At 62.6% G+C, this 57,671-nt stretch carries 44 protein-coding genes and 3 tRNA genes (2 of these 47 cut by a window edge); 24 read left to right on the top strand and 23 right to left on the bottom strand.

Going from position 1 to position 57,671, the window contains the following annotated elements; all coding sequences use genetic code 11:
- Nucleotides 1-375, bottom strand: partial view of an ATP-binding cassette domain-containing protein gene (locus tag AC57B6_RS14555; protein ID WP_144195675.1) — the 5' portion only. It extends 336 nt beyond the left edge of the window; only the first 375 of its 711 coding nucleotides appear in the window; the start codon lies at nt 373-375; the stop codon falls past the left edge of the window.
- 217 nt (nt 376-592) lie between these two features.
- Here AC57B6_RS14555 and AC57B6_RS14550 point away from each other — a divergent pair, with 217 nt between their 5' ends.
- Complete coding sequence (locus tag AC57B6_RS14550) at nt 593-3,118, top strand: AsmA family protein (RefSeq protein ID WP_496421582.1); 2,526 nt, start codon at nt 593-595, stop codon at nt 3,116-3,118.
- A gap of 143 nt (nt 3,119-3,261) precedes the next feature.
- Here the strand turns inward: AC57B6_RS14550 and AC57B6_RS14545 are convergent, their stop codons facing one another.
- Nucleotides 3,262-3,756: a hypothetical protein gene (locus tag AC57B6_RS14545; RefSeq protein ID WP_028196609.1), complete on the bottom strand. Its 495-nt coding sequence runs from the start codon at nt 3,754-3,756 to the stop codon at nt 3,262-3,264.
- A 406-nt stretch (nt 3,757-4,162) separates the two neighbouring features.
- Here AC57B6_RS14545 and AC57B6_RS14540 point away from each other — a divergent pair, with 406 nt between their 5' ends.
- The 3 genes from AC57B6_RS14540 to AC57B6_RS14530 all read left to right on the top strand — a co-directional run bounded on the left by AC57B6_RS14540 (nt 4,163) and on the right by AC57B6_RS14530 (nt 8,425).
- Nucleotides 4,163-5,773, top strand: coding sequence for a sensor histidine kinase (locus tag AC57B6_RS14540; RefSeq protein WP_406867130.1), 1,611 nt, complete (start codon nt 4,163-4,165; stop codon nt 5,771-5,773).
- 77 nt (nt 5,774-5,850) lie between these two features.
- Nucleotides 5,851-6,330 (top strand): response regulator, encoded by a 480-nt coding sequence (locus AC57B6_RS14535; RefSeq protein ID WP_028196607.1) that lies wholly within the window; start codon nt 5,851-5,853, stop codon nt 6,328-6,330.
- Nucleotides 6,331-6,409: 79 nt separating this feature from the next.
- Complete coding sequence (locus AC57B6_RS14530) at nt 6,410-8,425, top strand: hybrid sensor histidine kinase/response regulator (protein ID WP_051743565.1); 2,016 nt, start codon at nt 6,410-6,412, stop codon at nt 8,423-8,425.
- Between the two features lie 159 nt (nt 8,426-8,584).
- Here AC57B6_RS14530 and mscL read toward each other — a convergent pair whose 3' ends face one another.
- The 4 genes from mscL to mfd all read right to left on the bottom strand — a co-directional run bounded on the left by mscL (nt 8,585) and on the right by mfd (nt 15,147).
- Nucleotides 8,585-9,034, bottom strand: a complete 450-nt coding sequence (mscL, locus tag AC57B6_RS14525) for a large conductance mechanosensitive channel protein MscL (RefSeq protein ID WP_028196606.1) — start codon at nt 9,032-9,034, stop codon at nt 8,585-8,587.
- A gap of 87 nt (nt 9,035-9,121) precedes the next feature.
- Nucleotides 9,122-10,156, bottom strand: coding sequence for a threonine/serine dehydratase family protein (locus AC57B6_RS14520; protein ID WP_028196605.1), 1,035 nt, complete (start codon nt 10,154-10,156; stop codon nt 9,122-9,124).
- Between the two features lie 55 nt (nt 10,157-10,211).
- On the bottom strand, nt 10,212-11,450 hold the full coding sequence (gene argE / locus AC57B6_RS14515) for an acetylornithine deacetylase (RefSeq protein ID WP_028196604.1): 1,239 nt from the start codon (nt 11,448-11,450) through the stop codon (nt 10,212-10,214).
- 214 nt (nt 11,451-11,664) lie between these two features.
- Nucleotides 11,665-15,147 (bottom strand): transcription-repair coupling factor, encoded by a 3,483-nt coding sequence (gene mfd / locus AC57B6_RS14510; RefSeq protein WP_028196603.1) that lies wholly within the window; start codon nt 15,145-15,147, stop codon nt 11,665-11,667.
- A 121-nt stretch (nt 15,148-15,268) separates the two neighbouring features.
- Here mfd and ispD point away from each other — a divergent pair, with 121 nt between their 5' ends.
- Together ispD and ispF are read left to right on the top strand one after the other, a co-directional pair.
- Nucleotides 15,269-15,985 (top strand): 2-C-methyl-D-erythritol 4-phosphate cytidylyltransferase, encoded by a 717-nt coding sequence (ispD, locus tag AC57B6_RS14505; protein ID WP_028196602.1) that lies wholly within the window; start codon nt 15,269-15,271, stop codon nt 15,983-15,985.
- Between the two features lie 37 nt (nt 15,986-16,022).
- Nucleotides 16,023-16,502, top strand: a complete 480-nt coding sequence (ispF, locus tag AC57B6_RS14500) for a 2-C-methyl-D-erythritol 2,4-cyclodiphosphate synthase (protein WP_496421581.1) — start codon at nt 16,023-16,025, stop codon at nt 16,500-16,502.
- An 81-nt stretch (nt 16,503-16,583) separates the two neighbouring features.
- On the opposite strand, the gene AC57B6_RS14495 is transcribed toward ispF, so the two are convergent.
- The 3 genes from AC57B6_RS14495 to ompR are packed head-to-tail and all read right to left on the bottom strand — an operon-like array spanning nt 16,584 to nt 19,282.
- Nucleotides 16,584-17,132, bottom strand: a complete 549-nt coding sequence (locus AC57B6_RS14495; RefSeq protein WP_028196600.1) for a peroxiredoxin — start codon at nt 17,130-17,132, stop codon at nt 16,584-16,586.
- A 21-nt stretch (nt 17,133-17,153) separates the two neighbouring features.
- On the bottom strand, nt 17,154-18,503 hold the full coding sequence (locus AC57B6_RS14490) for an ATP-binding protein (RefSeq protein ID WP_028196599.1): 1,350 nt from the start codon (nt 18,501-18,503) through the stop codon (nt 17,154-17,156).
- A 44-nt stretch (nt 18,504-18,547) separates the two neighbouring features.
- Entirely contained in the window at nt 18,548-19,282 is a 735-nt protein-coding gene (gene ompR, locus AC57B6_RS14485) for an osmolarity response regulator transcription factor OmpR (protein ID WP_006048917.1), read from the bottom strand.
- A 229-nt stretch (nt 19,283-19,511) separates the two neighbouring features.
- On the opposite strand from ompR, the gene AC57B6_RS14480 reads away from it, so the two are divergent.
- The 3 genes from AC57B6_RS14480 to AC57B6_RS14470 all read left to right on the top strand — a co-directional run bounded on the left by AC57B6_RS14480 (nt 19,512) and on the right by AC57B6_RS14470 (nt 23,038).
- Nucleotides 19,512-19,838, top strand: coding sequence for a hypothetical protein (locus tag AC57B6_RS14480; protein ID WP_081833058.1), 327 nt, complete (start codon nt 19,512-19,514; stop codon nt 19,836-19,838).
- 194 nt (nt 19,839-20,032) lie between these two features.
- Nucleotides 20,033-21,664 (top strand): DUF1800 domain-containing protein, encoded by a 1,632-nt coding sequence (locus tag AC57B6_RS14475; protein WP_496421580.1) that lies wholly within the window; start codon nt 20,033-20,035, stop codon nt 21,662-21,664.
- 156 nt (nt 21,665-21,820) lie between these two features.
- Nucleotides 21,821-23,038: a DUF1501 domain-containing protein gene (locus tag AC57B6_RS14470; RefSeq protein ID WP_496421579.1), complete on the top strand. Its 1,218-nt coding sequence runs from the start codon at nt 21,821-21,823 to the stop codon at nt 23,036-23,038.
- An 88-nt stretch (nt 23,039-23,126) separates the two neighbouring features.
- Here AC57B6_RS14470 and AC57B6_RS14465 read toward each other — a convergent pair whose 3' ends face one another.
- On the bottom strand, nt 23,127-23,951 hold the full coding sequence (locus AC57B6_RS14465; RefSeq protein WP_106353189.1) for a squalene/phytoene synthase family protein: 825 nt from the start codon (nt 23,949-23,951) through the stop codon (nt 23,127-23,129).
- A 216-nt stretch (nt 23,952-24,167) separates the two neighbouring features.
- Between AC57B6_RS14465 and AC57B6_RS14460 the strand changes: the two genes are divergently transcribed.
- Nucleotides 24,168-24,254, top strand: a tRNA-Leu gene (locus tag AC57B6_RS14460).
- A gap of 106 nt (nt 24,255-24,360) precedes the next feature.
- Here the strand turns inward: AC57B6_RS14460 and AC57B6_RS14455 are convergent.
- Nucleotides 24,361-24,654, bottom strand: coding sequence for a hypothetical protein (locus tag AC57B6_RS14455; RefSeq protein WP_028196595.1), 294 nt, complete (start codon nt 24,652-24,654; stop codon nt 24,361-24,363).
- A gap of 658 nt (nt 24,655-25,312) precedes the next feature.
- Between AC57B6_RS14455 and AC57B6_RS14450 the strand changes: the two genes are divergently transcribed.
- Together AC57B6_RS14450 and AC57B6_RS14445 are read left to right on the top strand one after the other, a co-directional pair.
- On the top strand, nt 25,313-28,708 hold the full coding sequence (locus tag AC57B6_RS14450; protein ID WP_496421578.1) for a DUF2339 domain-containing protein: 3,396 nt from the start codon (nt 25,313-25,315) through the stop codon (nt 28,706-28,708).
- A complete protein-coding gene (locus AC57B6_RS14445) occupies nt 28,705-30,267 on the top strand; it encodes a DUF3999 domain-containing protein (protein WP_496421577.1) in 1,563 nt (520 codons plus the stop codon). Before AC57B6_RS14450 ends, AC57B6_RS14445 begins: the two co-directional genes overlap by 4 nt.
- Nucleotides 30,268-30,286: 19 nt before the next feature.
- Here AC57B6_RS14445 and AC57B6_RS14440 read toward each other — a convergent pair whose 3' ends face one another.
- Together AC57B6_RS14440 and AC57B6_RS14435 are read right to left on the bottom strand one after the other, a co-directional pair.
- Nucleotides 30,287-30,739, bottom strand: a complete 453-nt coding sequence (locus AC57B6_RS14440) for a MarR family winged helix-turn-helix transcriptional regulator (RefSeq protein ID WP_028196592.1) — start codon at nt 30,737-30,739, stop codon at nt 30,287-30,289.
- A gap of 64 nt (nt 30,740-30,803) precedes the next feature.
- A complete protein-coding gene (locus AC57B6_RS14435) occupies nt 30,804-31,949 on the bottom strand; it encodes a glycerate kinase (RefSeq protein ID WP_444516554.1) in 1,146 nt (381 codons plus the stop codon).
- Nucleotides 31,950-32,562: 613 nt separating this feature from the next.
- Between AC57B6_RS14435 and tig the strand changes: the two genes are divergently transcribed.
- The 8 genes from tig (at nt 32,563) to AC57B6_RS14395 (ending at nt 41,763) form a co-directional block, all read left to right on the top strand.
- Nucleotides 32,563-33,909, top strand: coding sequence for a trigger factor (gene tig / locus AC57B6_RS14430; RefSeq protein ID WP_028196590.1), 1,347 nt, complete (start codon nt 32,563-32,565; stop codon nt 33,907-33,909).
- A gap of 206 nt (nt 33,910-34,115) precedes the next feature.
- Nucleotides 34,116-34,769, top strand: a complete 654-nt coding sequence (gene clpP, locus AC57B6_RS14425) for an ATP-dependent Clp endopeptidase proteolytic subunit ClpP (RefSeq protein ID WP_007182010.1) — start codon at nt 34,116-34,118, stop codon at nt 34,767-34,769.
- A gap of 198 nt (nt 34,770-34,967) precedes the next feature.
- The gene (gene clpX, locus AC57B6_RS14420; RefSeq protein WP_028196589.1) at nt 34,968-36,239 is read left to right on the top strand and encodes an ATP-dependent Clp protease ATP-binding subunit ClpX; all 1,272 of its coding nucleotides are present in this window, start codon (nt 34,968-34,970) and stop codon (nt 36,237-36,239) included.
- A gap of 202 nt (nt 36,240-36,441) precedes the next feature.
- Nucleotides 36,442-38,868 (top strand): endopeptidase La, encoded by a 2,427-nt coding sequence (gene lon / locus AC57B6_RS14415; protein WP_028196588.1) that lies wholly within the window; start codon nt 36,442-36,444, stop codon nt 38,866-38,868.
- A gap of 339 nt (nt 38,869-39,207) precedes the next feature.
- Complete coding sequence (locus AC57B6_RS14410; RefSeq protein WP_007585907.1) at nt 39,208-39,480, top strand: HU family DNA-binding protein; 273 nt, start codon at nt 39,208-39,210, stop codon at nt 39,478-39,480.
- A 62-nt stretch (nt 39,481-39,542) separates the two neighbouring features.
- A tRNA-Val gene (locus tag AC57B6_RS14405) sits at nt 39,543-39,618 on the top strand.
- Between the two features lie 42 nt (nt 39,619-39,660).
- Nucleotides 39,661-39,737: transfer RNA gene (locus tag AC57B6_RS14400), tRNA-Asp, on the top strand.
- 70 nt (nt 39,738-39,807) lie between these two features.
- The gene (locus AC57B6_RS14395; protein WP_496421576.1) at nt 39,808-41,763 is read left to right on the top strand and encodes a SurA N-terminal domain-containing protein; all 1,956 of its coding nucleotides are present in this window, start codon (nt 39,808-39,810) and stop codon (nt 41,761-41,763) included.
- 165 nt (nt 41,764-41,928) lie between these two features.
- Here AC57B6_RS14395 and AC57B6_RS14390 read toward each other — a convergent pair whose 3' ends face one another.
- Nucleotides 41,929-42,270: a hypothetical protein gene (locus tag AC57B6_RS14390; RefSeq protein ID WP_028196586.1), complete on the bottom strand. Its 342-nt coding sequence runs from the start codon at nt 42,268-42,270 to the stop codon at nt 41,929-41,931.
- 119 nt (nt 42,271-42,389) lie between these two features.
- A complete protein-coding gene (locus tag AC57B6_RS14385; protein WP_496421575.1) occupies nt 42,390-43,094 on the bottom strand; it encodes an arylesterase in 705 nt (234 codons plus the stop codon).
- Here AC57B6_RS14385 and AC57B6_RS14380 point away from each other — a divergent pair.
- Nucleotides 43,093-43,779 carry an ABC transporter ATP-binding protein gene (locus AC57B6_RS14380; protein ID WP_028196584.1) on the top strand — a complete coding sequence of 229 codons (687 nt, stop codon included), beginning with the start codon at nt 43,093-43,095 and terminating at the stop codon, nt 43,777-43,779. The two genes, AC57B6_RS14385 and AC57B6_RS14380, sit on opposite strands and share 2 nt — an antisense overlap.
- 78 nt (nt 43,780-43,857) lie before the next feature.
- On the opposite strand, the gene pgi is transcribed toward AC57B6_RS14380, so the two are convergent.
- From pgi to AC57B6_RS14365, 3 genes are all read right to left on the bottom strand, one after another.
- The gene (pgi, locus tag AC57B6_RS14375; protein WP_252889257.1) at nt 43,858-45,480 is read right to left on the bottom strand and encodes a glucose-6-phosphate isomerase; all 1,623 of its coding nucleotides are present in this window, start codon (nt 45,478-45,480) and stop codon (nt 43,858-43,860) included.
- A 293-nt stretch (nt 45,481-45,773) separates the two neighbouring features.
- Entirely contained in the window at nt 45,774-47,399 is a 1,626-nt protein-coding gene (locus tag AC57B6_RS14370; RefSeq protein WP_496421574.1) for an NAD(P)H-hydrate dehydratase, read from the bottom strand.
- Nucleotides 47,400-47,520: 121 nt separating this feature from the next.
- The gene (locus tag AC57B6_RS14365) at nt 47,521-48,828 is read right to left on the bottom strand and encodes an FAD-dependent oxidoreductase (protein WP_496421573.1); all 1,308 of its coding nucleotides are present in this window, start codon (nt 48,826-48,828) and stop codon (nt 47,521-47,523) included.
- Between the two features lie 338 nt (nt 48,829-49,166).
- Here AC57B6_RS14365 and purL point away from each other — a divergent pair, with 338 nt between their 5' ends.
- The 3 genes from purL (at nt 49,167) to AC57B6_RS14350 (ending at nt 55,161) form a co-directional block, all read left to right on the top strand.
- Complete coding sequence (gene purL, locus AC57B6_RS14360; RefSeq protein ID WP_496421572.1) at nt 49,167-53,252, top strand: phosphoribosylformylglycinamidine synthase; 4,086 nt, start codon at nt 49,167-49,169, stop codon at nt 53,250-53,252.
- A 339-nt stretch (nt 53,253-53,591) separates the two neighbouring features.
- Complete coding sequence (locus AC57B6_RS14355; protein ID WP_028196579.1) at nt 53,592-53,879, top strand: helix-turn-helix domain-containing protein; 288 nt, start codon at nt 53,592-53,594, stop codon at nt 53,877-53,879.
- Nucleotides 53,869-55,161 carry a HipA domain-containing protein gene (locus tag AC57B6_RS14350; RefSeq protein WP_496421571.1) on the top strand — a complete coding sequence of 431 codons (1,293 nt, stop codon included), beginning with the start codon at nt 53,869-53,871 and terminating at the stop codon, nt 55,159-55,161. Before AC57B6_RS14355 ends, AC57B6_RS14350 begins: the two co-directional genes overlap by 11 nt.
- 100 nt (nt 55,162-55,261) lie before the next feature.
- Here the strand turns inward: AC57B6_RS14350 and AC57B6_RS14345 are convergent, their stop codons facing one another.
- From AC57B6_RS14345 to AC57B6_RS14325, 5 genes are all read right to left on the bottom strand, one after another.
- Nucleotides 55,262-56,041 (bottom strand): peptidylprolyl isomerase, encoded by a 780-nt coding sequence (locus AC57B6_RS14345; RefSeq protein WP_281665130.1) that lies wholly within the window; start codon nt 56,039-56,041, stop codon nt 55,262-55,264.
- Nucleotides 56,042-56,052: 11 nt separating this feature from the next.
- The gene (locus AC57B6_RS14340) at nt 56,053-56,367 is read right to left on the bottom strand and encodes a BolA/IbaG family iron-sulfur metabolism protein (RefSeq protein ID WP_491563424.1); all 315 of its coding nucleotides are present in this window, start codon (nt 56,365-56,367) and stop codon (nt 56,053-56,055) included.
- 1 nt (nt 56,368) lies between these two features.
- The gene (locus AC57B6_RS14335; RefSeq protein ID WP_028196575.1) at nt 56,369-56,899 is read right to left on the bottom strand and encodes a septation protein A; all 531 of its coding nucleotides are present in this window, start codon (nt 56,897-56,899) and stop codon (nt 56,369-56,371) included.
- A 257-nt stretch (nt 56,900-57,156) separates the two neighbouring features.
- The gene (msrB, locus tag AC57B6_RS14330) at nt 57,157-57,579 is read right to left on the bottom strand and encodes a peptide-methionine (R)-S-oxide reductase MsrB (protein WP_028196574.1); all 423 of its coding nucleotides are present in this window, start codon (nt 57,577-57,579) and stop codon (nt 57,157-57,159) included.
- Nucleotides 57,580-57,617: 38 nt separating this feature from the next.
- On the bottom strand, nt 57,618-57,671 hold the end of the coding sequence (locus AC57B6_RS14325) for a protein adenylyltransferase SelO (protein ID WP_496421570.1). It continues 1,503 nt past the right edge of the window; 54 of the gene's 1,557 nt are visible here — the last part of the coding sequence; the start codon falls outside the window, past its right edge — the gene reads right to left on this strand; its stop codon occupies nt 57,618-57,620.

The raw sequence follows: 57,671 nt of genomic DNA, 5'->3' as shown, positions 1-57,671 counted from the left end.
GGCGAGGCTCGCGGCGCGTGCGCGATCGAAGCGCACGTCGCGATAGGTGCGCAGTTCGTACGGATATCGCAGATTGTCCTCGACGCTGCCATCCAGCAGCGCGGGCCGCTGCCGGATATACGCGACGTTGCGCCGGTAACCCGGAATGGCTGCGCGTTCGACCGGCGCGCCGTGCCACATGATGCGTCCGGCATCGAGCGGATCGAGCAGGGCAAGGGCTCGCAGAAACACGCTTTTGCCCGAACCCGACGGCCCGGTGACGGCGACGCGGTCGCTGGCGTGCAGGGCGAAGGTGGTGGGGTGCAGCAGAGTTTGTCCGCGCAAGGCATCGCGCCGGACGATACCGTCGGCGAGGACGAAGGGAACATCGGTCATGGTTGGGCCGTGGGTGAATTTTTGCGTGAATTCAGGGGTGCCATGACATGCATTGACGCGCATTGACATTTTGCGTGACAGGTAAGCCACGAGTTAAGCCGCGAGATAACTCGCCCGCGGACGCTGCGGCATGATAAAACGGCACCCTTAAGGCAATATTACCAGGCACGATACATGCTGCCTGAAGCACAACAAAGAACAAAGGCGGAGTTTCTCAATGGCGGTGTCGAGCACGATTGGAAGGCGGATAGGAAAAATCATCGCATGGCTGCTGGCGATCATCGTCATTCTGATTGTCGCGCTGGCAATTTTCATTCTGACCTTTGACTGGAACCGCGCGCGGCCTTACATCGACGACAAGGTCACGCAGGCGATCGGCCGGCCGTTCGCGATCAACGGCGATCTGAAAGTCGGCTGGCGGCATCCGGTCGGCGAGACCGGCTGGCGCGGCTGGGTGCCCTGGCCGCGTTTTTCGGCGGCCAATATCACGATAGGCAATCCCGACTGGGCCAAACAGCCGCACTTCGCGACGCTCGATGAAATCGACTTCGAGGTCATGGTGCTGCCGCTGCTCGCGCACGACATCGTGATTCCCGCGATCAATCTCGTGAATCCGTCGGTCGATCTCGAACGACTGCTCGACGGACGCAACAACTGGACCTTCAAACTGGCGTCGTCCAGCGGGCCTTCCGAATGGCGGCTCGATCTGCACGACATCGCGTTTGCCAAAGGCAACGTCGCCTTGTCCGACCAGCAGAAGAAGGTCGAGGTGCAGGTCGCCGTCGATACATTGGGCCAGCCGATTCCGATCGGCGAGGTGATGAAGCAGCAGGAGGCGGCGTCGCGCACCGCATCGGCGGAGACAGTTGGCAAGGCGGGCGCCGGCAAGTTGGCCGCCCAGGCGAATGCGCAGGCCGCATCGGAAGCTGCGGCGGCCTCCGCGGCGGCTGCCGATGCTGCGTCGTCGACGGCGGCTACTGCTTCGGGCGCGAGCGCGGCGAATGGCACCTCGGGCGCGCTGGTTGCAAGTGCTCCGAATGGCGCAAGTAGTACGAATGGCGCGAGCGCCGCAGCCAGCACAGCAAGCGCAGCAACAGGGGTGTCGGCCAGCGGTGCCGCGGTGGCCTCGGGCGGCAGCGCCGCAGGCACGGCGAACGGCGCGAAACCGGCGATCCCGACTTACGCGATTGGTTGGACCGTCAAGGGGTTCTACAACAAGACGCCGGTGTCCGGCAGCGGCAAGGTCGGCGGCGTGCTGGCGTTGCAGGACGCAAAACGTCCGTTCCCGGTGCAGGCCGATGTGAAGGCAGGCGATCTGCGCGTCGGCCTGGTGGGCACGATCACCGATCCGGCGCATCTTGCCGCGGTCGATTTACGCCTCTGGCTGCAAGGCAACAGCCTCGCGCGCCTGTATTCGCTGACCGGCGTGACCTTGCCCGACACGCCCCCGTATGCGACCGAGGGACGCCTGATCGGTCAGTTCAAGTCCAGCGGCAACGTCTTCACGTATGAGAATTTCACGGGACGGGTGGGCGGCAGCGATCTGAATGGCTCGTTGAGCTACACGGCACGTGAGCCTCGTCCGCTGTTGCAGGGCGAACTGGTGTCGCATCTGCTGCAATTCGCCGATCTGGCGCCGATCATCGGCGCGGACTCGAAGGCCAGCAAGGCGAAGCGCGGCGACGCGACGGCCCAACCCGGCAATAAGGTGCTGCCCGTGGAAGAGTTTCGCACCGACCGCTGGAAAGCGATCGACGCCGACGTGAAGTTCACCGGGCGCCGCATCGTCAAGGACGTCAACCTGCCGATCACGGACTTGTACACACACGTCGTGATGACCGATGGCGTGCTGTCGCTCGAACCGCTGAAGTTCGGCGTGGCCGGCGGCTCGCTGTCATCGGATATTCATCTGGATGGCAGCACGACACCGTTGAAGGGCCGCTTCGCGACCTCGGCGCGGCATCTGAAGCTCAAGCAGTTGTTCCCGAACTTCAAGACGATGCAGAACGCACTCGGTGAAATCAACGGCGACGCCGCGTTGAGCGCGACAGGCAATTCGCCGGCGGCGTTGGCAGCGACTTCGAACGGCGAGGTGAAGGCCCTGGTGACCGACGGGACGGTGAGTCGCCTGCTGATGGAAGCCGCGGGCCTGAACGTCGCTAACGTGGTCTACGAAAAACTGTTTGGCAATCGCGACGTGAAGATCAACTGCGCGGCGGCGGATTTTGTCGCGACCAACGGCGTGCTGGATTCGCGTGTCTTCGCGCTCGACACGGACGACGCGGTGATCGACATCGACGGCAATGTGAATTTGCGCGACGAGTCGATGGATCTTGGCGTGCATCCGCATACCAAGGGCTTCCGGGTGTTTTCGCTGCGCTCGCCGCTGTATGTGAAGGGAACGTTCAAGGATCCGCACGTGGGGGTGAATGCCGCCGCGCTGGCGCTGCGAGGGGGCGCCGCGATCGGGCTCGGTCTGATCAATCCGTTTGCGGCGCTGATTCCGCTGCTCGCGCCTAGCAATAACAAGCCGCTGCCGTGCGCGCAGTTGCTCTCGCAGGTTCGTCAGGCGCCGAGCGCGCCGCCGCCGGGCATGAAGCAACAACCCAAACCGGCTATTTCCCTCGACGGTGCCCCTGTGAACAAGCCCTCAACGGACGCGCATTCGCCGGCTGCGGCCGGCAAGAAGCCTGCGCCAGCCGTCATGCCGCCGGCCACGGCAGCCGAATACAAAGGGAGTTGAGGCTTTTTGCCGAGCCCCGCGGCCGTTGGGCGTGAGCATCGCGCAAGCGGCGCGTGCCACGGCAAAAGAGGAAAAGAAAGAGAAAGACGGGGAATCGGCGCCGCGTGGCTGAAAACGCTGGCGCCGATAAGGGAAGGAAAGAACTACCTGAGCGAGCGCGGTGCGGCATCTCCCGCGGCATCCTGCCGGCGAACCCCGCGCCGGGCGCCGCCAACGCGGGTGGCGCCAAACTCCGTCAGGATCTTGCCCCGAGCCCGGCTGGCAAAGACCAGAAAGCCGAAGCCGTCGGCTTCATACCAGTACCCGCCGTTTTCGAGCCCATCCAGCGGCTGCTCCAGTGCATTGGTAATGGATTCGATGCAACGCCGCCGCAATTCCGCAGGCGCGGGATAGGGCGGTTGCGCGCCTCGTACGCTGCAGAGCAGAACGTCGAGCCCGGGCAGCACATGCGCATAGAGCACCGGCTCGTCTTGCGCGCGGGCGCGGGCAATTTTGGTGTCGAGCTGACCGAACGGCTTGAAATGCCGTAGTACCGCGAGGAACGACTCGTCGCCGTCCACCTTCGCGCGTCTACGCTTTTTCGGGAAGGACATAAAAATTCGCCTGAAAAAGAATTGCAAGAAACGCAGCGTCCTCATGCGACAACTCCCGGCTTCGCGCGCCGCACGTCGATCTTTTATAGCATACGACAAGGCCGGATTCACGGTGATTCGACGTCTACGCCGTCCCACCGCCTCCCGCACGAATCATGCCGAACCGCCTCGCCGCGCGCTTTCGCTTCCCAGCACATCTGTCTCCATCATAGACTCAGGCGCCGCCGAAAAAACATCCTGTATCAATAAAAAAGTCATTTTTGTGTGGGCGAGCGCATCCAGTCACTACGTTGAAATATCTCACATTCACGTCGATAATGGCCCGTCCGGCTGCACCGTGGCGTGCTCGCCAATCCCGCATCGCAACGGGCCGCCCGCGCGGCGCGGCGACGCGCGTGGTCGATGCACGACCGGCAGGCACGCCGCGGCTTGAACGACCCTTCGGGCGAACATGAAACTATTCACCAAGGGTCTGCTGCTGATTGCAGTGCCGAGCGTGGTCGAGCTGGCGCTTCTGGGCGTCCTCTTCGATACCCAGGAGCAAACGGCGCAGGCCGCGCAGTGGGTCAGCAACAGCAAGCAGATCCTTTATCAGTCGTCGGCCATTGTCGATCCGCTGCTGCGTCAGGCCGCGCGGGTCCGCACGGGTATGGTCGTCGGCGATCCGTCGTTTATCGACCGTCATACCGTTTGGGTCGATCTCGGCGACCGCCTTTCGAACCTCGAAACGCTGGTGGCCGATACGCCGCAGCAGGCCGAACGCGTACGCAGAATGCAACATGCGATCGAGGCGTATCGCGAGCAGGCTAACGTGATCGCGCAGGCGCTGCGCGCCGGACACAACGTGAGTTCGTTTGCGGCGCAGGATACTGGCGCGCTGCCTTCGCAGATCGCGTTGTTTCGCGACCAGCTCGCCGAATTCAGCAGCGAAGCCTCGCGGCTCGACGCCGAGCGATCCGCGGCCCTGACACGGCGCCATGAACGCCAGCAGTACGCGCTGATCGCCGCCGTGCTGGGGTCGATGCTGATCTGGGCGGTCACCGCGGTGGTGTTTGCGCGTAGTATCGGCCGGCGTCTGGAAGTGTTGACGGGCAACGCCGAACGTCTGGGCCGCGGCTGGGAGCTGGCTCCGCCACTGTCCGGCAGCGACGAAATTGCCGCGCTCGACGCGGTGCTGCATCAGACGGGTGCACGCCTGCGCGAGGCCGAAGGCGAGCAGACCCTGCTGAAAGCGCGGCTCGAGGCGCGCGCGCGGGAGCTGGCCGGTGTGAATGAAGCGCTGCGCCAGGAGACGCAAGACAACGAAATGTTCATCTACAGCGTATCGCACGATCTGCGCTCGCCGCTGGTGAATCTGCAGGGCTTTTCGAAAGAATTGCAGGTGTCGTGCGACGAACTGGACAGCATCGTCGAGGCGGCGAATCTGCCGGAGTCCGAGCATCGGCGGATGGTGCATATCCTTGACGGCGACGTGCGCGAGTCTCTGCAATATCTGCGCGCCGCGGTAACGCAGGCGGCGGCGATCATTGACGCGCTCTTGCGAATTTCGCGTGCCGGCCGGCTTGAATACCAATGGCAGCGGGTCAGTGTCGGACGCGTGGTGGGACGGGTGGTCGAGGCGTTGCAGGGCGTGATCAACCAGCGGGCGACCGTGGTCACCGTGCGCGAATTGCCGCCGGCGTGGGGCGACCCGGGTGCGATCGAGCAGATTTTCAGCAACCTGGTCGGTAATGCGCTCAATTATCTCGATCCGGCGCGTAGCGGGCGCATCGAGATCGGCGCGCTGGAGCCGGAACCGGTCGACGAGACGGAACCGCGCGCGTTACGCACGCGCACTTATTATGTGCGTGACAACGGCCTCGGCATTCCGGCGGCGTATATGTCGAAGGTGTTCCGGGCCTTTCAGCGCTTGCACGGCGACGTCGCGAACGGAGACGGCGTGGGCCTCGCCGTGGTGCGGCGCATGGTGGAACGGCATGGCGGGCGCATCTGGGTCGAGTCCGCGGAAGGGGCGGGATCGACCTTTTTCGTCGTGCTGCCGGAACAGCCCGCGCGCAATTGAATCAGGGCAGGCATCGGGAAAAAAGGCGGGGATAGCTAAAACATGATGCAAAAACGGATTGTCAGCCCGGAGGGCATATGAGTCACGGGGAAACGGTCAGCATTGTGCTGATCGAGGACGACGACGGCCACGCCACGCTGGTCGAGCGCAATTTGCGCCGTGCCGGTGTTTCAAACGGCTTCGTGCGCTTTCGCGATGGCCAGCAGGCACTCGATTACTTCTTCGGCCCGGCGCCCGCGGACGCTGCGGCCAGTCCTTACCCGCCTCGGGAGGATTTGACGAATTTCGTCGTGCTGCTCGATCTGAAGATGCCGCGGGTGGATGGCTTCGAGGTATTGCGGCGTCTGAAGGATTCGCCGCAGACAGCCGCGGTGCCGGTGATCGTGCTGACCACGACCGACGATCCGCGCGAAATCGAACGCTGTTACGAACTCGGCTGCAATGTCTATATCACCAAGCCGGTCGAATACGACGCCTTCATCGAAGCCGTGCGCCGTCTCGGCTTCTTCCTGCAAGTCGTCAAGCTGCCGGCGGGCCACCGGCTGGGCGCGCCTTAACGGAAGGCGCAGGTGAAGGCGCGCCGAAAGCGGCTCATGACAAGATAGCCCTATCAGACCTAGCGAAAGAAGACTCCGCATGACCGAAGAAGTGTCCACGCAACCTGCCGCATATGTGCTGGTCGTCGATGACGACGAAGGCATCCTGCGGCTCGCGCGCAAATCGCTCGAACGCGCCGGCTGCCGGGTTGCCATCTGCGCCGGTGTCGACACGGCCCGCGAGCGGCTTGCTGCCGGCGCGCCCGACCTGCTGGTGCTCGACTACCAGTTGAGCGGGCCCGAAACCGGCCTCGACTTCTTTCGCCGTTTGCGGGCCGAAGGTGTGCGGATTCCTGCCATCCTCGTGACCGGTTTCACTGACGAATCGCGCGTGATCGAAGCGTTACGCGCGGGCGTGTCCGACGTGGTGCCGAAATCCGGCGATTACCTCGATTACCTGCCGGAAGCCGTGGAGCGCGTGCTTTCCCAGGTGCGTCTGCAAAAGGCGTCGGCTGAAGCCTTGCTGTTGCGTGACCGCGAACAGCATTACCGGACCTTGTCGGAGGCGTTGCCGCACCTCGTGCTGACCTGCAACGCCGCGGGCGATTGCGATTTCCTGTCGAAGCAGTGGTTCGACTACACGGGATTGTCGGAAAGCAGTTCGTATGGCCTCGCATGGCTCGAAGCGGTGCATCCCGACGATCGTGAAGAGATTCGCCGGACCTGGCTCAAGGCGGTGACGGACGGCGCCGGCGATTACCGGCACGAACTGCGGATTCGCCGCCATGACGGCGAATATCGCTGGTTCGACGCCCGTGCGGTCGCCATGCGCGACCCCGAGGGCAATATCAGCAAATGGTTCGGCAGTTGCACGGATATTCATCCCCAGCGCGAGGCGATCGAGGAGCGCGAACGCCTGCTCGCCTCGGAGCAGGCCGCTCGCCAGATCGCGGAAGAAGCCAATCGTGCGAAAGACCGCTTCCTCGCCATGCTGTCGCACGAATTGCGCACACCGCTCACGCCGGTGCTGGCGGGGGCCAGCGTGCTGGAGATGATCCCGGGTCTGCCCGACCAGGCACGCACGAGCGTGCGCATGATCCGCCGCAACGTCGAACTCGAAGCGCGTCTGATCGACGATCTGCTCGACCTCACGCGTGTGGCGAATGGCAAGCTGCGTCTGTCGCTCGAAACGGTCGACGTGCATGAGGTGATCGACAGCGTGCTCGAACTCTTCCGCAGCGAGATCCAGGTCAAGCAACAGGATGTGCACGTCCACAAGAATGCCGAGCAACACTACGTGCTCGCCGATCGCGCACGGCTGCAGCAGATGTTGTGGAACCTGATCCGCAACGCGGCCAAATTCACACCGGACGGCGGTCATATTTACGTGCGCACGCACGATGAACGCATGCACGTGCAGATCTCGGTCGAGGATACGGGCATCGGTATCGAGCCCGAGCAGATCGGCAAGCTTTTCAATGCCTTCGAGCAGGGCAACCAGAACATGACGCGGCAATTCGGCGGCCTGGGCCTGGGTCTCGCGATCACCAAGGCGCTGACCGACGTGCACGGCGGTACGGTGATCGCACAGAGTCCGGGGCCGCACTGCGGCGCGACCTTCACGATCACGCTGCCCACGGCCGCCGCGCCGGAGGAGCTGACGCCTGTCGCCGCGCCCGATGAGGTGCGTCCGCCCGGTTTGCTGACCATCCTGCTGATCGAAGACCACGTGGATACCGCCGAGGTGATGGCGCAGCTGATTCGCAGCCTGGGGCACGACGTGACCGTGGTGGGGCGGGTTGACGATGCGTTGGCCGCCACCCAGTTGCAGAACTTCGATCTGGTGATCAGCGATGTGGGCTTGCCGGATGGCACCGGTCTCGATTTCGTCAAGGCGTTCCGCGAGCATTCGGATGCGCCGGCGGTTGCGTTGACCGGCTTCGGCACCGACGAAGACGTGCGCCGTTGCCTGAGCGCGGGCTTTACTTCACATCTGACTAAACCCGTCAATTTCGGCCAGCTCGAAACGATGATTGAAAGCGCGCTGAACCTGAAGGCGGAAAAGGGCGAAGGCGGAGATAAGGACGAAAAGGATGCGGCCGCAAAGGGCGCCTAGTTGTACATTCGGCCCCGATTGAGATGAGATAACTGGCGTGCAGGATAGAAAAAAGGCCTGTGGCGATTTTCGCGCTACAGGCCTTTTTCATTGTCGCCGGCTAATGCACCGGCTAGTGCACTGGCTAATGCACCGGTGCCAATGCTCGATGCGGAAACCTTAACGCGGCGGCGCGTTCTTCAGCGAATCGCGGATCTCGCGCAGCAGCACGACATCTTCCGGCGTTGGCGGCGGTTCCGCCGGTGCGGCTTCAGCCGGTTTGCGCAGATTGTTGATGAACTTGACCATCAGGAAAATGATGAACGCGAGAATCACGAAGTTGATGGCCACCGTGATGAACGAGCCATAACCGAACACCGCCACGCCTGCCGTCTGCAAGTCTTTATACGATTCCGGACTGCCTTTGAAACTCGCCGGAATATCGCCGAGGCGAATGAATTTGTTGGAGAAATCGAGGCCGCCGGTAGCAACGCCGACAACCGGCATGATCAGGTCTTTAACAATTGAATTGACGATTGTGGAAAATGCACCGCCGATAATCACCCCGACAGCCAGATCCATTACGTTGCCTTTGAGGGCAAATTCCTTGAATTCCTTAATCATGCTCATAGATGTTCCTCCCAGAAGTCGATGATCGAATCATACCAATCTGAGAGCGATAGGCTAGTCCCCTAAAGCTGAAAGAGCGGATGGGCTCTATTCTGGAAACTGTGACTGGCTGTGGCGCGCCCGTTCGATATGCGCGGCAAAACTGACCGGGTCGGTATTGGTCCCGCACAGCAGCACGCCGACGCGCTTGCCTTGCAGTGTTTCGCGCAGCGGCCCGAGCAGCGCTGCCGTAGCCGCGGCGCAGGCTGGTTCGACAGCTAGCTTAAGTTGTCCGAACAAGGTCAGCATGGCCGCGCGCAACTGCTCGTCGGAGACGGTGACGAGGCGGTCGATATGACGGCGGCACAACTCGTAGCTGTATTCCTCGGTATGGGGCGACGCGAGTGAATCGGCAATGGTGTGCATGTGGCCCATCTTGATCGTGTGATTGGCGGCAAAGCTTTTGCCCATCGCATCCGATCCTTCGGGTTCGACGCCGTAGATGTGCACCTTGGGATTGGCGAGCCGCATGGCGGTGGCCACACCGGCGGCGAGCCCGCCGCCGCCGATCGGCACGATCACCGCTTCGAGATCGGGCGTTTGCGTGGCCCATTCATAGCCCAGCGTGGCCGAACCCAGCACCGTGCGATACCCATTGAACGGGTGCACGAAGTAGCGGCCTTCTTCCGCTTCGATACGGCGCACCAGTTCGAATGCTTCGGCAATGTTCTCCGCGAACACAATCTCTGCGCGATATTGCCGGCACAAGGCTACGCGTGCCGGATTGGCCGCGCGAAACAGCACGACCTTCGCGCTGATGCCAAGGCGCATTGCCGCGTAGGCGACCGCCACGGCATGGTTGCCGCCCGAAACACAGGTAACGCCCGCGCTGCGTTGCGCTTCGTCGAGCGCGAGCAGGTTGGTGAACGCGCCGCGCGCCTTGAAGCTGCCGCCCGCCTGCAGCAACTCGAACTTGAAGTTCACCACCGTGCCTTCCAGCGACGGAAAATCGAGCCGGTCGAACACCGGCGTTCGTGTCACCCACGGTGTCAGGGCAAAGTGCTGCGTGGCGATGTCGTCGAGTGTGGGGATCGGCTCACCGTCGATCGTATGGTCGGTGTGCTGCGGCGTGGCGGTTGACATGGCGTGGTTAGGTTTTTCCTCGGTATGGTTAAGACTATTTTTGCCGCGCTCAGTTTCAGTGCGCGTGGGCGTCGACCGACATGCTGTGAATGAATTTTTGCAGGAAACGTTCGCATGCCACGAGCTGATCCAGCGCCACGAATTCGTTGGCCTTGTGGGCCTGCTGGATGTCGCCGGGGCCGCACACAATGCTCGGAATGCCGGCCAGCGAGAACAACCCGGCTTCAGTGCCATACGCGACTTTGCGCTTGTCCTGGTCGGCGGTCAGCGCGCGCACGAGTTGCGTGATGGCCGCTTGTTCAGACGAATCGAGCCCGGGCGCCGCAGCGATTTTGGTGATCTCGATGGCGCCGGATGGATGCTCGCGCAACATTTTCGGCAGCAGCGTTTCGCGTGCGTATTGATCGATCCGCGCGAAGATCGGTTCGGGGTCGAGCGTGGGCAGATTGCGGAATTCGAACTGGAATTTGCATTCGGCCGGCACGGTATTGATCGCATTGCCGCCGACGATCGTGCTGGTTTGCGCGGTGGTGAAGGGCACGTCATACAGTTCGTCGAACGGGCCTTGCTCGCGAAACTGATCGGCCATGTCGCGGATGTAGCAGATCAGGCGCGCGGCGTATTCGATCGCATTCAGACCCTTCGGCGTAAGCGATGAATGCGCTGCCTGGCCGCGCACGCAGCACTGATACGCGTTGATGCCTTTGTGCGCCACGATCGGACGCATGCTGGTCGGCTCGCCGACGATGCAGCCGTCCGGCTTGACGCCGCGTTTCATAAGATCGGCGATCAGGAGGGGTGCGCCCACGCAACCCACTTCCTCGTCGAACGACAGGGCGAAGTGAATCGGTTTGGCGAGCTTCGTGCGTTGCATCTCAGGCAAGAGCGTAAGCGCGGCGCCGATGAAGCCTTTCATATCGCAGGTGCCGCGGCCATACAGTTTATCGCCGCGAATTTCAGGCTTGAACGGATCGCTGTCCCACTGCTGACCGTCCACCGGCACGACGTCGGTATGGCCCGACAGCACCACGCCGCCGTTGGTCTCGCCGTCGTGAGCCGGAATCGTTGCAAACAGATTGGCCCATTTGCCGCTTTCGTCGTGGGTGAGTGTCGCTTCGATGCCGACCGCGCGCAATTCGTCGCGCACGGTTTCGATCAGGCCGAGATTCGGATTGCGGCTCACCGTGTCCATCGACACGAGACGGGTGACCCAGGGAAGCGAGGCAGGCGAGGAAGAATTCGATGCAGTGGCGGGCGTTTGCGAGGACTGCGCTGATTCAGCGACGTGTGACATGACAAGACTCCAGCATTTGAGTCTTTCGATCATACCCAAAAAACCTTCACCCGTATGCTGCGGAGCGCGTTTGCGCACCGCAGCATGAGCGAAAAACGGCTAGACGTACCCGTTTTTTTGCATCAGGCTCATGTGCCGGCGCGGGTATCCGTCGCGACGCCGCTATGCACGCCGAAGTTGGCGTGATAGCGGCGCGTGAACATCCAGCGACAGCTTAGCGCGCCGCCGCCGTGGCAGCGGTGCCGCGACTGGGCGTGCCGAGCGCGCGCAAGGTTTCCTTGACCGTCGCCACACGCACGGCCAGATCCGGACTGCGCGTTTCGATGCGCAGCTTGTCCTGGCCCGCGAGCTTGATGTGCTTGTGTTTCTGCACCATCTCGATGATCCGCATGGCGTCGATCGGCGGATTGGGGATGAACTGCAAGCCGATCACGGCTTCGCCCGCGTCGATTTTCGAAATGCCCAAAGGCTTGGCCGCCAATCGCAGACGATGTGTCTCGACGAGCGCGTGTGCCTGCGGCGGCAACTTGCCGAAGCGATCGATCAACTCTTCCTGAATGCTGTCGATCGAATCGTTGTGTTCGCAATTGGCGAGGCGCTTGTAGAGCGACAGGCGTTCCTGCACGTCGCCGCAATAGTCGGCCGGCAAAATGGCGGGGGCGTGCAGATTGATTTCCGTGGTCGCCGCGAGCGGGGCGGTGAGGTCCGGTTCCTTGCCTTCCTTGAGCGCCTTGACGGCGTCGTTGAGCATGTCGGTATAGAGCTGGAAACCGATCTCCTGGATTTCGCCCGATTGCTTGTCGCCGAGCACTTCGCCTGTGCCGCGAATCTCGAGGTCGTGCATCGCGAGATAGAAGCCGGAACCGAGTTCCTCCATTTGCTGGATGGCTTCGAGGCGGCGCTGCGCCTGCTTGGTCAGCCCTTGCGGGTCATGCACCAGCAGATACGAGTACGCCTGGTGGTGCGAACGACCGACCCGGCCACGCAACTGATGCAATTGCGCAAGACCGAACTTGTCGGCACGGTGAATCAGGATCGTGTTGGCGCTCGGCACGTCGATACCGGTTTCGATAATCGTCGTGCACAGCAGAACGTTCGCGCGTTGGGCAACGAAGTCACGCATCACGCGTTCGAGTTCGCGCTCATGCATCTGACCATGCGCGACGGCAATGCGCGCTTCGGGCACGAGCGTTTCGAGCATCTGCCGGCGATTCTCGATCGTCTCGACTTCGTTATGCAGGAAGTACACCTGGCCGCCGCGCTTCAATTCGCGCAACATGGCTTCGCGAATCACGCTGTCTTCTTCGCGACGCACGAAGGTTTTGATCGCGAGGCGCTTTTGCGGCGCGGTGGCGATCACGGAGAAATCCCGCAGGCCTTCGAGCGCCATGCCGAGCGTGCGTGGGATCGGGGTGGCGGTGAGCGTGAGTACGTCGACTTCGGCGCGCAACGCTTTCAGCGCCTCTTTCTGACGCACGCCGAACCGGTGTTCCTCGTCGATGATCACGAGCCCCAGCCGCTTGAACTGCACATCGGAGGACAGCAGCTTGTGCGTGCCGATGACGATATCGACGGTGCCTTCGTTGATCTGCTGGATCGCCGCGTTGACTTCCTTGGTCGACTTGAAGCGCGACAGTTCGGCAATCCGCACCGGCCAGTCGGAGAACCGGTCGCTAAAGGTTTGCGTGTGCTGTTCGGCGAGCAGCGTGGTGGGCGAGAGCAGCGCGACCTGCTTGCCGCCCATCACCGCGATAAACGCCGCACGCAGCGCCACCTCGGTTTTGCCGAAACCGACGTCGCCGCACACGAGGCGGTCCATCGGTTTGCCGCTCGTCATATCGCCGATCACTGCGGCAATCGCCGCGGCCTGATCCGGCGTCTCCTCGAAGCCGAAACTCTCGGCGAACTTCACATAGTCTTTCGGTTCGAGCGCGAACGCGTGGCCTTCACGCAGCGCGCGACGGGCGTACAGGTTCAGCAGTTCCGCCGCGGTGTCGCGGATCTGCTGCGCGGCTTTGCGTTTGGCCTTTTCCCATTGGCCCGAGCCGAGTGAATGCAAGGGCGCGCTTTCCGGATCCGCGCCGCTGTAGCGCGAGATCACGTGCAACTGCGCAACCGGCACGTAGAGCTTGCTGTCGCTCGCGTACTCCAGGTGCAGGAATTCGGTCTCGCCTTCGCCGAGATCCATCGTGACGAGGCCCATATAGCGGCCGATGCCGTGCTGCGAATGCACGACCGGATCACCGATCTTCAGCTCGGACAGATCGCGCACCATCGAATCGACGTTGCTCGCCTGTTCCTGGCGGCGGCGGCCCGCGCGGCGCGCGAGTGGCCCGTAAAGCTCCGTCTCGGTGATGATCGCAATGCCCTCCGCGGGCACGGCAAAACCGTTGGCCAACGGGGCGACGCCGAGCGAGAAACGCGTATCGCCGGCGAGCCAGCTCTGGAAGGTGTCGCTCGATGCCGGTCGCAGATGATTGTCGGCCAGCAACTGCAACAGCGTTTCGCGCCGGCCGGCCGATTCAGTGGCAAACAGCACGCGGTTCGGGGTGGTGTCCAGATAGGCGCGCAGGGCCGCAATCGGATCTTCCGCGTGACGGTCGATCGCAAGATTCGGCAACGGGGTCGACCAGCCGCCGCCCGCGTTGGCCGGCAGGACGAGTCGCGCGAACGGCTTGGCGAACGTGAAAAAATCCTCGTCCGAGAGAAATAGACGCTGCGGCTCCAGAATCGGCCGGTCGCGATCGTGCGACAGGAAGTTGTAGCGCTGCCTGGTGTCGTTGGTGAAGCGCTTGATCGCCGCATCCAGATCGCCGACGAACGCCAGTTGCGCGCCTTCGGGCAAATAGTGGAAGAGCGTGGCGGTTTCGTCGAAGAAGAGCGGCAGATAGTATTCGATGCCCGCCGAAGGCACGCTGTTGCCGATGTCCTTATAGATCGACGCGCGGCTTGGATCGCCCTCGAAAGTTTCACGCCAGCGGCTGCGAAAGGCCGTGCGGGCGGCCTCGTCGAAGGGGAATTCGCGGCCGGGCAGCAGGCGCACCTCTTTCACCGGGTAGAGGCTGCGCTGCGTATCCGGGTCGAAGGCACGGATCGAGTCCACCTGGTCGTCGAACAGGTCGATCCGGTACGGCAGCGGCGAGCCCATCGGAAAGAGGTCGAGCAGCGAGCCGCGCACGCAGTATTCGCCGGGACGCACCACCTGGCTCACGTGCTCGTAGCCGGCCAGGGTCAATTGCGCCTTGAGTTTGGCTTCGTTCAGGCGTTCGCCTTGCGAGAAGGAGAACGTGTAGCCCGCCATGAAGGACGCGGGCGGCATCCGGTACAAGGCGGTGGTGGCCGGCACCAGCAGGATGTCGCAGCGGCCTTCGCCGAGGTCGTGCAGCGTGGCGAGGCGCTCGGAGACCAGATCCTGGTGAGGCGAAAAGGTATCGTAAGGCAGCGTTTCCCAGTCGGGCAGCAAACGCACCCGGGCCTCGGGTGCGAAAAAGCTGATCTCCTGCGACAAGCGTTGCGCGTCGACGGCGCTTTCGCAGACCACGGCCAGCAACGGCACCTTCTCGCGATAGGCGAGATGGTAGCGGGCGATCAGCAGCGCGTCGGACGAGCCGTGCGTGCCGTCGAAGGCAAAACGCTGGCCGGTCTTGACGAGCGCGACGGGCGGGGAGTACTGCGATGATGCGGCGATGTCTGGCATAGAAGAGAAAAGACGGCCTCGGGCTCACACGTGATCGGCAAGTTTACGCGTGTCGGGGCGTAGATGCGAAGGACCTATTATAAAATCCGTCGTTTACTTTCACTTCGCGGCATCCGCACTCGTGACTTCCCGTCTATTTGCCCTGATTCCGTGCGCTGGCACCGGCAGCCGTTCCGGCGCCGCGATGCCCAAACAATATCGCACTGTCGCCGGTCGCGACATGTTGCATTACTCGCTGGCGGCGTTCGACGCCTGCAGCGAGTTTGCGCAAACGCTGGTCGTCATTGCCCCGGACGACCAGCACTTTGACGCTCGCCGCTTCAGCGGGCTGCGTTTTGCCGTGCGGCGCGCCGGCGGGGCCTCGCGCCAGGCGTCGGTGCTGAACGGCTTGCATGCGCTGGCCGAGTTCGGTGCGCACGACGACGACTGGGTGCTGGTGCACGACGCCGCGCGGCCCGGCATTACGCCTGGCTTGATCCGCGCGCTGGTCGCCGCGCTGAAGGAGGACGCGGTGGGCGGCATCATGGCGCTGCCGGTTGCGGATACCCTGAAGCGGATCGATGCCGGATCGTCGGACGGGCGGATTGCCCGCACCGAGGCGCGCGACGGCCTGTGGCAGGCGCAGACGCCCCAGATGTTCCGCATCGGCATGTTGCGCGAGGCCATTTTGCGCGCGCAGGCGGACGGTCACGATTTGACCGACGAAGCGAGCGCGATCGAGTGGCTGGGGCATGCGCCCAGGTTGGTGCAGGGGAGCTTGCGCAACTTCAAGGTCACTTATCCGGAAGATTTCGATCTGGCCGAGGCGATTCTGTCCCGGCCGGCTTCGGCTTCCTGAGCGGTTAATCGAATTTAAATGAATGGACTTGACGCATATGGATTTCAGAATTGGGCAGGGCTATGACGTGCATGCGCTGGTGCCGGGCCGTCCGTTGATTATTGGCGGGGTGACGATTCCTTACGAACGCGGCCTGCTCGGGCATTCGGACGCGGATGTGCTGCTGCATGCGATTACCGATGCCATTTTTGGCGCTGCTGCAATGGGCGATATCGGGCGTCATTTCTCCGATACCGATGCTAAATTCGCCGGCGCGGATAGCCGGGTTTTGCTGCGGGAGTGTTTTGCCCGTGTAACGGCGGGTGGATTTTCTATCGCTAACGTGGACAGTAGTGTGGTTGCTCAGGCGCCTAAGCTCGCACCTCACATTGAAGCAATGCGGATTAACATCGCCGCGGACCTTAACCTGCCGGTCGAGCGGGTGAACGTTAAGGCCAAGACGAATGAGAAGTTGGGATATCTCGGCCGTGGCGAAGGGATTGAAGCTCAGGCCGTAGTTTTGTTGGTTAAAAACTAGGAGTTGGGTGCGATTTTATGGGCCTCGTAAAACCCGCTGCTGCTTTTCAGGCGCCGCGGGTTTTTTATCGAATCTGTTGCATCACAACGTCGATCCGCCCACGGGGCGGTTGCAAGCGCATTCTTCGTAGGTTTGCAGCGCGTCCAGCAGGCGTAATACCTCTGCTGGGTTGCGGCCGACGTTCAGGTTATTGACCGAGACGTGCTGAATCGTATTGTCCGGATCGACAATAAACGTCGCACGCAGCGCCACGCCGGCTTCCTTGTCGCGTACACCAAGCTGGTCGATCAACTCGCCTTTCACGTCACCGAACGAATAGTGGTTGAGCTTGTTCAGATCCTTGTTCTCGCGGCGCCATGCCAGCTTGACGAACTCATTATCGACGCTGCCGCCTAGCAGCACGGCGTCGCGCTCCTCAAAATCCTTCGCGAGTCTGGCAAATTCAACGATCTCCGTCGGACACACGAACGTGAAATCCTTCGGGTAGAAATAGATAATTTTCCACTTGTCGGGAAACGACTGTTCGGTGATTTCTTCGAACGCCGACATGCCGTTTTCTTCGTAATCGTTGAAACCGGGCTTGGCGGCAGTCACGGTGAACGCTTCGAGTTTATCGCCGACGGTTTTCATGCGAGTGCTCCTTCGTGGGATTCAGGCGCCTTTTGCGAGCGGAAATTCTATGGTGACCTCCAGCCCCGGACCCGGCGTGCGATTGCGCAGGCGCAGCGCGCCGCGATAACGGCCTACCAGCCGCTGGACGATGGCCATGCCGAGGCCCGTGCCGTTTGCCTGGGTGCGCGCCGAATTCACGCGATAGAACGGGCGCGTGACAAGGGACAACTGATCTTCGGGAATCCCGGGCCCTTCGTCGACCACTGACAGTTCGACCCGCGAGTGCGACACCCGCGTTTCCAGAATCACATGCGGGATGCCGTCGCCGTCGCTCAGGCCATACTTGCGGGCGTTTTCCAGCAGATTGCCAACCACCCGCCGCATATCGGTCTCGTCCGCCTCGATCACCGCCGAGGGCGCGAGCCGCGTGATCAGGCGCATGCTGTCTTCGCTCTGCATCCGCGCTGCGAGTTCGCCCGCGATCACCGACAGATCGACCGGTTCCGGCACACGCTGTACCGGACGGGCGTAATCGAGGAAGCGGCCGATGATCATGTCCATCTGCTCGATGTCGTCCACCATCGCGTCTTTCGTCGCCTGGTCGGACGGGCTCATCTCGGTTTCCAGCCGCAGCCGTGCGAGCGGGGTGCGCAGATCGTGTGAGATCCCCGCGAGCATCAGCGCGCGGTCGGCCTCGAGTTGTTCGAGGTCCTGCACCATCTGGTTGAAACTGCGATTGGTTTCGGCGGCCACGCCCATGCCGCGCTCGGGCAGCGGCTCCGGTGACTGGCCCGAGCCGACCTTGCGCGCAGCCATCGCGAGCCGGGCAAACGGACGGTTCACCAGACTGGTAATGAAGGCCGCGCCGAACAGCGAGAGCGCCAGCGCGAACACCCCCCAGCCGGCCCATTGCAGGCCCGTTGCGTTGTCCAGTTGATCGCGGTCGAGCGCCACCCAGTAATCGTCGTCGTCGATCTTGAAGCTGATCCAGACGCCGGGAATGTCGTTGACGCTCTGCGCAATGACCGTGTCGTCGCCGAGACGGCCGCGAATGTCGTGCTCGATCAGCCGGTTCAGCGACTCGTCGGGTTGGAGTTTGTACTTGTCGGTGGTTTCGCGCGGGTACACGCGCACCCCTTCATTGCTCTCCAGATCCTGCAGCAACGCGCGCCGCAGGTCGGGATCGGAATAGAGGAGTGCGGTGCGCGTGAGCTTGACGATGGCGACCAGCTGCAAAGCCACGCGCTGCGCGCGCGGCTCGCGTTCGATCACCCGAAAGCTCTGGAACCACGCGGCGAGACTGACTGCGATCAACAGCGCGATCAACAGAAAGGTCCGCCAGAAAAGGCCGCCGAACGCGAGCGTCAGGAGGCGCCGGTCGATCCGCATGGGCCCTTCTTATTTGAAATCAAAAACTGTAGGTGAGAACAAACTCAGGCTGCACCGTCAGGAATGAACACGTAGCCGAGACCCCAGACGGTTTGGATGAAACGCGGGCTGCCCGGATCAGGTTCGATCAGCTTGCGCAGACGCGAAATCTGCACGTCGAGACTACGGTCGAAGACTTCGTATTCACGGCCGCGAGCCAGTTCCATCAGCTTTTCACGCGACAGCGGCTGGCGCGGATGGCGCGCAAACACCTTCAGCACCGAGAACTCACCCGTGGTCAACGGAATTTCCTGGCCGGCCTTGGTGAGCGTGCGAGTGGCGAGATTCAGCGCGAACTCGCCGAACTCGAACACCTCGGTGGTCTCGGACGGCGCGCCCGGCAACTCCGACGGCGACTGGCGGCGCAGCACCGCGTGAATCCGCGCGACCAGTTCGCGCGGGTTGAACGGCTTGGGCAGATAGTCGTCGGCGCCCATTTCGAGCCCGACAATACGGTCGACGTCTTCACCCTTGGCCGTCAGCATGATGATCGGCGTACGGTCGTTGCTGCCGCGCAGGCGACGGCAGATCGACAGGCCGTCCTCGCCGGGCAGCATCAGATCGAGCACCAGCAAGTCGAAGCGCTCGCGCACCCAGAGCTTGTTCATGGACGGCGCGTTCTCGGCAACATAGACATTGAAGCCCTGTTCACCGAGATAGCGGCGCAGCAGATCGCGCAGGCGCGGATCGTCGTCGACGACGAGGATTTTCGAAGGGTTTTTAGTTTCCATGGTCGGCATCTTAGCGCGATTAGAAAGTGGTGCGCGGTTGCATCGTTTTCGGAGTTACAGTCAGTTACAAAATTTACCCGCACTGTGGCACGACGTAAAGCATCGGCAGGTAGACTCCTTTACTGAATGCGGCTGTTCGGTGGATACTTCACTCGACTAAAACTCTCGCACCCGGCTCGCTACCGGGGTCTGTATACGCATTTGAGGTAGCCGGTTGCCGCGCCACGAAGGGAACAACATGAAGGGAGGGGTTTGGCCGAATGTGCGCCTAAGCGTAATTGCACTGGCGGTAGCCGGGACGCTTGCAGGCACACTCGGGTCAACGTTCGCCCACGCCCAGCCTTCGGCCGAGAGAGCGACGAGCGAACGCGTGCCAAGGCAGGCCAATTCCAGAGCAAACCGGCACAGCCCCACTGTCGAGCGCCCCGCCTCAGATGCAATGCTGCGCACAGCAGTTCCCCCCGATCTTGATCAACGTCGCCGTGATGGTCATATGACGCCCGACGAGCGGCGTCTGTTGCGGCAGCATATCGAAGACGCTGTCCGCGAACTCTACAAGCGCTAGCTATTTCCGTGCCCGCTCGGGGTGCGTCCGGTCGCGCTTTCGCCGTGGCTGAAAGAATTCGTTGCACTTCCCCCGTCAACTTTCCCCTTCCATCTGCCGTTGTGTTGCCAGAGCACAGCGCGGTTTTTGTGCGCGCTAACGCCTTTTCGTGACGCTCCTCAACCGGCTCAACCGGCTCAACCGGACAATCGATAATGAACATGCTGACAGGCGGTAAGGGTAGACGCTGGCTAGCAGTGACGGCCGCTGCGCTCGCAGCCGCGACCTGGTGTGCGTCGGCGCCGGCCGAGCAGCACGGCGCCACTCATGTCTCCCACAACAGGCATCGTACGGCATCTGCCGCATCCTCCGTTGCCCCCGCAGAACAGGACATTCTCGATGCCGATGATGCGCGCTTCTTCCTGACTCGAGTCGGCTTCGCGCCCGATAGCGGCGAGCTCGCGCAATACGTTGGACTCACGCGCGAGCAGGCCGTCGACAAAGTATTGGCCACAGTCCGAACCGAAGCCGTGACGCCGCTGCCTGAATGGGTCCTCGAGCCGATCCCGACACGCGACACCCGCAAGACGTGGACGGACGATCAACGCCGTGACGAGCAGCGGCAGCGCGGCCAGCGTTACGAAATATTACGTGCATGGTGGGTGCGGGAGATGTTGAGCACGCCGTCGCCGCTGACCGAACGCATGACGCTCTTCTGGCACAACCTCTTCACGTCGGGGCAGGACAAGGTCGCGTATCCGCAGGAGATGGCGCAGCAGAATATGCTGTTGCGCCGGGACGCGCTCGGCAACTTCGGCGAACTGTTGCACGACGTCGCGAAAGATCCGGCGATGCTGCAATACCTGGATGGCGCGAGCAATCGCAAGGGCAAACCCAACGAAAACTTCGCGCGCGAGGTGATGGAGTTGTTCACGCTCGGCGAAGGGCATTACACGCAGCGCGACGTATCGGAAGCCGCGCGTGCCTACACGGGGTGGGGCCTCGACCCCGACACGCACGCGTATGTATGGCGCGCCAACCAGCACGACGACGGTAACAAGACCGTGCTGGGGCAAAGCGGTCCGTTCGACGGTGATCAGGTGCTCGACATCCTGCTCGCGCGGCCTGAAACCGCGACCTTCGTCACGACCAGGCTGTGGCGCGAGTTTGTCTCCGATACCCCCGATCCCGCCCGCATCGCACCGATCGCCGCGCAGTTTCGCGCAAGTCATTACGATATCAAGGTCGCGCTGCGCGGCCTCTTCATGAGCGACGCGTTCTGGGACGACAACGATCGCGGCGTGCTGGTGAAATCGCCGGCGGAGTTCGTCGTGGGGACCCTGCGCGCGTTCGATATCGGCTATGACAACACGGCGCCGTTCGCCGCGGAGATCCGCACGCTCGGCGAGAACCTGTTCTATCCGCCAAACGTCAAAGGGTGGCCGGGCGGCACGATATGGATCAATAGTTCGACCCTGCTTGCACGCAAGCAATTCGTCGAGCAACTGTTTCGTGCGACCGAAACCGCCGGCCTGCGGCGTACCGGCAATCCGATGAACCCCAAGATCGCGGCAAGCGGCGTACCCGGCAAGATGCAGGCGAATCCGCAGATGCAGCGCGCGATGGCGCGAGTCGGCCAGCCAGCCCGAGGTGGCGTACGCTTTGATATCGACACATGGCTTGCGCAATATAACGCCGCGCCGACGGCCAAGCCGGGCTTGTCGGTGGAGCTGCAACTGCAGCATGCGGTGTTGCCGCTCACGCCGGTCGATGCCATTGCTACCGATTCGACCGCCAGTGCTTATCTGGAGGCGTTGCTGATGGACCCGGCTTATCAGTTGAAATGAGAGTTGAAATGAGCAGCGAGCTTATGGGTTGAGGTAAGCGACTGCGGCAGGCGACGGAATCGAGCCGCTCAACCGTTTAACCCGGATCGGCCACGCGAACCAGCGATCCGTCGAAGGCGACCCGACGCGCGCCATGACAAGCGAACGAGGTGCAGGATGAAACGACGCAGCTTTCTCTCGATGGGCGCGGCCGCCAGCGCAACGCTCTGGTTGCCGCGCGCCTTCGGTGCGCAGATGGCAACGCCCGGCGGCTCAGCGAATCGCGGATACAGCAACCTGCTGATTCTCGTCGAACTGAAGGGCGGTAACGACGGTTTGAATACCGTGATTCCGTTTGCCGATCCCACTTACTATCAGCTACGAAAAAATATCGGCATCAAACGCGAGCAGGCGATTCAGCTCGACGAGCGCACCGCCTTGCATCCGTCATTGCAGCCGTTGATGCCGCTTTGGCAAAGCCGTCAACTGGCGATCGTGCAGGGCGTGAGCTACGCGCAACCGAACCTGTCGCATTTCCGTTCGATCGAGATCTGGGACACCGCGTCGCGTTCGGACCAATACCTGCGCGAGGGCTGGCTCACCCGTGCGTTCGCGCAGACGCCGGTACCTACCGGTTTTGCCGCCGACGGCGTGGTGATCGGCAGCGCCGAAATGGGGCCGTTCGCCAACGGCGCGCGCGCGATCGCGCTGGTCAATCCTGAGCAATTCGTCAAAGCCTCGCGCCTCGCCACACCGGTGTCGCTGCACGAGCGTAATCCGGAGTTGGCGCATATTCTCGACGTCGAGAACGATATCGTGAAAGCCGCCGACCGCCTGCGTCCTACGCAAGCTCAGGCGCAATTGAAGACGGCGTTTCCCGGCGGTGCGTTCGGCAGTTCGATCAGGACGGCAATGCAGGTGCTCGCCGCCGGCGATACGCCGCAAGGGCAGCCGCGTAATGGACAAGGCGTCGCAGTGATCCGTTTGACGTTGAACGGGTTCGATACGCACCAGAACCAGCCCGGCCAGCAAGCGGCGCTGCTCAAGCAATTGGCCGAAGGGTTTGCGTCGATGAAGTCGGCGCTGGTGGAACTCGGCCGCTGGAATGAGACGCTGGTGATGACCTATGCCGAGTTTGGCCGGCGCCCGCGTGAGAACCAGAGCAACGGCACGGACCACGGCACCGTGGCGCCGCATTTCGTGATGGGCGGGCGAGTGCGGGGCGGTTTGTACGGCTTGCCGCCGGTGCTCGCGCGCCTGGACGGCAATGGCAACTTGCCGGTCGGCATCGATTTTCAGCAACTCTATGCGACCGTGCTCGGCCCCTGGTGGGGGCTCGATTCGTCCGCGATCCTGCAGCAGCGGTTCGAGCCGCTGCCCTTACTGCGCGTCTGACAAGGGACCGTGCGCGCTTCCCAGCATGACGCGGCGGCCGTTCGCCTGGGCCGGGGTCCGTTTGTCTATTTGTCCGCTTACTGTCCGCTTACCTGGCGCGCCAGCTAAGCCAGAGCTTGCGGATCGGCGTCAACGCAATGCGCTGATGCAGTACGTGATAGCCGTCACGTTCGATCTCATCCAGCAGTGCGAGAGCGAGTGCCGCTTGCGCGACCAACGTGCGCTGCGTGCGTCGCTCATGCGCGGGCATGGCGGCGAGTGCTGCCCGCACCGCATCGCGAGCCCGCCTGGTTTCGAAGCGCATCAGCTCGGTAAAAGCGTCGGAATATTTCCGGTTGATCAGGTCGGCGGCAGTGACGTTAAAGCGCTGCATTTCATCGACCGGAATATAGATGCGGCCGTGACGTGCATCATTGCCGGTTTCGACAACGAACTGGGCAAGCTGCAGCCCTTCGCCGAGCGGTGCCGCCCAGCTTGACGCCTCTGCGGCGTTTTTTGCCGTCGCGCGCGCGACCAGCGATGCAAAGGTGCCGCCCACGCCCTGCACATAGCGCCGCAGATTCGGGTAGTCGAGATAGCGTGCCTGGTCGAGGTCCATTTCGAAGCCGGCGAGCAACGCCTGCAACGCCGGATAGGCGGCCTGCACATCGGGCAGATAGGCTGCCAGTGCCTTTGAAACCGGATGCGACGGCGAGCCCGCAGCCAGCGCGGCGAGCTCGTTTTGCCACCACGCGAGTTTGGTGCGGCCGATTGCCGGATCGCTGACTTCTTTTACGGTTTCCTCGAATTCGCGGCGCAGCGCGAACAGCGCGGTCAGGAGCGGCTGGCTTGCCGCGGGTGCCCGCCGAAGCGCATAGTAGGTGCTCGATCCGGGCGGCGCCGCTTTCTGCTGGCAATATTCGTCGAAATTCACGGGATTGGAATGTGGGGAGGGCGGCGTAGAGGGCACGGGGTGCGCGCGTTTAGCCAAAAATTGTAGCATCGACGTCTGTTGGACAGATGCATGAGCAAATGCAGACAAGCGCGAATCAATCGGTTAGAATCTCGCGCTTACGCTTTCGGGCGCGGATTTTGACGCGCTCATGAGCATGCAGGACATCGGGCGGAACGCGCAGCGCTTTGCCCGGCTGCGAGGGTGGCGAAATTGGTAGACGCACCAGGTTTAGGTCCTGACGCCCGCAAGGGTGTAGGGGTTCGAGTCCCCTCCCTCGCACCATCCGTATGTAGCGGAAAAGTAGCAGAAAACCCCGTTAAGTCTTTGGACTGACGGGGTTTTTTGTTTTTCACTCGACGTGTATCGAACGGCGCGTGTCCGGCAGCGCTCAGGCGTCCGGCGCGGCCGACGGCGGTTCGGTTTGCGTGCCCGGCAGTTCGGCTTGTGCGGCGCCTTCGAGAAAGCGGCGAGTCGAATCGAACGCGTGCAGCATCGGATCGGGCCACGGCGTTTGCAGCATGACCGCCTGGTGGTTTTCGAACGCCGACGACAACAGCTTGACCAATTCGGGCGAGCGCAGATGGCGCAGCAGCACACTGACGGCGATCGCCGTCGCCTGGCTCGCGCCGGCGGTTTGAAGTTCTGAGGCGGTGAGGGCCGCTACCTGTTTGTTGATGTCCACTGAAGCTTCCCTGGATGAAATGGGGTGATAGAAGGCCTGTAGGCCGATCCCGAATTTTGACATGGTTGATGGCTTGCCGCGAACCTGGCGGGTTGGCCGGACCTGCCGCTCTGGAAGTGTGGCAAAGGCGTTAAACGCAGTTAATCTGCTAAACAATATGGATGCGGGCGTAGGTGAGAGCGGCTGCCGGATTTGTCCAGACAATCGGATGTTCAGCGCGCTGTGCCTGAATTCACGCGGCATCCGTTGCGATGCATATTGTGTGGATTGTTAATTCGCACGTGATCGGCATTGAACGCATGGATTAAGAAATGGCTGCTTGGGTCCGCTTAGGCCGGGCGTGGCTCACACGTGTTTGAACCACGACGGTCGGCGCATCCGCGCGGGCCTCCGCTAATCGCCGGTAGCCCTCCCCGGATTAATCCTGCGAAAAAAAGCCGTGTGAAGTTAGCAAAAAAACTGGCGAAAAAGAGATATGCGTTGGTGAATAGGCGCCGCCATTTGATTTCGTTCACGCAGTGCTTCAAAAGCGTGGTTCGCGACTCGACTTACATGGTATTCTGCGCGCCGATTTTCGCTGGTTTGCTGGCGCAATGGTTTCGGATTAATCCGTGCGACAAACGGATCTCGCAGTTGAAGACAATAATAGAGGCATGCGATGAGCGTGATATTTGCCCTGATCGGCGCGGTGATCGGGATAGTAGCCGCCGTGTCGAACGATTTCTCGATTGGTTTCGGTGCATTGGCGGGGGGGATGGCTGGCGTTGCGCTCGCACGTCTGCTGCAAAAGCAGTCTGCACGGCCCGTAAGCGACCCCGTGTCCAAACCGGCGGCGTCCGATAACCTGAACTACCCGGCCGGCAGCCCATCCAGCGAACTCGCTGCGCGCGTCGAGCGACTGGAGCAGGAGATTGTCGTTCTGCGCGGTGAGATCCGGGCATTGCGCGCCGGGGTTACCGGCGCGTCGGCGACCGCGAGTGAGGATGGTGAGTCGACGTTGTCCGGGCGGGGTCCTGACACGCTCGCATCGCATCCTTACGCGATACCGCCCGCAGCGGGGCAGCAGTCGCGTCGCGAGCGTGCAGTCACGCCGCCGCAGCCGGCAGCCTTGCGCCCGACGGTGAGCGCCAGCGCAGTCACGCCGCAGGAGCCGGCCGCAGCGCTTGCATCGAGCGGATCGGCCGTAGCGGGCACGCTGAATGGCCAGCCACACAACCCCGCAGCGTTGTCGCCGTCTGCCGATTCACCGATACCCGCGCAAACTCCGCCCGCGCCTCCGCGCGGTCCCGGTCTCGTCGAACGCCTCTTCAAAAGCGCTCGCGACTGGCTATTTGGTGGCAACACGGTTGTGCGGGTCGGCATCGTCGTGCTGTTCTTCGGCATTGCGTTCCTGCTCAAATACGCCGCGGACAACAGTCTGTTGCCGATCGAATTCCGCCTGGCCGGCGTGGCGCTCGCCGCGACCGTCCTGCTCGGGCTCGGGTGGCGCATTGGCGAGCGTCGCGGAGCGTACGGGCTTATCTTGCAGGGCGGCGGCGTCGGCGCGCTTTATCTGACCGTGTTCGCCGCAACCCGGCTCTATCATCTGCTGCCGGCAGGCGCCGCCTTGCCGTTGATGATCGCGATCTGCGGCCTGAGCGCATTTCTGGCGGTGCGCCAGAACGCATCGTCGCTGGCCTTCATGGGGAGTGCGGGCGGCTTCCTCGCGCCGCTACTCCTGTCGACGGGCGGTGGTAGTCACGTGATGCTGTTCAGCTACTACGCGCTACTCAACGCAGGTATTTTCGCGATTGCGTGGTTCAAGGCGTGGCGGCCCCTGAATCTGCTTGGCTTCGTGTTCACGTTCTCGATCGGCGCCGCGTGGGGCGTGACGGCTTACCGGCCTGAATTGCTGGCCAGCACGGAGCCGTTCCTGATTCTGTTTTTCCTGATGTATGTCGGCATCGCGTTGCTCTATGCGCTGCGCCGTGAGATCGCGCTCAAGCATTACGTCGACGGTACGTTGGTGTTCGGCACGCCGCTCGTCGCGATCGGTCTGCAAGCGGCCCTGATGAAGGGCACCGAATTCGGTCTGGCGTGGAGCGCGGTCGCGCTGGCTGCTTTCTACCTGGCGGTCGCGGGCTGGCTGGCGCCGCGGCGCGCGCGCCTCGGCATGATGTTCGAAGCGATGCTCGCGCTGGCCGTGATCTTCGCCACACTCGCCGTGCCGCTCGCTTTCACCGGACCGACCACCAGCGCGACCTGGGCCATCGAAGGCGCCGCGATCACGTGGCTCGCGGTGCGCCAACGGCGCCTGAGTGCCTTCGGCTTTGGGCTGCTGATGCAACTGGCCGCGGCGGCCGCGTATGCTGTCGGCACGTACGCGCAGATCGGCAGCGCGCATGCATGGCCGGTCCTGAACGGCGCGTACATTGCGACCGTGCTGATTGCGATCGCGGGCATCTTCACGGGATGGCGCTTGCATGGCCGCAGCGAAGCGGGCGCGTGGCACGCATGGATGCCGCAGATCGGCCTCGTCGCCGGGGTGTGGGGACTGTTGTGGTGGATCTGTGGCGGGCTGCACGAAATCCACGCGTACGCGCACGCGCACCTTGCGTACGACCGCGATCGTTTCGAGACTGCCGTCATCGCGCTGTTCGCCGTTCTAACCGCGTGGCTTGCGCACGGCGCGCACCGCAAGCTGCGTTGGCCGCTTGCCGAACTGCCTGCGCTGGCACTCGTGCCGGTGCTCGCTTTGCTGACATTGAGTCTGTTCATGTTGAGCATGGCGCCGGTCGGCGGTTACGGCTGGCTGGTCTGCGCGGTTGTCGTGGTTGCCGCCTACGCGCTGCTGTGGCGTCAGCAGCGCGACATTAGCGACCGGGTGCTTGCTGTCCTGCATGTGCTGATGTTCTGGACAGCCGCCGCGCTCGTCGCCCTCGAAGGCTATTGGGGCTTGCGTGCGTACGTGCCGGAAGGCGCATGGAGCTGGAGCGCGTGGGCGTACGGCTTTGGCATTCTGCTGCTGCTGATGGCGGGCGTCGGGCATCGTTTGCGCTGGCCGGTCGCGCGGTTCCTGCAGGCGTATCAGGTGTGGGGCGCAGCGCCGCTCGCCGTCCTGCTATGGGTGTGGAGCATCGCGAGCGTGACGAGCGACGGCAGCGCCGCGCCGCTCTTCTGGCTGCCGATTCTCAATCCGCTGGACGTCGCGCAGATCCTCGCGCTGGTCGCCTGTGCCGTTTGGCTGCGGCGCCTGCGCGCGCTGGGCGTGCACTGGCATCCGCGGGCCTTCGACTATGCGGTGCTCGCGACCCTGTTCCTGTGGTTCAATGCGTTGCTGCTGCGCACGCTGCATCATCATTTCCATGCAGCGTACGATATCGATGCGGTGCTGGCGTCGTTCAATTTCCAGCAGGTGTTTCTGGTTGGCTGGAGTGCGTTTGCCTTTGCGGGGTTGTGGGTTGCGCGCCGCGACAGCATCGTGCGGGTGTGCGCGATCGCCTCGACGCCGCTTGTGCTGGTAATGTGGATGTGGACGTTCTATGCGAACCTGACACAGGATGGCGGCGCGTGGGCGCGCTTGCCGCTGCTCAATCCGCTCGACCTGGTGCAGGCGGTGATCTTTGCATTGGCGGCGTTGTGGCTCATCCGCATCAACCGCCTCGGTGTGCCGATCGGCGAATATCGTGTGCCGTTGCAGGTAGCGGTCGGCGCGACCGGATTCGTCTGGCTCAACGCGATGCTGCTGCGCACGCTGCATCATTGGATCGGCGTGCCATACCAGCTCGACGACATGTCGCACTCGATGCTCGTGCAAGCTTCGGTCTCGGTATTCTGGACCGTCTGCGCATTGGCTATGATGATCTGGGCGACGAGGCGAGCCAGCCGGATTTTCTGGTTCATCGGCGGCGCGCTGCTGGCAGCCACTGTCGTCAAGCTGTTCCTGTTCGATCTGTCACACGTGACCGGTATCGAGCGGATCGTATCGTTCATCGGTATTGGACTGATGTTGCTGCTGATCGGTTACTTCTCGCCGTTGCCGCCCAAAGCAGTGGTTCTGGAAGCTGAGCAATGAAGCGTGTCCTGATAGCGGCGGGGTGGTGTCTTGCGATCTCGTCAGCGTGGTTGTCGACGGCGGCCGTGGCGGCGGATAGGTTTGCGCAGCGCTTTGCGCTTGAACTCGAAAGCGGCGCCGCCTATTACAGCGTGACGCTTCCGGCTGCCGTGTACGCCGCCAGCCAGCGCGGCGATCTCGGCGATGTGCGCGTGTTCAATGGTGCGGGCGAGCCCGTACCGTATTCGCTCGACGCGCCGCGGGAGCCCTCCCGGGCGCCGGCTACCTTGCGCCCGGTGCGCTGGTTTCCGTTGCCGTCCGCCGCGCCGGGCGGAACCCGCGCGCCACTCGGCGTGACCATCGCCGCCGACGGGTCGCTGCGTGCAACCTCCGCACCACCGTCACGCGAGCAGCAGGACGCCGAGTTGATCGATCTCGCGCGCGAGACGCGGGGCGGCGCCCGGATCGATGCACTGGTCGTCCATGTGCGCGATGACAACTACCAGGGGCGTGTCAGCGTCGAATCGAGTGACGATCTGCGCAGCTGGCAACCCGCCGGCGAAGCGCAACTGCTCAAGGTGAGCTACAACGGCAGCACGCTGAGCCAGGACCGTATCGAGCTCACCGGCATGCGCGCGCGTTATCTGCGTTTGCACTGGCTCGACGGCGCGCCCTACATCGAATCGATCGATGCCCAGATACAGGCGGCCGGCGCCGAAAGCGCGCGGAGCGCGGATACTCAACGGGAATGGCGCGTCGGCATCGTTGCCCGCGCGGGTCCGAAAGACGGCGAATATTTCTTCGAGACCGGCGGCCCTTATCCCGTCGATCGTTTGCGCCTGAACCTGCCACAGCCGAATACCGTGGCGCCCGCCGTCGTCTACTCGCGTGCGGGGCTGGAGGCGGCCTGGCGAGAGGTATCGGGCGCGACGCTGTTCCGTTTGCACAACGGCGCGGTGGAGCAAAGCAATCCATCGCTTGAGCTGGCCCCTGACACGGATCGTCAATGGCGAGTGGTGGTCGATACGCGCAATGGCGGTTTGGGAAGCGGCACGTTGACCGTCGCCGCGGGCTGGCGTCCGGCGACGCTCACCTTCGTCGCGCGTGGCGCCCCGCCTTTCACGCTGGCGGTGGGGAGCGCGGCCGCGGTGTCGTCGGCGCTGAGCCGGGCGGATCTGTTGATGGGAACGTCATCGGTTGCTGCCACAGCGAGACTGGGTGAGGCGCTTCCTGTTGAGCTGGGAGATGATGCGCAGGCATCGGGTAAAGACCCCGACGCGACGCGGCGCTACATGTTGTGGGCGGCCTTGCTGCTGGCTGTCGGCTCGCTGGGTGCGATTGCCTGGCGGCTAGCGCGTGGCGTTCAGGCTCAGCCTGGCGGTGTGGCCGGTGGCGGAGCGGGTGCAACGGGTGGAGCGGGTGCAACGGGCGGAGCGGCCGGAACCGGTGACGCGGGCGCTGCTGGTGGATCGGCAGGCGAGGTGTCTGGCGGATCAGACCCGGCAAGCGCTGCAGCTGGCGATGCAGGCCGCGACAACGCCAACGCCAACGCCCACGCTCAAGGCCCCGCAAAGCACTGACGGGACGTCGTGCCCTTGCTTACCCCTCGTGGACGGAAATTGTCTCGATGATCTTGTCGAGCGCCTGACCGAACGCGAGTTTTTCCTGTTCGTCGAGGCAGTCGAACATATCCCCGTTCCACTTGCGCGCGATCGGCATCACCTTGCGATAGAGCGCGCGGCCTTCGGGGGTTAGCGACACCAGCACGACGCGGCCGTCTTCGGCGCTCGGCTCGCGTTTCACCAGTCCCTGCCTGATCAATGCCTCAGCCGCGCGGCTCGCCTGGCTCTTGTCGAGGTTGGCGTGCCGCGCCAGGTCCATGATTGAAAACGGTCCGAACGAGCCCACTGATGCAATCACCCGCGCTTCAGGCAACGTCACACCGAGTTTGTCCTGATAGCGCACGCTAATGCCACGCTCGGCGAGTTTGTTCAGGACATGCAGACGGTACGTCAGGAACTGCTCGAGTCCGGCTTTGGCGGAGGCCTTCATGGTTGTCCCGTGATAAGTGGCGCGGTTGTGGCGCTGTGATTGTTGCCGCAACCGTCCCCTCCGGTCAACGCGCGCCGTACTTCAAACGCGTCAACTGTTCGGCTTCGTCGGCCAGCAGGCGCGCCGCATCGCGAATTGCGACTTCGAGCGTGATCGGCCCGGGGGCCGGCGAGAAGCAGCCACTGAAGTATTCGGCGAGGCGCGGCAGCGCCGCGGAGTCGACCGCGCCGGAGAGCAGCGTGGCCGGCACACCCGCAGCCTGCGCATGACGGCACGCGATGAACGGCGCCTTGCCGTGCAGCGTTTGCACGTCCGAGCGTCCTTCGCCGGTGATCAGCCAGTTCGCGCCTTCAAGCGCGGCGTCCAGACCGATCTGCCGCGCGACGGTTTCCGCGCCCGGCTCGAACTGCGCGCCCAGCATGTGCAGCGCGAAGCCGAGACCCCCGGCCGCGCCCGCGCCCGGCTGGTCGCGCGCCGTGCGCCCCAGCGCCGCCTCGAGCAGATCGGCGAAGCGGGCGAGGGCGGCGTCGATCGAAGCAACCTGTTCCGGCTTGACACCCTTTTGCGGTCCGAATACCGCGGTCGCGCCGTGATCGCCGGTCAGCGGATTGTCCACATCGGACATGCCGACGAACTGCGTGTCCGCGAGGCGGGCGTCCAGTTGCGATACGTCGACGCGCGCCACGCGAGCGAGTTGCTCCGGCGTCGCGTCGAGTTCCTTGTCTTGCGCGTCGAAAAGCTTCAGGCCGAGGCCGGCCAGCAAGCCGGCGCCGCCGTCGTTCGTGCTGCTGCCGCCGAGCGCGACGAAAAAGCGCCGCACGCCGGCATCGAGCAAGGCGCGAATCGCTTCGCCCATGCCGCGGGTGCTGCGCGCCTCGACCGGCACGCCCATGCCGACCGGATCGGTAATGCCGACGATTTCCGCTGTTTCGATGATCGCGCTGCCATCCGCCAGCAGGCCTGTCAGTGCCTCGCGCACCGGACCGGCCGCGCCGCGCACGCTCAGCTTGCGGCGTTCGCCGCCGCTTGTGAGCATGGCGTCGAGCGTGCCTTCGCCCCCGTCGGCCATCGGGCAGATACGCACGCTGGCGTCCGGCCGGGCGCGCTGGATGCCGGACGCAATCGCCTGCGCGACCTGTTCCGCGCTGAGCGAACCTTTGAAGGAATCGGGAGCAATGACGACGACAGGCGAGGACGGCAAATTCGGCATGGTGTCTCTGAATGGTTGGAGTCGTTGCGAGGGCGGGTGAATTGATCGGATGAGCGCGCAGCCCCGAGCGCGTCCGTTAGCTTATCAGCATGGGCGCGTGGACTGAATATGTCGAACGGCATAGCCGGAATCGTCCATGGGAGCGCGCACGGAAAGCACGGGCGCGGCGCGGGCGGCAGGTGCGCCAGGTGCGCCAGGTGCGCCAGGTGCGGCTGGCGAATCGGCCGGCCTTGCCGGCGCGCGTTGGCCGGTGAGCCGGTAAGCCGCTGGAAAGTGCCGTCAAACTGCACGCGCACCATTGCAACCGGACTTGAAACGGGCAGGCTAAGCGCAAGGGCAGACGTAAGAGTTACCGGCGAATCGCAAACAGGTGAAAAACAGCCTCAAAAGCGGTTCCAACACCGATAAAAACGCGCGCAATTGTCGAATCCCGGCTAAGCGCGCAAATAGTTTGCTAAAATATTCGGCTCTTTGGACCCAACCGTGCTGCCGGTGGCCTGCAAGCCCGCGGCGCAGGCGCCGAATTGATGCGACGCGCGATGCGAAGCGACATCGAAAAGCGGCACGCAGAAGATAACTGATTCGCTCGAATAATTTTAGGACGATTGAAGCCATGGCTAACGTTGTTGAAAACCTCGGCAAGCTCGAACGCCGCGTAACGATTTCCCTGCCGAAGGACGCCGTGCAGAAGGAAGTGGACTCGCGTATCCGTCAACTCGCGAAGAACGTGCGCATGCCGGGTTTCCGCCCGGGCAAGGTGCCGCTCAAGATGGTGACGCAACAGTATTCGGGCCAGGTTGAAGCTGAAGTGCTGAGCGACAAGGTCGGCAAGGAGTTTTTCGACATCAGCCGCGCGGAAAACCTGCGCGTTGCCGGTCAGCCGAGCTTCGCGCCGAAGGCCGACGCTGCTGAAAACGACTACGCGTTCGACGCGACCTTCGAGGTGTATCCGGAAGTGAAGCTGGGCGACGTCGCCACGGCTGAAATCGAGCGCACCACGACCACCATCAGCGAAGCCGAAATCGATCGCACGCTGGACATCCTGCGCAAGCAGCGCGTGCATTTCCACGCTCGCGGCGAATCCGGCGAGCACGGCGACGGCGGCGCGGACACGGCAGCGAAAGACGGCGACCGCGTGACGGTCGACTTCGTCGGCAAGATCGACGGTGAAGTGTTCCAGGGCGGCAGCGCCGAAGACTTCGCATTCGTGCTGGGCGAAGGCCGCATGCTGCCGGAGTTCGAAAAGGCGGCGCTAGGCCTGAAGGTCGGCGAGGCGAAGGAATTCGACCTGGCTTTTCCGGCCGACTACCACGGCAAGGATGTCGCCGGTAAGACCGCGCAGTTCACGATCACGATGAAGAAGATCGAGTGGCCGCACCTGCCGGAAATCGACGCGGAATTCGCAAAGTCGCTCGGTATCGAAGACGGCGATCTGGTCAAGATGCGCGCTGAGATCAAAGACAATCTCGAGCGCGAAGCGAAACGCCGCACGCAAGCGATCGTCAAGAACCAGGTCATGGACGCGCTCCTGAAGATCTCGGAACTCGACGTGCCGAACGCGCTGATCGCACAGGATCAGGAGCGTCTGGTCGCTATGGCGCGTCAGGACCTCGAGCAACGTGGTGTGCCGAACGCCGCTGATGCACCGATCCCGGCTGAGATGTTCAAGGAACAGGCTGAGCGCCGCGTGAAGCTGGGCCTCGTGCTGGCCGAGCTGGTCAAGGCCAATGAGCTGCAAGCCAAGCCGGAGCAGATTCGTGCCGAAGTCGACGAATTCGCGAAAAGCTACGAAGACCCGAAGGAAGTCGTCCGCTGGTATTATTCCAATCAGCAACGCCTTGCAGAAATGGAAGCGTACGTCGTTGAAGCCAACGTCGTCGATTTCGTCCTCAGCAAGGCCAAGGTGACGGACAAGGAAGTTAGCTTCGAAGAACTGGCAAGCGCAACGGCGCAAGCGTAAGCGTCGCTGCAACGGCGTGCCGGCTGTCGGAGCGACGGCTCGCACGCCGTTTTTTTGTGCTGTGAAAGTACGTTGCGTTTTGCATGGCGCGTTTCACGCGGCGTGGCACACCGCGTTCGCGCTGATCGGGCACTTGAATACGGTCTCGCCGGCCGCACCTGTCTAGCACCTGATATTTAGAATATTTCCAGACAAGGATCCATTGCATGACCTTTCGCGCCCAAATGCTGGACACGCTGACCTCCCAGTCCTCGCGGGATCTCGAAGCGCAGGCGCTCGGACTGGTGCCGATCGTCGTGGAAACGAGCGGCCGCGGTGAGCGCTCGTATGACATCTATTCGCGTCTGCTAAAGGAACGGATCGTGTTCCTGGTAGGCGAAGTAAACGACCAGACGGCCAATCTCGTCGTCGCGCAGATGTTGTTCCTTGAAAGCGAAAACCCGGACAAGGACATCAGTTTCTACATCAACAGCCCGGGCGGGTCGGTTTCGGCCGGGATGGCGATCTACGATACGATGCAATTCATCAAGCCGGACGTGTCGACTTTGTGCATGGGCCTCGCGGCTAGCATGGGTGCGTTCCTGCTGGCAGCCGGTGCAAAGGGCAAGCGTTTTGCGCTGCCGAATTCGCGCGTGATGATTCACCAGCCGCTGGGCGGCGCGCGCGGCCAGGCGTCGGACATCGAAATCCAGGCACGTGAAATCCTGTACCTGAAGGAACGGCTGAATCATCTGCTCGCGCATCACACCGGCCAGCCTGTCGAGCGTATCGCACGCGACACCGACCGGGACAATTTCATGTCCGGCGATGACGCACAAGCTTACGGTCTGGTTGACCAGGTGGCGCACAAGCGTCCCTGAAATGTCCGTTGAATCGTCCGTGCGGTCTTGCCCTGAAACGGGGTGAGGCCGTCATCGGATCGGTTGTGAAATAATCAAGACTCGTCCGAGCGCCTGCGGCAAACGCCGTCACCTTGGCTCACGTCCCGCCGCGCCCCAACTGCGAGGCCGGGGCAAACGGCGTATCATGTAATCGAGTGTCCGGAGGCTCACACATCTATGGCGGACAAGAAAAGTTCTAACAGCGAAAAGCTGTTGTATTGCTCGTTTTGCGGTAAGAGCCAGCATGAAGTCAAAAAGCTGATTGCAGGCCCGTCGGTGTTCATCTGTGATGAATGTATTGACCTGTGCAACGAAATCATCCGCGATGAGGCTGCAGGCGCGGGCATCGAGGCCGGCTTGTCCAAGTCCGATCTGCCGAGCCCGCAGGAAATCCGCGAAATCCTCGACCAGTACGTGATCGGTCAGGAGCGCGCGAAAAAGATTCTCGCGGTTGCGGTGTACAACCACTACAAGCGCCTCAAGCATCTCGACAAGAAGGACGAGATCGAACTGTCCAAGAGCAACATCCTGCTGATCGGCCCGACCGGTTCCGGCAAGACCTTGCTCGCGCAGACGCTCGCACGCCTTCTGAACGTGCCGTTCGTCATTGCCGACGCAACGACGCTGACGGAAGCCGGCTACGTCGGTGAAGACGTCGAGAACATCATCCAGAAGCTGCTGCAGAACTGCAATTACGAAGTGGACAAGGCCCAGCGCGGCATTGTCTACATCGACGAGATCGACAAGATCAGCCGCAAGTCCGACAACCCGTCGATTACCCGCGACGTGTCGGGCGAAGGCGTGCAGCAGGCCTTGCTGAAGCTGGTTGAGGGTACGATGGCGTCGGTGCCGCCGCAGGGTGGCCGTAAGCATCCGAATCAGGACTTCATCCAGGTCGACACCACCAATATTCTGTTTATTTGCGGTGGCGCGTTCGACGGTCTGGAGAAAGTCATTGTCGACCGTACCGAGAAGACCGGTATCGGCTTTGGCGCAAGCGTGAAGAGCAAGCAGGACCGCGACGCCGGCGAAGTGCTGCGCGAAGTGGAGCCGGAAGATCTGATCAAGTTCGGTCTGATTCCTGAGCTGATCGGCCGTCTGCCAGTGGTGGCCACGCTCGGCAAGCTCGACGAAACGGCGTTGATGAAGATCCTGGTCGAACCGAAGAATGCCTTGGTGAAGCAGTACCACAAGCTGTTCAACATGGAACGCGTCGAGCTCGAAATTCGCCCGGGTGCGTTGCAAGCTGTGGCACGTAAGGCAATCCGCCGCAAGACGGGTGCCCGGGGTCTGCGTTCGATCCTCGAACAGGCGTTGCTTGACGTAATGTATGATCTGCCGCAAATGAAAGGCGTTAGCAAGGTCATCATTGACGACAACGTGATTGACGGCGACGGCAAACCGCTACTGATCTACGAAGACGCGCCCAAAGTGGCGGGTTCGAACTGATCGGCTTTCGGGTTACGCAAAAAAAGCCGTTCATGGCAACGTGAACGGCTTTTTTCGTTTATCGTGTGGTCAGGATGGTTGTTTTCACTATGGAGTCACTGAACCTTCGGAGTCACTGAACTTTTCCCACACGCGGAGGCTTGCAATCTTTTCTGCTGGCCTCACCTATCGAACGAACTGATTCCACTCATGGGGAAATGAAATGTCAGGAACCCAACTCCTTCCGCCGGAACGCATTACGCTCCCGCTGCTCCCGCTGCGCGACGTAGTCGTCTTCCCGCACATGGTGATTCCGCTCTTCGTAGGCCGCCCGAAGTCGATCAAGGCTCTCGAAGCAGCGATGGAAGGCGGTAAGCACATCATGCTCGTCGCCCAGAAAACGGCTGCGAAAGATGAGCCGACCGAAAAGGACATGTATGAAGTAGGGTGTGTCGCCAACATCCTGCAAATGCTTAAGCTGCCCGACGGCACCGTTAAGGTGCTCGTCGAAGGCTTGCAGCGCGCGAAAACGCTTTCCATCGAAGAGCAGGAAACGCAGTTTTCGTGCGAAGTCATGCCGCTCGAACCCGACCACGCCGACAGCGCTGAAACTGAAGCGCTGCGCCGCGCGATCGTGTCGCAGTTCGACCAGTATGTGAAGCTGAACAAGAAGATCCCGCCGGAGATCCTGACGTCGCTGTCAGGCATCGACGAGGCTGGCCGTCTGGCCGATACGATCGCGGCGCATCTGCCGCTCAAGCTCGACCAGAAGCAGCACATCCTCGAGATGTTCCCGGTGATCGAGCGCCTCGAGCATCTGCTCGCGCAACTCGAAGCCGAGATCGACATCCTGCAGGTTGAAAAGCGCATCCGTGGGCGTGTGAAGCGCCAGATGGAGAAGAGCCAGCGCGAGTACTACCTGAACGAACAGGTCAAGGCGATCCAGAAGGAACTGGGCGAAGGCGAAGAGGGTGCGGATCTCGAGGAACTCGAGAAGCGCATCACGGCTGCCCGCATGCCGAAAGAAGCCAAGAAGAAGGCCGACGCGGAGCTGAAGAAGCTCAAGCTGATGTCGCCGATGTCGGCTGAAGCAACGGTCGTGCGCAACTACATCGATACGCTGATCGGCTTGCCGTGGCGCAAGAAGAGCAAGGTCAACAACGACCTCTCGAATGCGGAACGCGTGCTCGACGAAGACCACTTCGGTCTCGAGAAAGTGAAGGAACGCATTCTCGAGTATCTCGCGGTCCAGCAACGTGTCGACAAGGTCAAGGCGCCGATCCTGTGCCTCGTTGGGCCTCCGGGTGTCGGTAAGACGTCGCTGGGTCAGTCGATCGCACGCGCTACGAACCGCAAGTTCGTGCGTATGGCGCTCGGCGGCGTGCGCGACGAGGCCGAGATTCGCGGCCACCGTCGTACGTATATCGGTTCGATGCCCGGCAAGATTCTGCAAAGCCTGACCAAGGTCGGCGTGCGCAATCCGCTCTTCCTGCTCGACGAAGTCGACAAGATGGGCCAGGATTTCCGCGGCGATCCGTCCTCGGCGCTGCTGGAAGTGCTCGATCCGGAACAGAACCATACGTTCGCCGATCACTACGTCGAGGTCGATTTCGATCTGTCGGACGTGATGTTCGTGGCGACGTCGAACTCGCTGAATATTCCGCCGCCGCTGCTCGACCGGATGGAAGTGATCCGTCTGTCGGGTTACACGGAAGACGAAAAGGTCAGCATTGCGCAACGCTATCTGTTGCCCAAGCAGAAGAAGAACAACGGCCTCAAGGATGGCGAGGTCGATGTAACCGAGGCGGCGATCCGCGACATCATTCGTTACTACACGCGTGAAGCGGGCGTACGTTCGCTCGAGCGTGAAATTTCGAAGATCTGCCGCAAGGTCGTGAAGATGCTTCTGCTGAAGAAAGCGGAAGGCGCGGTGAAGGTCGACGGTGGCAATATCGACACCTTCCTCGGCGTGCGCAAGTACGACTTCGGTCTGGCCGCCAAGGAAAATCAGGTCGGTCAGGTCACGGGTCTGGCGTGGACGGAAGTGGGCGGCGATTTGCTGACCATCGAAGCCGCGGTGATGCCGGGCAAGGGCAATGTGATTCGCACGGGTTCGCTCGGCGACGTGATGAAGGAATCCGTCGAAGCTGCGCGCTCGGTGGTCCGCTCGCGTTCGCGCCGTCTGGGTGTCAAGGACGAAGCGTTCGAGAAGCAGGACATTCACATCCACGTGCCGGAAGGCGCGACGCCGAAAGACGGTCCGTCTGCCGGTATCGCGATGACCACGGCGCTGGTGTCGGTATTGACCGGTATTCCGGTTCGTGCCGATGTCGCGATGACGGGTGAAATCACGTTGCGCGGTGAAGTCCTGCCGATCGGCGGCTTGAAGGAAAAACTGCTGGCGGCGCATCGCGGTGGTATCAAGCTGGTGCTGATTCCGGAAGAAAACGTCAAAGACTTGACGGAAATTCCGGACAACGTGAAGAACGCGATCGAGATCGTGCCGGTCCGGTGGATCGACAAGGTGCTCGAACTGGCGCTCGAACGTGTGCCTCAGGCATTGCCGGAAGAGGAGGTGAAGCCGGCAGCGCCCGTCGCTGCGGGGGAGCCCGGTAAGGACGCCGGCGCGACGGAAGTCGTGAAGCATTAAGTCGGTTGACAGCGAAAGCTGTTTGCTCCAAAAAACCCGTGACTTCGGTCGCGGGTTTTTTTTGCCCACGAGAAATGAAAATACCGGCTGGGCATGTGCTCCGTCCCACCTTGTGAGCACCGAGCGTCTTTTGTCATTGATTGGTTGTGCGAGCATCGATTCGCGACAACAGCCGGTTATAAAAACCCATCGCAGATCCTCTTGAATCAGGCTCAACCCCGCTTGACACAAGGGTTTCGGCCAATTCTAATGAGTCGGCTCGGCATTAGCCGCCAGCCGCGTGATGCCAGGTGCTACAGAGCGCCGTCACGATTGCCATAAACATTCTCGGGGGTTGGAATGAACAAAACGGAATTGATCGATCACATTGCGCAGCAAGCCGACATTTCGAAGGCCGCGGCGGGCCGCGCACTGGATGCCGTGATCGGTGGGGTCAAAGGTACGTTGAAGAAGGGCGGTTCGGTGACGTTGGTCGGTTTTGGTACGTTCGCCGTGGGCAAACGTACCGCGCGTACGGGGCGTAATCCGCGCACTGGTGCCGCGATCAAGATCAAGGCGGCAAAGGTCCCTAAATTTAGGCCTGGCAAAGCTCTGAAGGATGCGCTAAACTAACGGGCTTGCTGCTTGAGGGATGCAAATCAGGCGGCAAATGCAGAAGCACTGAATCGTGAAACGGGTGCTTAGCTCAGTTGGTAGAGCGGCGCCCTTACAAGGCGTAGGTCGGGAGTTCGAGCCTCTCAGCACCCACCAGTTTCAGATTCGTTCAAGTGCTTCAGCGCAGTCGGAATATAAGGAGTGGTAGTTCAGTCGGTTAGAATACCGGCCTGTCACGCCGGGGGTCGCGGGTTCGAGTCCCGTCCACTCCGCCAGTATCCTCGAAAGGCGAACTCCGGTTCGCCTTTTTTATTGCCCGCTGTTGTAAGATCGGGCGTTCTGTTTTTGGCACTCCCTTTACGCATGCTCGATTTTTTCCGCAATCACAAACGCCTGATGATGTTCATGCTCATCCTCGTCATTGTGCCGGGGTTGGGTTTCGTGGGCATTCAAGGCTTCCGCGGCTTCTTTGACGAAAGTGCAAACGTCGCCAGCGTCAACGGTCATAAGATCACGCGCGCGGAGTATGACGACGCGATGCGTCAGCAACTCGACCGTGCCCGTCAGATGCTCGGCGCGCAGTTCGACATGAAGTCGTTCGATACGCCTGAACGCCGTCGCGAAATGCTCGACGGCCTGATCGAGCAACGCGTGCTGGCCGATGAAACGCAACGCCTCCATCTGACCGCCTCTGACGACGCCGTACGCCGCGTGTTGCTGAACGATCCGGTGATTTCGTCGCTGAAGAATCCTGACGGCTCGATCGACGTCGACCGCTACAAGCAGTTGCTTGCAATGCAGGGCATGACGCCCGATCAATACGACGAACGTGTGCGCTACAGTCTCGCCACGCAGCAACTGCCGGCCAGCATTCAAGGCAGCGCGTTCACGTCGAAGACCCTCGCGCAGCATTTGACCGAGCTCGCCGAACAGCAGCGCGAAGTGCAGGGCATCGCATTCCATCCGCGTGATTACGCCGCGAAGATCCAGCCGACGGATGCGCAACTGCAGGCGTACTACGACGCGCATCGCAACGACTTCGCCACGCCGGCCACGGCTACGATCCAGTACCTGGTGATGTCGCCGGCAACGCTGTCTGCCGCCGTGCAGCCGAGCGATGCTGATCTGAAAAAGTACTACGACGACAACATCGCGCATTACCGCACGGACGGTCAGGTGCGCGCGAGTCACATCCTGATCTCGGCGCCGAAAGATGCGAGCGCGGCTGACAAGGCCAAGGCGAAGCAGAAGGCCGAAGAGGTGCTCGCACAGGTCAAGGCGCATCCTGATCAGTTCGCGCAGATCGCGCAACAGGATTCGCAGGATCCGGGTTCGGCGTCGAAGGGCGGCGATCTGGGTTACTTCGGCCGCGGCATGATCGCCGGTGGCCAGGCATTCGACGACGCCGTGTTCGGTCTCAAGAAAGACGAAATCAGCGGCATTGTGCAGACCGACTTCGGCTATCACATCGTCAAGGTCACGGACGTGAAGCCGGCCGTCACCAAGCCGTTCGACGAAGTGAAAGATCAGATCGCACAAGACCTGAAGACGCAACTGGCAAGCAAGGCATTCAGCGACGACTCGGAAGGCTTCACATCGATCGTCTACGAGAAGGCGAAGAGCCTGCAGCCGGCCGCCGACAAGTACAAGCTGCAACTGCAAACGGCCACGGTAACGCCGCAGCCAAATCCGAAGCTGCCGCCTGACAGCCCGCTGAACAATCCGAAGTTCCTGGCTGCTGTCTTTGCAAACGATGCAGTGACCGCGCACAACAACACGCAAGCGATCGACGTCGGCGGTAACACGCTGATCGCAGCGCGTGTGACCGACTACAAGGCCGCAGCCGTGCCGGCGCTCGACGCCATCAAGCATGCAGTACGTCAAAAGGTGATTGCCGCTCAGTCGGACGAGGCCGCTCACAAGGATGGCATCGCGAAGCTGGCTGAGTTCGAGAAGTCGAAGTCCACGGCAGGTTTTTCGTCGCCGCTGAAGGTTTCGCGCAACGACGCGCAAGGCGTGCCGCCGGCCGCATTGAGTGCAATCTACAAGGCAGACGCGCAAAAATTACCTGCGTACGTCGGTGTGGACCTGGGTGACGACGGCTATGCGATCTATCGCGTGAACGCGGTTGTTGCGGGTGCGCCGATCGATCCGCAGCGTTTGGCTGCTGCGCAGCAACAGATTGCGCAAGTGGACGCTCAGTCTGAAGCCGAGGCATATGTCGAAGCGCTGCGCGCCCGTTCGAAGGTGAAGTTCTATGGCTCGCTCGACAGCAGCAATACCCAGGCGAACGGTGACTAAGGCTCGATTCCATCCGCTGCGCGCAAGCCGATAAAGCCGCGCCGCACAAAAAAGCCCCGCAATCTGCGGGGCTTTTTTAATTGATACATGCAAGCTCGTCAAACAGTTTGCTCGCGAACGAGCACGGCTTGAGCACGGCTTGCCATGCGCTCAGTCGTCTCCGGCTCAAAGGCAAGCGCTGATCGAGCTGGTCGCGTCGCTGCCCGCACCGCCATTGGCGCGGAACCCGACCCACGAACCCGATCCCTTGTACGAGGGCCGTACCACCGCAGCCGCGCCGTTAGGCGGTTGTTGGCCCGGCACATAAACGTCCACTGCCTGATCGTTCGCCAGCGTGTCTTGCGAGACCACCTGTTGTTGCGAGCCATCGGCCCACTTTTGCGCGATGCAGGTAGCGACGGCCTTCGGCGGTTGCTGGCTTTCGCCGACGGATTGAACGCCCGCAGGCGGTTGAGCGGCGCATGCAGAAATTGCCACGGTCAAAGCGATTAACGGTAAATATTTCACGTTATCTCCTCAGAAGTCGCTCAGGAATCGAGCCGGGTTACGCGGGATTACTAAAGTGTCAGAACGACTTTGCCGATCCGCGTTCCCCAATTACCGGAAACAAGTTGTTAGCGAGCTTTTCAGTGCGGCGAACTTGTGCGAAGGAGTGGCTTGACAGCCGGCCACACGTTGTTGAGCAGCATTGGCTGTGCCTGCTGCGTGGGATGGACCTGATCCGCCTGGAACATCTCCGGTTTGTCGGCGATGCCGGCGAGCAGGAAAGGCACTAGCGGCACGCGCAATTGTTTCGAGAGTTCGCCGTACAGGCCGTGGAACTTTTGCGTGTAGTCGGGGCCGTAATTGGGTGGCACATACATGCCGACCAGCACGACTTTCGCATGGCTTTGTTGAGCCTGCTCGATGATCGTGCGCAGATTGTCTTCGGTCGTGGCGAGCGGCACGCCGCGCAAGGCATCGTTGGCGCCAAGCTCGACGATCACGATGCTCGGCTTGAGCCGCTGCAGAAGCGCCGGCAAGCGGGCCCGGCCGCCGCTCGTGGTGTCGCCGCTGATGCTCGCGTTGGCAACGCTATAATCGATTCGCTCGTCGGTGAGACGCTGGCGCATCAGGGCAACCCAGCCAGTGTCGCGGGGCAAGCCGTATTCGGCGGAGATGCTGTCGCCGAGCACGACGATCACCGGCTTGGCCTGTTCCGGCGCGTTGGCCGCAAAGGCTGGCAAGGGCAGCGAAAACAGGGTTGCGGCCAGCACGGCCGAGCCGAATGCCGTAGTCAGCGCCGGCGCGCGAGGCGCTACGGCGCGCACTTTCAACCTACGCTTCACCATGCTAAACAAAACTGATCCAGTCATTGAAGTGCGGGGTTTGTGCAAGAAGGTTAAGGATGCAACGGGCGAACTGACGATTCTCGAGGACATCGATCTTGCTATCGAAGCCGGCAGCAGTGTGGCGATCGTCGGTGCATCCGGGTCGGGCAAGTCTACGCTGCTCGGCTTGCTCGCAGGGTTGGACAGCGCGAGTTCGGGCTCGGTTCGGCTGCTCGGTCGCGAACTGACCGAACTGAACGAAGACGAGCGCGCCGCGTTGCGCAGCGGCTCGGTCGGTTTCGTGTTCCAGTCGTTTCAATTGATGCCGCATTTGACAGCGCTCGAAAACGTCACCTTGCCGCTCGAACTGCAAGGCGGCATCGGCACGCGCGAAGCCGCGGCGCGTGCGCGCGGCTTGCTTGAGCAGGTGGGGCTCGCCAAACGCACGGGACACTATCCCAAGCTGCTGTCGGGCGGTGAACAGCAACGGGTCGCGCTGGCGCGTGCCTTCGTCACGCATCCGGCGATCCTGTTCGCGGACGAGCCGACCGGCAGTCTCGATGCGGCCACCGGCCACGCGGTGATCGATTTGATGTTCGAGATGAATCGCGCCAACGGCGCCACGCTGATTCTCGTCACGCACGACGTCGAACTCGCGCGCCGTTGCGATACGACGGTGACGATCGAGGCGGGGCGCCTCGCCTGATCATCCTGGGTGTCGATGAATGAAAAGCGGGCCGCAAAGGCCCGCTTTTCATCTCAACGCTCTGAACGCGTCAAGCTTTCAGCGCTTCAACGCCGCACGTGCCCGTGCGATCAATGCCGAGGTCGACGAATCATGCTTTTTCTCGTCGACGCTCGCCGAGGTCAGATCCGCCTCGACCACCTTGCCGAGGATCTTGCCCAACTCGACGCCCCATTGATCGAACGGATTGATGTCCCATACCGACGCCTGCACCAGCACCTTATGCTCGTACAGCGCAATCAATGCGCCGAGCGAACGCGCGGTGAGCGCGTCGACGAGCAGCGTCGTGGTCGGACGGTTGCCCGGAAATACCAGGTGCGGCGCCAGCTCAGGCTTGTCGGCACCGGCCACCTTCTTCGCTTCTTCAAGCGTGCGGCCGAGCATCAGAGCTTCGCTTTGCGCGAAGCAGTTCGCCAGCAACTTAGGGTGATGGCTGACGAGCGGATGCTCCGGCGTCAATACGGCGATGAAGTCGATCGGCACGATCGTCGGGCCCTGGTGCAGCATCTGGAAGAACGCATGCTGGCCGTTCGTGCCCGGTTCGCCCCAGGTCACGGCGGCAGTCGGATAGTCGACCATCGCGCCATCGAGGCGCGCCGACTTGCCGTTGCTTTCCATCTCGAGTTGTTGCAGGTACGAGGGCAGGAAATGCAGCGCTTCCGAATACGGCGCGACCAGATAGCTTTGCGAGCCGAAGAAGTTGCGATACCAGATGCCGATCATGCCGAGCAGCACGGGCAGGTTCTTTTCGAGCGGCGCGTCGCGGAAATGCTGGTCCATCTCGTTGGCGCCGGCCAGCAGTTCGTCGAACTGTTGCGGGCCGATCGCGATCATGATCGAAAGACCCACCGCCGACCACAGCGAGTAACGCCCGCCGACCCAGTCCCACATCTCGAACACATTCTCTTTCGCGATGCCGAACTTGACCACCTCGGCCGGGTTCGCCGACACGCCGACGAAGTGCTTCGCCAGCGCGCTTTCCGGGCAGCCTTTCTCGATGAACCAGTCGCGCAGCGAGCGCGCGTTGGTCATCGTTTCGAGCGTGGTGAAGGTCTTGGAGACGATGATTGCGAGCGTTTCTTCCGGGTCGATCATCTGCATCACGTTGTACAGGTCCGCACCGTCCACATTCGACACGAAGTGCGTGGTGATCTCCGGCGTGGCCAGATGATGCAGCGCGTGCACGACCATCTTCGGCCCAAGATCCGAGCCGCCGATGCCGATATTCACGACGTAGCGAATCCGCTTGCCCGTATAGCCGGTCCACTCGCCGCTGCGCACCTGGTCGGCGAACGCGGCCATCTTCGCGCGTTCGGCCTGGATTTCAGCATGGAACGGCGCTTTCGGATCGTTGGCGCGCAGCGCGGTATGCAAGGCGGCGCGGCCTTCGGTCGGGTTGACGATTTCGCCCGCGAACATCGCGTCGCGGCGTTTCTCGACGCCGGCTTCGCGCGCGAGTTGTACCAGCAGTTTCAGGGTTTCGTCGGTGATGCGGTTCTTCGAGAAGTCGGCCGCGAGACCGCCGCCCGCGAACGCGAAGCGTTCAGCACGGGTAGGGGCGGGATCGTTCGCGGGGGCGAACCAGTCGCGCATATGCGCATCGCGAATCTTTTCGTAATGCGTTTGCAGCGAGGACCAGGAGGGGAGCGAGTTCTGCGTCATAGCGTCCGTCTAACGAAGGGGCACGAAGAATGGCGCGCGCGTGAAGCGCTGCCGAGGATGAAGCAACGATGCTGTTAGAGCGATGCCGCGCGGCCGGGTTCGCGATGCGCTGCCGTGAAGCTTCGCGAGCCTGCCTCGTAATCGAGTCGGCCACCGAAGTCTCGCTGCAGCACGCGATGACCCGACGCGCGGCGCAGTTAGTCAGTATAGCGGCGTTGCGTGACAGGTGACAGCGGGGTGGCAGCGGTTCGGCTGTGTTGAGTCGCTCGACGCAAACTGTGGGACGGGTTGGTTTATTCAGCGGCCGCCGGATAGAACATCCGGTTTAGCAACATCCGCACCATCGGGGCGAGTTCGCCTGCCGTCAAACCCGCTGGGCCGTGGCCTTGTGCGCTCAATGTGTCGGCGGCGAGGCCGTGCAGATAGACGCCCGCCAGCGCAGCTTCGTAGCGCGGCAGATGCTGGGCGAGCAGCGCGCCGATGATGCCACCGAGCACGTCGCCGGTGCCGCCTGTCGCCAGTGCGGCATTGCCGGTCGGATTGATCGCGACGCGGCCGTCCGGCGCGGCGATCACGGTGCCCGTGCCTTTCAACACGATCACGGCGGCGAAGCGCGCGGCCAGTGCCCGCGCGGCGGCGAGGCGGTCGCGTTGCACGCCCGGCGCGTCGGTGCCGAGCAGGCGCGCGGCTTCGAGTGGATGCGGCGTCAGTACGCACGGGTCGCCTTGTACGCCACGCGCGGTGACTTCGGCGGCGAGCGACGGGTCGGTGGAAATCAGATTGAGTGCGTCGGCGTCGAACAGTTTAGGCACGTCGAGCGGCAGCACGTCGTGCATGACATGTGTGGCCCGATCGCGCTGACCCATGCCGCAGCCGACGGCGAGCGCATCCATCTTGTCGAGCGGCAGCGTGTCGATTGCATGCAACATCAGTTCGGGATGCGGCGGATCGTAAGGCGGGGCGCCGTCGCCCAGCAACGCAACGTGCACTTTGCCCGCGCCGGTATAAAGCGCCGCGCGCGCGGCGAGGATCGGTGCGCCGCACATGCCGGTGTCACCGCCGACCACGGCGAGACTGCCGAACGTACCCTTGTTGGTGGCGAAGTCGCGTGCCGGCAGGAAGGCGGCGAACAGCTCGGGCGCGTTGAGTTGCACGGCCGTGCGAGCGCTACTGTCGACGCCGATCGGCGCCACCGTCACCCGGCCGGCGAGATCGCGGCCCTGCGCGGTGAAAAGACCGGGTTTCGCGCCGATAAAGGTGATCGTGTGGGTGGCATGCACCGCGCAAGCATCGCTCGAGCTTGCGCTGCCGCCCTTGTCCTGATCCCGCTGCCCGCCGATCACCATGCCGGTATCGGTATCGAGACCGCTGGGTGTGTCGAGCGCAAGGACGCCGCCTCTTGCCCGCTTTGCCTTGGTGCGTTGCGACAGTTGACGGGCGATGCCCGCAAAGATGCCTTCCAGAGGGCGGGTCAGGCCGATCCCGAACATGCCGTCCACCAGCCACGTATAGCTTTCCAGCGAGGCCGGCGGCGCCGCGGTCATGGCGACGCCCGCCACGCGGGCCATGTCGAGCGCCCAGCGGGCGTCGGCTGGTTTGACTTCAAGCGGCATGCACAGGTCGACGGCGATGCCGGCCTGGTGAAGCTCCGCGGCCATCACCAGGGCGTCGCCGCCGTTGTTGCCCGGGCCGGCCACGATCCATACCTTATGCTTCGATTTTTCGATCGACGTATCGCGGCTGATCTGTTCCTGCAAGTAGCTTGCGGCGGCTTTGCCGGCGCGCGACATCAGCGTGTGCTCAGGCAGCGTCGCCGCGGCCTGGTTTTCAAGGATTCGCAGATCGGTCAGCGTGAGCAGCGGCAAGGCCCGGTCGCGCGGGCTGATCAAGGTCGGGGGCGTGGATTCGGGCGCGGTCATGGCGAGGCTTGGGGTTCACCTTGGACAAGGCGACGAAGCTTGAGGAGCCACTATGGTAGTGCCGATAGGCGTCGGGCGCGCATCGTATTGGCAAGGACCCGCTGCTGAGCGGGTCCGCCTTTTACTGGAAACGGTCCGCGCGCAGCGCCGCCAGGGTGTCGGCGGGGACCTCGGGGGTATTGCCCGAGATCAGGTCGGCGACCAGTTTGCCCGCTCCGCATGCCAGGCCCCAACCGGCAGGCCCATGGCCGGCATTCACGAACAGGCGCGGATGAAGCGCGTTGCCGATCACCGGCAAGCCGTCCGGCGACAGCAGTTTTACGCCTTCCCACGGCAGGGCGGCGGAGATTCGCGCAGCGCCCGGGATCCAGTCGTGCGTCGCCTGGCCCAGCAACGCCAGCGCTTCTTTCGTGAGCGCCTCGCCCAGCGGCTTGTCGATCTGCGCGGCGCTTTGCAAAACCGCGCCGCCCGCAACCCGCAGGCGATGATTCATGCGGCTGACCGTAATCCGCTTGACCGCGTCCACAATCGCCACATGCGGCGCGCATTCCTCATGCGCGATGGGCGCCACCAGGTTATGCAGGCGCAACGGATGCAGCGGCAGCCGCAACCCCAGGCGCTCGAGCAGCGGCAGACTGCCGTAACCGGCGGCGACGACGATTGCGTCGGCGTTGATCAGGTCGACTTCGCGTGAACGTGCGGCGGCAGAACCGGCGCCGGGCCGTGGCGCCAGCTCCACCGCGGCGCGCTGGCCTTCGAGGCGGATCGCCGAGACCTCGCAGCCCAGCATGAATTGCACGCCGCCTTGCGTATCGAGCGTTTGCTTGATCAGTTTGGCGAAAAGCGGGCAGTTGGCCGTGCGCTCGTGGTCGAACAGCACCCCGCCGGCGAATTCCGGCTCGGTCCGTACCGAATGCTCGAACGCGGCGCATTCGGCCGGCGTCAGCACGTGGTGCGGGACTTCGTATTGGCGCAGCAGATCGAGCGCCGTCTGGGTCTGCTGCCATTCCTGCTCGGAACGCACCAGATAGAGGAGGCCGCTGGCCTGTTCGAATTCCAGCCCGAAGCGCGCTTCGATATCGGCCATGGCCTCGCGCGAGGCCTCGATCAGCGGACGCAGGCGCGCGTACTGACGGCTGAACGCCTCGGGCTCCTGCAAGGCGGCCAGTTGCTTGACGAACTGACGTGCCGGCCCGTTAAAGCCGGCCTTACTGATCACGCCGTTTTTGGCGCCCTGGCGGTTCGCCATGAAAGTCGGGCCGAACCAGACGTCGAGCGGGGTCGGCAGCACGGTGCCGCCGTGCCCATAGGTCGCGCCTTGCGCGACCGTGGCGTGGCGCTCGACGACGCATACCCGGTGGCCGGCCGCGCGCAGTTGATAAGCGGTGGCGACGCCCACAATCCCGCCGCCAATGACGATGACATCCATATCTGATTCGATTTGCCGGCGGGACGCCGAAACGCCGCGTTCCCGTTAAGCGTGGCATGCGGCGCGCTGCCCGGCATTGCTCAGGCCGCTCGCGCCGATCTGGTGAAACGCCGAATGATAGCAGTCAAACGGATGGCTCTGCCACGCGAGCGCTACGCCGAAGCGCCGCCACGGCCGGCCCGATCCACCACGCAAACCCCACCAAAACCCTGGTGCGAAGCCCGTCGGAAGCCCGTTCCCGGGGTATAATCTCGGACTTCCTTTCCGCCTCACGTCGCCTGCACGCGCGACTCATCGGCATCACTCATCGGCATCATTAGCGACGCAACGTCAAGTCCATGGCCCACTTCTCGTGTTTCCCCGGCGCTTCGGCCCTTTCCGATTTCCGTCAAACCCGCCTGCTCGACACGCTCACGCGCATCGACGCCAACATCACCGGCGTGCGCGGGCAGTATCTGCACTTCGTCAACGCGCAAACCCCGCTGTCCGCGGAAGACAACGCGAAGATCGAAGCGCTGATGCACTACGGCGATCCGCTCGAAGAAACCAAAGAGCGCGGCACGGCTGAAACTTTCCTCGTGGTGCCGCGTTTCGGCACCGTGTCGCCGTGGGCCAGCAAGGCAACCGATATTGCCCACCTGTGCGGCCTGACGCAGGTGCGCCGCATCGAACGCGGGGTCGAATACACGGTCACGCTGAAAAGCGGTCTGTTGGGCGGCAAGAAAGCGCTCTCAGATGAGGCCCGTGCGGCCGTCGCCGCGGCGTTGCACGACCGCATGACCGAAAGCGTGGCGCCCTCGCGCGATCATGCGTTGCATCTGTTCGACGAGCTGCCGGCCAAGCCGCTGCAAACCGTCGACGTGCTGAGCAACGGCCGTGGCGCGCTGGAAGCGGCGAACACCGAACTGGGCCTCGCTCTCGCCGACGACGAAATCGACTACCTGGTCGACGCCTTCACGAAACTCGGCCGCAATCCGACCGACGTCGAACTGATGATGTTCGCGCAGGCCAACAGCGAGCACTGCCGTCACAAGATTTTCAACGCTGAATGGACGATCGACGGCGAGAAGCAGGACATCTCGCTGTTCAACATGATCCGCAACACGGAGAAGCTGAACCCGCAGGGCACGATCGTCGCGTATTCGGATAACTCGGCGATCATGGCGGGCGGCATGGCCGAGCGCTGGTTCCCGCGCACGCCGGCTGAGCTCGGCGCGAACGAATTGTCCGAGCACTATCGCCGCGGCGTTGAACTGACGCACACCTTGATGAAGGTGGAAACGCACAATCACCCCACCGCGATCTCGCCGTTCCCGGGCGCCTCGACCGGCGCGGGCGGCGAAATCCGCGACGAAGGCGCGACCGGCCGCGGTGCGCGTCCGAAGGCGGGTCTGGCGGGCTTTACGGTGTCGAATCTGGAATTGCCGGACGGCGTGGAAGCCTGGGAAAACGCGCGCGACGCCGCCCAGCCGCTGGCGCACCGGAACCCGGACGACAAGTTCGAAGCGTACGGCCGTCCTGACCGTATCGCGTCGCCGCTGCAAATCATGATCGACGGTCCGCTCGGCGGCGCCGCGTTCAATAACGAATTCGGCCGTCCGAATCTGGGCGGCTATTTCCGCGCTTATGAGCAGAACGTCGCGGGTCTGGTGCGCGGTTATCACAAGCCGATCATGATCGCCGGCGGCATCGGCAATATCTCCGATCAACACACGCACAAGCACGATCTGCCGGAAGGCTCGCTGCTGATCCAGATCGGCGGTCCGGGTATGCGCATCGGCATGGGCGGCGGCGCCGCCAGTTCGATGGCGACCGGCACCAACACGGCCGAACTCGATTTCGACTCGGTCCAGCGCGGCAATCCGGAAATCGAGCGCCGCGCGCAGGAAGTGATTAACGCGTGCTGGCAACTCGGTGAGAAGAATCCGATTCTGAGCATTCACGACGTGGGCGCGGGCGGGTTGTCGAACGCGTTCCCGGAAGTGGTGGATGGTGCGGGCAAGGGCGCGATCTTCGACCTGCGCAAGATCCAGCTGGAAGAGAGCGGTTTGTCGCCGCGCGAAATCTGGTCGAACGAGGCGCAGGAGCGTTACGTTCTGGCGATTGCGCCGGCCGATCTGCCGGCCTTCAAAGCCATGTGCGAGCGCGAGCGTTGCCCGTTCGCGGTGGTCGGCACGGCCACGGCCGAGCGTCAGTTGAAGGTGATCGATTCGCAAGCGGATGGCGACGCTGTACACCAGCCGGTCGACATGCCGATGGAAGTGCTGCTCGGCAAGGCGCCGCGCATGCATCGCGACGTGAAGCGCGTCGAACAGAAGTTTGAACCGGTGGATGTCACCGGCATCGCGTTGCCGGAGGTCGCGGTGAGCGTGCTGCGGCACCCCACGGTTGCCAGCAAGTCGTTCCTGATCACGATCGGCGACCGCTCGGTGGGCGGTACGACCGCGCGTGACCAGATGGTCGGCCCGTGGCAAGTGCCGGTGGCCGACGTCGCCATCACGACCATGGATTACGCGGGTTTCCGCGGCGAAGCGATGACCATGGCCGAGCGCACGCCGCTCGCCGTGATCAACGCGCCGGCCTCGGGCCGCATGGCGGTCGGCGAGGCGGTGACCAATATCGCGGCGGCGCCGATCGCGTCGCTCGACAAGCTCAAGCTGTCGGCGAACTGGATGGCCGCCTGCGGCGCAGCGGGCGAAGACGCCGCGCTGTACGACACGGTCAAGGCGATTGGCATGGAGCTGTGCCCGGCGCTCGGCATCAGCATTCCGGTCGGCAAGGATTCGCTGTCCATGCGCACCAAGTGGGAAGACCGTGGCGTGGCGAAGGAAGTCGTCGCGCCGGTCTCGCTGATCATCTCGGCGTTCGCCCCGGTCGAAGACGTGCGCCGCCACCTCACGCCGCAACTGCGCCGCGCGAATGAGGTGGGCGATTCTGTGCTGATCGCGATCGACCTTGGCCGCGCCAAGCATCGTCTGGGCGGCAGTATCCTCGCGCAAGTTACGCAGCAGGTCGGCGATACGGTGCCGGATGTCGACGATCCGGAAGATCTCAAGCGTTTCTTCACTGCGATCCAGTCGCTCAATAGCGACGGCAAGCTGCTTGCGTACCACGACCGCTCGGATGGCGGCCTGTGGGCGACGGTGTGCGAAATGGCGTTTGCGGGTCACGTCGGCGTGTCGCTGAACGTCGACATGCTGGTGCTCGATCCGAACCACGAATCCGATTACGGCGACGCGAAAGACTGGGCGAAGCAGACCAGCGGCCGTCGTGAAGACCGCACGATCCGCGCGCTCTTCAACGAAGAACTCGGCGCGGTGATTCAGGTGCGCGCGGCAGACCGCGACGCGGTGCTGGGCGCGTTGCGTGAACACGGTCTGTCGGCATGCTCGCACGTGATCGGCAAGACCAATGAACGCGACACGATCGAAATCTATCGCGACGCCAAGAAGATCTACGAAGCACCGCGTACCGAATTGCATCGCGCGTGGAGCGAAGTGAGCTGGCGTATTTCACGTCTGCGCGACAACCCGGCCTGTGCAGATGCCGAATACGATGCGCTTTCCGACGCCGCTGATCCGGGCATCTCGCCGGTTCTCACGTTCGATCCGTCACAAGACGTTGCTGCGCCGTTCATTGGCAAGAGCGCCCGTCCGCGTGTCGCGATCCTGCGTGAGCAGGGCGTGAACTCGCACCTCGAAACGGCCTATGCATTCGATCGCGCCGGTTTCGACGCGCACGACGTGCACATGAGTGACCTGCTGGCCGGCCGCGCCAATCTGGCGGATTTCGCCGGCGCGGTGGCGTGCGGTGGTTTCTCGTACGGCGACACGCTGGGTGCCGGTGAAGGCTGGGCGAAGGCGATTCGCTTCAACTCGCAACTGGCCGATATGTTTGCCGCGTTCTTTGGCCGCGAAGACACGTTTGCGCTGGGCATCTGCAACGGCTGCCAGATGATGAGCAGCCTCGCGTCGATGATTCCGGGCGCCGAAGCATGGCCGAAGTTCACGCGCAACAAGTCGGAGAAATTCGAAGCGCGCTTCTCGCTGGTCGAAGTGCAGGCTTCGCCGTCGATCTTCTTTGCCGGCATGGAAGGCTCGCGCATTCCAGTGGCGATCGCGCACGGCGAGGGTTACGCGGACTTTTCGCAGCAAGGCGATGCGTCGAAGGTCGACGTGTCGATGCGCTTCGTCGATCACCGTGGTCAGGCAACGGAGCAGTATCCGTTCAACCCGAACGGTTCGCCGGACGGCATCACCTCGGTCACAACGCCGGATGGCCGCTTCACCGTGCTGATGCCGCACACCGAGCGCGTGCATCGTGCGGTGCAGATGAGCTGGCATCCGGAAGGCTGGGGCGAGGGCGATTCCGACGCGAGCCCGTGGCTGCGCGTGTTCCAGAACGCCCGCCGCTGGCTGGGCTAATAGCGTTGTAATGCAGATCGCCGCGTTATCCGGGCGTGGCGGTCTGCCGGTACGACGGCTGTCGTCAGCCGACAGCGGGCGGCTTCTGTGCTGGACCGCCGCGGTGCTGCCATTAGATTGGCGACGTTCAGTTCGTGTTCTTCTCGTGTTCTTCGTATCCGATCAGGCACGAGTGAACGTGATACTTGCAGGGTTGGTGTCGCTCGTATCCGCTCGGGTACGAAATGGCTATAGCACTTTTCAATTCGAGGATTCGTACCCGGTCGGGTACGAACTTGGGCTCCTGGATCTATCTCTGGCATAATGTTCCCGAGCGGGTACGAACGGGTGGGGTAGAGAATGCGTCAGTCTGAGGTTTACATCAGCGGCATGACGGAGTTGGGCGATCTTGTGCGGGCATCGAGGCTCGCACAAGGGTTGACGCGCGACGACGTCGCCATCGCCACCGGCCTGTCTCCAAAATTCATTACGCACATCGAGGCGGGTAAGCCGACCGCCCAGATTGGCAAGGTGCTCCACCTTCTTGGCGAACTGGGCATCACGCTGCGCGCGCAGGTTTCCGTCGATATTCCTCCGGCCCTGGCCGCCAAGGCCCCCAAGCGCAGACGAGCAGTTCATGGCAGCTAGAACGCTCGTCGCCTACGCGAATGGCCGGCGCGTTGGCGTCGTGAGGGATGACAGCGGCATCTGGTCATTTACCTACGATGAGGACTGGCTGGGCCGCGAAGACGCATTCGCGCTTTCACCTGCTTTTCCTCTACACGCCGGGCCTTTCGTCGACGGGTCGAGCCAGAGGCCGGTGCAATGGTTCTTCGACAATCTTTTGCCCGAAGAGGAGATGCGCACGGCGCTTGCTCGTGAAGCCAAAGTCAATGCGAGCGATGCGTGGGGTCTGCTTGCCTACTACGGACGGGAGTCGGCAGGAGCCTTGACGCTGCTCGCCGAGGGCGAGCGCGAGGCATCCGCCGGTTTGCAGCCCTTGTCATATGCGGAACTGGAGGCTCGCATTCAGGCCATGCCGCAGCGTGCGCTCAGCACCACCGCACCCAAACGCATGTCCGCGGCGGGCGCCCAACAAAAGCTGCTGCTGTCCTTGCGAGGTGACGCACCGAATTACGAGCTTTCCGAGCCCGTGGGCAATGAGCCGTCGATGCATCTGCTCAAACCTGACATGCGAAGCACAGGCTATCCTCATTCGGCGATCAACGAATTTTTCTGCATGCGCCTTGCGCAAGCGATGGGCGTGCGCGTGCCGTCTACGCATTTCATGCGCGTGCCCTCGGCCTGCTATGTTATCGACCGCTTCGATCGTGATATGAGCGCAGAGCCGGTTCGACGCCTGCATACGGTCGACGCAATGCAACTGTTGAACTACGACCGTCATTTCAAATATCGGAACGCGACGGCGCAGATACTCAGGGATGCTATCGAAATAACCGGCACACGGGCAAAGGCACGTCTAGATGTGTTCCGCTGGGCGGTCTTCAACGTGTTAATCGGCAACGCGGATTCTCACCTCAAAAACCTCTCGTTTTTCGTGAGTGCGCGAGGCTACATGCTGGCGCCGTTTTACGATCTGGTCAGCACGGTCGTCTACCATACGCCGACCTACCAGCCGAATCAGCGGGACCGTTGGCCCCACTGCGATCTGACCATGCCGGTTGGAGAGGCCACCCAGTTTGCGGACATTTCCAGAAAGAACATGCTGATATTCGGCGAACAGCTTGGCCTCCAACCAAAAGGTGCGGAAAAATTGCTCGATGAGATGCTCGCCACTGTCGACGCCAGGGTGGCGGACACCCGGCGCGCGGTCGACGAGATCGCGCAGCCCAATGCCGGCGAAGTCCGGCTGCTCGACTCGATTGCTGCCATGCCGCTCGCGGAGATGAGCAGAGCTTTGCGCAACTGATATCGGTGCCCTCGAGGGGCCGGCAATCCCACATGAAATCCGCAGAAACAAAAAACCGCCCGAGGGCGGTTTTTTTGCTCTGAAGCAGCAAGCCAGAAGCTTACTGGATCTTCGCGTTCTTACGCAGACCTTCTTCGAACGCCTGCAGCTTTTCCTGCTGAATCTGCTGCACGATCTGCGGACGCACCTGTTCGAGCGGCGGCGGCGTGACGTCGCGAATGTCGTCGACACGGATGATGTGCCAGCCGAATTGCGTATGCACCGGCGCGTCGGTCATCTGGCCCTTCTGCAGATGCGTGGCCGCGTCCGCGAATTCAGGCACGTAGGCCTTCGGGTCCGACCAGTCCAGGTCGCCGCCATTCTTGCCCGATCCCGGGTCCTTCGAGTATTGCTTGGCGAGGTCTTCGAAGCTCGCGCCGCCCTTGATCTTCGCGATCAGATCCTTGGCTTGCTGTTCGTTGTCCACGAGGATGTGGTGCAGATGGTATTCCTTGCCGCCCGCGTCCTTGACCAGCGCGTTGTAGCGCGCGGTGACTTCGGCGTCGGTCGGCGTGTTGTTCTTCACGAAGTCTTCGATCAACGCGCGCAGCACGACGGTTTGCTGTGCAACGGCGATTTGCGCCTTGACGTCCGGCCGATTCGGCAGGCCGCGGCGCAGCGCTTCCTGCATCAGGATTTCGCGGTTCACCAACTCTTCACGCACGGCCATTTGCAGCTGCGGCGAGTCTTGCTTGCCTTGTTGTACCAGTTGATTGATCAACGCGTCGGCGCGCGATTTCGGAATCGGGGTGCCGTTTACGACGGCGATGTTCTGTGCGAATGCAGGTGCGGCCGCAAAGGCAGCCAGCAATACCCAAAGGCGGGTTTTCTTCAAGGTCATCGAAAGGTTTCCTAGCGGGGCAACAAAGCGAATTCTTCGGGCGTATACGCCGTGATTGCAAGGGCGTGAATGCCGCGCTGCATGGCATCGGCCAGCGCATCATACACCATGCGATGCCGCGCCACGCGGGCCTTGCCGGCAAATGCGGCGGCCACGATCGTGACGGTAAAATGACCGCCGGCAGACGCGCCGGCATGGCCCGCGTGCTGCGCGCTGTCGTCCGTGATCTGGATCGAGGCAACCGGCGCGAGCGCCGTGGTGAGGCGCGCCTCGATCAGCGCGGCGCGCTCGGCGGTGGTGGCGTGCATGAACACATCGCTCGTCATGTCATTCTTCCTTCATGTACTTCGATAGCCACAAACTCTGTCCGACGATGAACACCACCAGGCACCCGGTCGCGCCGAACAGCTTGAAATTGACCCACTGATCGGTCGTGTAGTTGTACGCGACGAACAGATTCACCAGGCCCAGCAGTACGAAGAAAATCGCCCAGACGATATTCAGCTTGCCCCAGATCGCGTGCGGCAGCGTGATCTGCTTGCCCATCATCGCTTCGATCAGATTCTTGTTGAAGGCGAGTTGCGAGACGACCAGCGCGACCGAAAACGCCCAGTACAGCACGGTCGGCTTCCATTTGATAAAGGTGTCGTTGTGCAGCACGAGCGTCGCGCCGCCGAATACGGTGACGACGCCGAGGCTCACCCACAGCATCGGGTCGACCTTGCGGTGGCGGAAGGCCACCCACGCGATCTGCACCAGCGTGGCAACGATCGCCACTGCCGTCGCCGTGAAAATGCCCCATATCTTGAAGGCGACGAAAAACAGGATGATCGGGAACAGATCGAACAGGAATTTCATTATCTGGTCGGGAATACGGAGAATGGGTCGAAGGAACGGGGACGCGGCGCGGGGCGCCCGGTGGCGGGGAATGCGGCGCAAACCCGCCGCGGCAGCCCGGAGCGGCGCGTTGCGCCATTCGTAGCAGGATTGCCGTGCCGGGTAAGCGCCGCGTTGACCGCTGCGTTGATCGGTGCGCAAGCCGGATGAAGGGAGCCGCCACCGGCTGGCGTTTCATGACAGACGCCGGCCGGCAACGCGCCGAACTCCGCGCTGCGTTACTTGGGCTCGAATTGTAACGCAGCCGAATTGATGCAGTAACGCAGACCGGTCGGCGCCGGACCGTCTTCGAATACGTGACCCAGGTGCGCGCCGCAGTTCTTGCACTGCACCTCGATGCGCAGCATGCCGTGCGAGCGGTCGGTTTTTTCGGCGATCACCTCGCCGTTGATCGGCTTGAAGTAGCTCGGCCAGCCGCAACCGGCGTCGAACTTGGTGTCCGATTCGAACAGCGGCGTGCCGCAGCAGACGCAATCATAGACGCCGCGGTCCCAGTGATCGTGATAGCGGCCGGTAAAGGGGCGCTCGGTGGCCGCGTGGCGCGTCACCTGATATTCGATGTCTGAGAGCTGTTTGCGCCATTCGGCGTCGTCTTTCTGCACGGCGGGCGCGCCGCTGTTGAGGTCGTCGGGTTTGTTCATGGTCGGGGTTCCTGTCTCGAGATTGTTTTTGGGGCTCGTCACGAAGAGCAGCTCACTTCCAGCGAACTGGCCCAATCAGGCGGCAGCCCCGC

The sequence above is a fragment of the Paraburkholderia sp. BGA-UO-ETr-F12 genome (assembly GCF_059567945.1).
The sequence above is the reverse complement of the archived record's forward strand: the minus strand, read 5'-3'. Positions and strand labels throughout refer to the sequence as shown.

Bases quoted from the DNA above. Each gene is read 5' to 3' on its own strand.
- AC57B6_RS14550 (WP_496421582.1), top strand. From the start codon at position 593: ATGGCGGTGTCGAGCACGATTGGAAGGCGGATAGGAAAAATCATCGCA.
- AC57B6_RS14545 (WP_028196609.1), bottom strand. From the start codon at position 3,756: ATGAGGACGCTGCGTTTCTTGCAATTCTTTTTCAGGCGAATTTTTATG.
- AC57B6_RS14540 (WP_406867130.1), top strand. From the start codon at position 4,163: ATGAAACTATTCACCAAGGGTCTGCTGCTGATTGCAGTGCCGAGCGTG.
- AC57B6_RS14535 (WP_028196607.1), top strand. From the start codon at position 5,851: ATGAGTCACGGGGAAACGGTCAGCATTGTGCTGATCGAGGACGACGAC.
- AC57B6_RS14530 (WP_051743565.1), top strand. From the start codon at position 6,410: ATGACCGAAGAAGTGTCCACGCAACCTGCCGCATATGTGCTGGTCGTC.
- mscL (WP_028196606.1), bottom strand. From the start codon at position 9,034: ATGAGCATGATTAAGGAATTCAAGGAATTTGCCCTCAAAGGCAACGTA.
- AC57B6_RS14520 (WP_028196605.1), bottom strand. From the start codon at position 10,156: ATGTCAACCGCCACGCCGCAGCACACCGACCATACGATCGACGGTGAG.
- argE (WP_028196604.1), bottom strand. From the start codon at position 11,450: ATGTCACACGTCGCTGAATCAGCGCAGTCCTCGCAAACGCCCGCCACT.
- mfd (WP_028196603.1), bottom strand. From the start codon at position 15,147: ATGCCAGACATCGCCGCATCATCGCAGTACTCCCCGCCCGTCGCGCTC.
- ispF (WP_496421581.1), top strand. From the start codon at position 16,023: ATGGATTTCAGAATTGGGCAGGGCTATGACGTGCATGCGCTGGTGCCG.
- AC57B6_RS14495 (WP_028196600.1), bottom strand. From the start codon at position 17,132: ATGAAAACCGTCGGCGATAAACTCGAAGCGTTCACCGTGACTGCCGCC.
- AC57B6_RS14490 (WP_028196599.1), bottom strand. From the start codon at position 18,503: ATGCGGATCGACCGGCGCCTCCTGACGCTCGCGTTCGGCGGCCTTTTC.
- ompR (WP_006048917.1), bottom strand. From the start codon at position 19,282: ATGCCGACCATGGAAACTAAAAACCCTTCGAAAATCCTCGTCGTCGAC.
- AC57B6_RS14480 (WP_081833058.1), top strand. From the start codon at position 19,512: ATGAAGGGAGGGGTTTGGCCGAATGTGCGCCTAAGCGTAATTGCACTG.
- AC57B6_RS14475 (WP_496421580.1), top strand. From the start codon at position 20,033: ATGAACATGCTGACAGGCGGTAAGGGTAGACGCTGGCTAGCAGTGACG.
- AC57B6_RS14470 (WP_496421579.1), top strand. From the start codon at position 21,821: ATGAAACGACGCAGCTTTCTCTCGATGGGCGCGGCCGCCAGCGCAACG.
- AC57B6_RS14450 (WP_496421578.1), top strand. From the start codon at position 25,313: ATGAGCGTGATATTTGCCCTGATCGGCGCGGTGATCGGGATAGTAGCC.
- AC57B6_RS14445 (WP_496421577.1), top strand. From the start codon at position 28,705: ATGAAGCGTGTCCTGATAGCGGCGGGGTGGTGTCTTGCGATCTCGTCA.
- AC57B6_RS14440 (WP_028196592.1), bottom strand. From the start codon at position 30,739: ATGAAGGCCTCCGCCAAAGCCGGACTCGAGCAGTTCCTGACGTACCGT.
- AC57B6_RS14435 (WP_444516554.1), bottom strand. From the start codon at position 31,949: ATGCCGAATTTGCCGTCCTCGCCTGTCGTCGTCATTGCTCCCGATTCC.
- tig (WP_028196590.1), top strand. From the start codon at position 32,563: ATGGCTAACGTTGTTGAAAACCTCGGCAAGCTCGAACGCCGCGTAACG.
- clpP (WP_007182010.1), top strand. From the start codon at position 34,116: ATGACCTTTCGCGCCCAAATGCTGGACACGCTGACCTCCCAGTCCTCG.
- clpX (WP_028196589.1), top strand. From the start codon at position 34,968: ATGGCGGACAAGAAAAGTTCTAACAGCGAAAAGCTGTTGTATTGCTCG.
- lon (WP_028196588.1), top strand. From the start codon at position 36,442: ATGTCAGGAACCCAACTCCTTCCGCCGGAACGCATTACGCTCCCGCTG.
- AC57B6_RS14410 (WP_007585907.1), top strand. From the start codon at position 39,208: ATGAACAAAACGGAATTGATCGATCACATTGCGCAGCAAGCCGACATT.
- AC57B6_RS14380 (WP_028196584.1), top strand. From the start codon at position 43,093: ATGCTAAACAAAACTGATCCAGTCATTGAAGTGCGGGGTTTGTGCAAG.
- AC57B6_RS14385 (WP_496421575.1), bottom strand. From the start codon at position 43,094: ATGGTGAAGCGTAGGTTGAAAGTGCGCGCCGTAGCGCCTCGCGCGCCG.
- pgi (WP_252889257.1), bottom strand. From the start codon at position 45,480: ATGACGCAGAACTCGCTCCCCTCCTGGTCCTCGCTGCAAACGCATTAC.
- AC57B6_RS14370 (WP_496421574.1), bottom strand. From the start codon at position 47,399: ATGACCGCGCCCGAATCCACGCCCCCGACCTTGATCAGCCCGCGCGAC.
- AC57B6_RS14365 (WP_496421573.1), bottom strand. From the start codon at position 48,828: ATGGATGTCATCGTCATTGGCGGCGGGATTGTGGGCGTCGCCACCGCT.
- purL (WP_496421572.1), top strand. From the start codon at position 49,167: ATGGCCCACTTCTCGTGTTTCCCCGGCGCTTCGGCCCTTTCCGATTTC.
- AC57B6_RS14355 (WP_028196579.1), top strand. From the start codon at position 53,592: ATGCGTCAGTCTGAGGTTTACATCAGCGGCATGACGGAGTTGGGCGAT.
- AC57B6_RS14350 (WP_496421571.1), top strand. From the start codon at position 53,869: ATGGCAGCTAGAACGCTCGTCGCCTACGCGAATGGCCGGCGCGTTGGC.
- AC57B6_RS14345 (WP_281665130.1), bottom strand. From the start codon at position 56,041: ATGACCTTGAAGAAAACCCGCCTTTGGGTATTGCTGGCTGCCTTTGCG.
- AC57B6_RS14340 (WP_491563424.1), bottom strand. From the start codon at position 56,367: ATGACGAGCGATGTGTTCATGCACGCCACCACCGCCGAGCGCGCCGCG.
- AC57B6_RS14335 (WP_028196575.1), bottom strand. From the start codon at position 56,899: ATGAAATTCCTGTTCGATCTGTTCCCGATCATCCTGTTTTTCGTCGCC.
- msrB (WP_028196574.1), bottom strand. From the start codon at position 57,579: ATGAACAAACCCGACGACCTCAACAGCGGCGCGCCCGCCGTGCAGAAA.